The sequence below is a fragment of the Pseudomonas sp. HP_01 genome (assembly GCF_055284355.1).
Genome location: NZ_JBTOPV010000012.1, coordinates 173,015 through 230,247 on the forward strand (window position 1 = coordinate 173,015; position 57,233 = coordinate 230,247).

The 57,233-nt window shown below is 58.3% G+C and carries 52 protein-coding genes, 4 tRNA genes and 1 pseudogene (2 of these 57 running past the window's edge); 17 read left to right on the forward strand and 40 right to left on the reverse strand.

Going from position 1 to position 57,233, the window contains the following annotated elements; translation table 11 throughout:
* Positions 1-301: the end of a glycoside hydrolase family 5 protein gene (locus tag ACYAR8_RS09445; protein ID WP_463579725.1), read on the forward strand. It extends 680 nt beyond the left edge of the window; the window shows 301 of its 981 coding nt (coding positions 681-981); its start codon lies off the left edge, out of view; its stop codon occupies positions 299-301.
* Between the two features lie 32 nt (positions 302-333).
* Here ACYAR8_RS09445 and ACYAR8_RS09450 read toward each other — a convergent pair whose 3' ends face one another.
* From ACYAR8_RS09450 to ACYAR8_RS09490, 9 genes are all read right to left on the reverse strand, one after another.
* Positions 334-1,464, reverse strand: a complete 1,131-nt coding sequence (locus ACYAR8_RS09450) for an acyltransferase family protein (protein WP_108122101.1) — start codon at positions 1,462-1,464, stop codon at positions 334-336.
* Positions 1,465-1,483: 19 nt separating this feature from the next.
* Entirely contained in the window at positions 1,484-2,869 is a 1,386-nt protein-coding gene (locus tag ACYAR8_RS09455) for an undecaprenyl-phosphate glucose phosphotransferase (RefSeq protein ID WP_108122103.1), read from the reverse strand.
* A gap of 181 nt (positions 2,870-3,050) precedes the next feature.
* Positions 3,051-3,575 carry a polysaccharide biosynthesis/export family protein gene (locus ACYAR8_RS09460; RefSeq protein WP_108122105.1) on the reverse strand — a complete coding sequence of 175 codons (525 nt, stop codon included), beginning with the start codon at positions 3,573-3,575 and terminating at the stop codon, positions 3,051-3,053.
* Between the two features lie 32 nt (positions 3,576-3,607).
* Entirely contained in the window at positions 3,608-4,720 is a 1,113-nt protein-coding gene (locus ACYAR8_RS09465) for an outer membrane beta-barrel protein (protein ID WP_463579726.1), read from the reverse strand.
* A 112-nt stretch (positions 4,721-4,832) separates the two neighbouring features.
* A complete protein-coding gene (locus ACYAR8_RS09470; protein ID WP_108122108.1) occupies positions 4,833-6,065 on the reverse strand; it encodes an MATE family efflux transporter in 1,233 nt (410 codons plus the stop codon).
* The gene (locus ACYAR8_RS09475) at positions 6,062-7,165 is read right to left on the reverse strand and encodes an acyltransferase family protein (RefSeq protein ID WP_463579727.1); all 1,104 of its coding nucleotides are present in this window, start codon (positions 7,163-7,165) and stop codon (positions 6,062-6,064) included. Before ACYAR8_RS09475 ends, ACYAR8_RS09470 begins: the two co-directional genes overlap by 4 nt.
* The gene (locus ACYAR8_RS09480; protein ID WP_108122112.1) at positions 7,162-8,286 is read right to left on the reverse strand and encodes a glycosyltransferase family 4 protein; all 1,125 of its coding nucleotides are present in this window, start codon (positions 8,284-8,286) and stop codon (positions 7,162-7,164) included. Before ACYAR8_RS09480 ends, ACYAR8_RS09475 begins: the two co-directional genes overlap by 4 nt.
* Positions 8,283-9,596, reverse strand: coding sequence for a hypothetical protein (locus tag ACYAR8_RS09485; protein ID WP_463579728.1), 1,314 nt, complete (start codon positions 9,594-9,596; stop codon positions 8,283-8,285). The genes ACYAR8_RS09480 and ACYAR8_RS09485 overlap by 4 nt, the downstream gene beginning before the upstream one ends.
* 8 nt (positions 9,597-9,604) lie before the next feature.
* The gene (locus ACYAR8_RS09490) at positions 9,605-11,839 is read right to left on the reverse strand and encodes a polysaccharide biosynthesis tyrosine autokinase (protein WP_108122116.1); all 2,235 of its coding nucleotides are present in this window, start codon (positions 11,837-11,839) and stop codon (positions 9,605-9,607) included.
* Positions 11,840-12,444: 605 nt separating this feature from the next.
* Between ACYAR8_RS09490 and ACYAR8_RS09495 the strand changes: the two genes are divergently transcribed.
* Positions 12,445-13,887 carry a mannose-1-phosphate guanylyltransferase/mannose-6-phosphate isomerase gene (locus ACYAR8_RS09495; RefSeq protein ID WP_108122117.1) on the forward strand — a complete coding sequence of 481 codons (1,443 nt, stop codon included), beginning with the start codon at positions 12,445-12,447 and terminating at the stop codon, positions 13,885-13,887.
* Between the two features lie 398 nt (positions 13,888-14,285).
* Here the strand turns inward: ACYAR8_RS09495 and ACYAR8_RS09500 are convergent.
* The 5 genes from ACYAR8_RS09500 to dapA form a co-directional block, all read right to left on the reverse strand.
* A tRNA-Ser gene (locus ACYAR8_RS09500) sits at positions 14,286-14,375 on the reverse strand.
* Positions 14,376-14,479: 104 nt separating this feature from the next.
* Positions 14,480-15,193: a phosphoribosylaminoimidazolesuccinocarboxamide synthase gene (purC, locus tag ACYAR8_RS09505; protein WP_037017287.1), complete on the reverse strand. Its 714-nt coding sequence runs from the start codon at positions 15,191-15,193 to the stop codon at positions 14,480-14,482.
* 60 nt (positions 15,194-15,253) lie between these two features.
* Positions 15,254-16,012, reverse strand: coding sequence for an MBL fold metallo-hydrolase (locus tag ACYAR8_RS09510; RefSeq protein WP_108122119.1), 759 nt, complete (start codon positions 16,010-16,012; stop codon positions 15,254-15,256).
* Positions 16,013-17,128, reverse strand: coding sequence for an outer membrane protein assembly factor BamC (gene bamC, locus ACYAR8_RS09515; RefSeq protein WP_463579729.1), 1,116 nt, complete (start codon positions 17,126-17,128; stop codon positions 16,013-16,015).
* Between the two features lie 17 nt (positions 17,129-17,145).
* Entirely contained in the window at positions 17,146-18,024 is an 879-nt protein-coding gene (gene dapA, locus ACYAR8_RS09520) for a 4-hydroxy-tetrahydrodipicolinate synthase (protein WP_074890685.1), read from the reverse strand.
* Positions 18,025-18,338: 314 nt separating this feature from the next.
* On the opposite strand from dapA, the gene ACYAR8_RS09525 reads away from it, so the two are divergent.
* On the forward strand, positions 18,339-18,902 hold the full coding sequence (locus ACYAR8_RS09525) for a glycine cleavage system transcriptional repressor (RefSeq protein WP_037014004.1): 564 nt from the start codon (positions 18,339-18,341) through the stop codon (positions 18,900-18,902).
* 10 nt (positions 18,903-18,912) lie between these two features.
* Complete coding sequence (locus ACYAR8_RS09530; RefSeq protein ID WP_074890687.1) at positions 18,913-19,386, forward strand: peroxiredoxin; 474 nt, start codon at positions 18,913-18,915, stop codon at positions 19,384-19,386.
* Positions 19,387-19,499: 113 nt separating this feature from the next.
* Here the strand turns inward: ACYAR8_RS09530 and ACYAR8_RS09535 are convergent, their stop codons facing one another.
* Together ACYAR8_RS09535 and ACYAR8_RS09540 are read right to left on the reverse strand one after the other, a co-directional pair.
* Entirely contained in the window at positions 19,500-20,570 is a 1,071-nt protein-coding gene (locus tag ACYAR8_RS09535; protein ID WP_463579730.1) for an AI-2E family transporter, read from the reverse strand.
* A gap of 40 nt (positions 20,571-20,610) precedes the next feature.
* On the reverse strand, positions 20,611-20,862 hold the full coding sequence (locus ACYAR8_RS09540) for a sulfurtransferase TusA family protein (protein ID WP_463579731.1): 252 nt from the start codon (positions 20,860-20,862) through the stop codon (positions 20,611-20,613).
* Between the two features lie 146 nt (positions 20,863-21,008).
* On the opposite strand from ACYAR8_RS09540, the gene ACYAR8_RS09545 reads away from it, so the two are divergent.
* Complete coding sequence (locus ACYAR8_RS09545; RefSeq protein ID WP_463579732.1) at positions 21,009-22,445, forward strand: M48 family metallopeptidase; 1,437 nt, start codon at positions 21,009-21,011, stop codon at positions 22,443-22,445.
* A gap of 109 nt (positions 22,446-22,554) precedes the next feature.
* On the opposite strand, the gene nadA is transcribed toward ACYAR8_RS09545, so the two are convergent.
* Positions 22,555-23,613: a quinolinate synthase NadA gene (gene nadA, locus ACYAR8_RS09550; RefSeq protein WP_108122127.1), complete on the reverse strand. Its 1,059-nt coding sequence runs from the start codon at positions 23,611-23,613 to the stop codon at positions 22,555-22,557.
* A gap of 260 nt (positions 23,614-23,873) precedes the next feature.
* Here nadA and ACYAR8_RS09555 point away from each other — a divergent pair, with 260 nt between their 5' ends.
* From ACYAR8_RS09555 to ACYAR8_RS09565, 3 genes are all read left to right on the forward strand, one after another.
* A complete protein-coding gene (locus ACYAR8_RS09555) occupies positions 23,874-25,733 on the forward strand; it encodes an ABC transporter ATP-binding protein (protein WP_463579733.1) in 1,860 nt (619 codons plus the stop codon).
* Positions 25,734-25,876: 143 nt separating this feature from the next.
* A complete protein-coding gene (locus tag ACYAR8_RS09560) occupies positions 25,877-26,479 on the forward strand; it encodes a TetR/AcrR family transcriptional regulator (RefSeq protein ID WP_074890695.1) in 603 nt (200 codons plus the stop codon).
* Positions 26,480-26,687: 208 nt separating this feature from the next.
* The gene (locus ACYAR8_RS09565; protein WP_463579734.1) at positions 26,688-27,377 is read left to right on the forward strand and encodes a type 1 glutamine amidotransferase domain-containing protein; all 690 of its coding nucleotides are present in this window, start codon (positions 26,688-26,690) and stop codon (positions 27,375-27,377) included.
* Positions 27,378-27,942: 565 nt separating this feature from the next.
* Here the strand turns inward: ACYAR8_RS09565 and ACYAR8_RS09570 are convergent.
* From ACYAR8_RS09570 to ACYAR8_RS09580, 3 genes are all read right to left on the reverse strand, one after another.
* Complete coding sequence (locus tag ACYAR8_RS09570; RefSeq protein WP_463579777.1) at positions 27,943-29,340, reverse strand: NAD-dependent succinate-semialdehyde dehydrogenase; 1,398 nt, start codon at positions 29,338-29,340, stop codon at positions 27,943-27,945.
* A gap of 105 nt (positions 29,341-29,445) precedes the next feature.
* Positions 29,446-30,255 (reverse strand): helix-turn-helix transcriptional regulator, encoded by an 810-nt coding sequence (locus ACYAR8_RS09575; RefSeq protein WP_074890698.1) that lies wholly within the window; start codon positions 30,253-30,255, stop codon positions 29,446-29,448.
* A 52-nt stretch (positions 30,256-30,307) separates the two neighbouring features.
* The gene (locus ACYAR8_RS09580; RefSeq protein WP_463579778.1) at positions 30,308-32,335 is read right to left on the reverse strand and encodes an FIST N-terminal domain-containing protein; all 2,028 of its coding nucleotides are present in this window, start codon (positions 32,333-32,335) and stop codon (positions 30,308-30,310) included.
* Between the two features lie 183 nt (positions 32,336-32,518).
* Between ACYAR8_RS09580 and ACYAR8_RS09585 the strand changes: the two genes are divergently transcribed.
* Entirely contained in the window at positions 32,519-33,556 is a 1,038-nt protein-coding gene (locus tag ACYAR8_RS09585; RefSeq protein ID WP_463579735.1) for a hypothetical protein, read from the forward strand.
* A gap of 104 nt (positions 33,557-33,660) precedes the next feature.
* On the opposite strand, the gene ACYAR8_RS09590 is transcribed toward ACYAR8_RS09585, so the two are convergent.
* The 17 genes from ACYAR8_RS09590 to ACYAR8_RS09670 all read right to left on the reverse strand — a co-directional run bounded on the left by ACYAR8_RS09590 (position 33,661) and on the right by ACYAR8_RS09670 (position 47,415).
* A tRNA-Lys gene (locus tag ACYAR8_RS09590) sits at positions 33,661-33,736 on the reverse strand.
* Between the two features lie 63 nt (positions 33,737-33,799).
* Positions 33,800-34,474 carry a 7-cyano-7-deazaguanine synthase QueC gene (gene queC, locus ACYAR8_RS09595; RefSeq protein WP_175514217.1) on the reverse strand — a complete coding sequence of 225 codons (675 nt, stop codon included), beginning with the start codon at positions 34,472-34,474 and terminating at the stop codon, positions 33,800-33,802.
* Between the two features lie 15 nt (positions 34,475-34,489).
* A complete protein-coding gene (gene queE / locus ACYAR8_RS09600) occupies positions 34,490-35,137 on the reverse strand; it encodes a 7-carboxy-7-deazaguanine synthase QueE (protein ID WP_108120958.1) in 648 nt (215 codons plus the stop codon).
* A 179-nt stretch (positions 35,138-35,316) separates the two neighbouring features.
* A complete protein-coding gene (gene ybgF / locus ACYAR8_RS09605) occupies positions 35,317-36,135 on the reverse strand; it encodes a tol-pal system protein YbgF (RefSeq protein ID WP_463579736.1) in 819 nt (272 codons plus the stop codon).
* A 6-nt stretch (positions 36,136-36,141) separates the two neighbouring features.
* Positions 36,142-36,645 carry a peptidoglycan-associated lipoprotein Pal gene (pal, locus tag ACYAR8_RS09610; protein WP_065989719.1) on the reverse strand — a complete coding sequence of 168 codons (504 nt, stop codon included), beginning with the start codon at positions 36,643-36,645 and terminating at the stop codon, positions 36,142-36,144.
* 53 nt (positions 36,646-36,698) lie between these two features.
* Positions 36,699-37,979, reverse strand: a complete 1,281-nt coding sequence (gene tolB / locus ACYAR8_RS09615; protein WP_175514218.1) for a Tol-Pal system beta propeller repeat protein TolB — start codon at positions 37,977-37,979, stop codon at positions 36,699-36,701.
* A 17-nt stretch (positions 37,980-37,996) separates the two neighbouring features.
* A complete protein-coding gene (gene tolA / locus ACYAR8_RS09620; RefSeq protein WP_463579737.1) occupies positions 37,997-39,088 on the reverse strand; it encodes a cell envelope integrity protein TolA in 1,092 nt (363 codons plus the stop codon).
* Positions 39,088-39,552 carry a protein TolR gene (gene tolR / locus ACYAR8_RS09625; RefSeq protein WP_037014073.1) on the reverse strand — a complete coding sequence of 155 codons (465 nt, stop codon included), beginning with the start codon at positions 39,550-39,552 and terminating at the stop codon, positions 39,088-39,090. The genes tolA and tolR overlap by 1 nt, the downstream gene beginning before the upstream one ends.
* Positions 39,553-39,566: 14 nt before the next feature.
* The gene (gene tolQ / locus ACYAR8_RS09630; protein WP_037014076.1) at positions 39,567-40,262 is read right to left on the reverse strand and encodes a protein TolQ; all 696 of its coding nucleotides are present in this window, start codon (positions 40,260-40,262) and stop codon (positions 39,567-39,569) included.
* Positions 40,252-40,722, reverse strand: a complete 471-nt coding sequence (gene ybgC / locus ACYAR8_RS09635) for a tol-pal system-associated acyl-CoA thioesterase (RefSeq protein WP_074893268.1) — start codon at positions 40,720-40,722, stop codon at positions 40,252-40,254. Before ybgC ends, tolQ begins: the two co-directional genes overlap by 11 nt.
* A 137-nt stretch (positions 40,723-40,859) precedes the next feature.
* Positions 40,860-41,915: a Holliday junction branch migration DNA helicase RuvB gene (ruvB, locus tag ACYAR8_RS09640; RefSeq protein WP_463579738.1), complete on the reverse strand. Its 1,056-nt coding sequence runs from the start codon at positions 41,913-41,915 to the stop codon at positions 40,860-40,862.
* On the reverse strand, positions 41,916-42,524 hold the full coding sequence (ruvA, locus tag ACYAR8_RS09645) for a Holliday junction branch migration protein RuvA (RefSeq protein ID WP_074893272.1): 609 nt from the start codon (positions 42,522-42,524) through the stop codon (positions 41,916-41,918).
* A gap of 61 nt (positions 42,525-42,585) precedes the next feature.
* Positions 42,586-43,110: a crossover junction endodeoxyribonuclease RuvC gene (gene ruvC / locus ACYAR8_RS09650; RefSeq protein ID WP_065989739.1), complete on the reverse strand. Its 525-nt coding sequence runs from the start codon at positions 43,108-43,110 to the stop codon at positions 42,586-42,588.
* 124 nt (positions 43,111-43,234) lie between these two features.
* Complete coding sequence (locus ACYAR8_RS09655) at positions 43,235-43,981, reverse strand: YebC/PmpR family DNA-binding transcriptional regulator (RefSeq protein WP_463579739.1); 747 nt, start codon at positions 43,979-43,981, stop codon at positions 43,235-43,237.
* 137 nt (positions 43,982-44,118) lie between these two features.
* On the reverse strand, positions 44,119-45,894 hold the full coding sequence (gene aspS / locus ACYAR8_RS09660) for an aspartate--tRNA ligase (RefSeq protein ID WP_074893276.1): 1,776 nt from the start codon (positions 45,892-45,894) through the stop codon (positions 44,119-44,121).
* A 262-nt stretch (positions 45,895-46,156) separates the two neighbouring features.
* Positions 46,157-46,504 carry a ribbon-helix-helix domain-containing protein gene (locus ACYAR8_RS09665; protein ID WP_074893277.1) on the reverse strand — a complete coding sequence of 116 codons (348 nt, stop codon included), beginning with the start codon at positions 46,502-46,504 and terminating at the stop codon, positions 46,157-46,159.
* Positions 46,505-46,941: 437 nt separating this feature from the next.
* On the reverse strand, positions 46,942-47,415 hold the full coding sequence (locus tag ACYAR8_RS09670; RefSeq protein WP_074893279.1) for a Dps family protein: 474 nt from the start codon (positions 47,413-47,415) through the stop codon (positions 46,942-46,944).
* A gap of 424 nt (positions 47,416-47,839) precedes the next feature.
* On the opposite strand from ACYAR8_RS09670, the pseudogene ACYAR8_RS09675 reads away from it, so the two are divergent.
* Positions 47,840-48,115 (forward strand): annotated as a pseudogene (locus ACYAR8_RS09675) (cold shock domain-containing protein membrane protein); the annotation flags it as partial.
* A gap of 108 nt (positions 48,116-48,223) precedes the next feature.
* Positions 48,224-48,445, forward strand: coding sequence for a cold shock domain-containing protein (locus ACYAR8_RS09680; RefSeq protein ID WP_004667445.1), 222 nt, complete (start codon positions 48,224-48,226; stop codon positions 48,443-48,445).
* A gap of 75 nt (positions 48,446-48,520) precedes the next feature.
* Here the strand turns inward: ACYAR8_RS09680 and ACYAR8_RS09685 are convergent, their stop codons facing one another.
* Together ACYAR8_RS09685 and ACYAR8_RS09690 are read right to left on the reverse strand one after the other, a co-directional pair.
* A complete protein-coding gene (locus tag ACYAR8_RS09685) occupies positions 48,521-48,727 on the reverse strand; it encodes a SlyX family protein (protein ID WP_065989748.1) in 207 nt (68 codons plus the stop codon).
* Positions 48,728-48,729: 2 nt separating this feature from the next.
* On the reverse strand, positions 48,730-49,155 hold the full coding sequence (locus ACYAR8_RS09690; RefSeq protein WP_463579740.1) for an HIT domain-containing protein: 426 nt from the start codon (positions 49,153-49,155) through the stop codon (positions 48,730-48,732).
* Between the two features lie 986 nt (positions 49,156-50,141).
* Between ACYAR8_RS09690 and ACYAR8_RS09695 the strand changes: the two genes are divergently transcribed.
* The 3 genes from ACYAR8_RS09695 (at position 50,142) to ACYAR8_RS09705 (ending at position 54,420) form a co-directional block, all read left to right on the forward strand.
* Positions 50,142-51,491, forward strand: a complete 1,350-nt coding sequence (locus ACYAR8_RS09695; RefSeq protein ID WP_074893285.1) for an OprD family porin — start codon at positions 50,142-50,144, stop codon at positions 51,489-51,491.
* Positions 51,492-51,664: 173 nt separating this feature from the next.
* Positions 51,665-53,380: a proline--tRNA ligase gene (locus ACYAR8_RS09700; RefSeq protein WP_463579741.1), complete on the forward strand. Its 1,716-nt coding sequence runs from the start codon at positions 51,665-51,667 to the stop codon at positions 53,378-53,380.
* 83 nt (positions 53,381-53,463) lie between these two features.
* Complete coding sequence (locus tag ACYAR8_RS09705) at positions 53,464-54,420, forward strand: hypothetical protein (RefSeq protein ID WP_074893290.1); 957 nt, start codon at positions 53,464-53,466, stop codon at positions 54,418-54,420.
* A gap of 17 nt (positions 54,421-54,437) precedes the next feature.
* Here ACYAR8_RS09705 and dinB read toward each other — a convergent pair whose 3' ends face one another.
* Positions 54,438-55,496, reverse strand: coding sequence for a DNA polymerase IV (dinB, locus tag ACYAR8_RS09710; RefSeq protein ID WP_074893292.1), 1,059 nt, complete (start codon positions 55,494-55,496; stop codon positions 54,438-54,440).
* A gap of 236 nt (positions 55,497-55,732) precedes the next feature.
* On the opposite strand from dinB, the gene ACYAR8_RS09715 reads away from it, so the two are divergent.
* The 3 genes from ACYAR8_RS09715 to mprF all read left to right on the forward strand — a co-directional run.
* Positions 55,733-55,809, forward strand: a tRNA-Met gene (locus tag ACYAR8_RS09715).
* Positions 55,810-56,077: 268 nt separating this feature from the next.
* Positions 56,078-56,154: transfer RNA gene (locus tag ACYAR8_RS09720), tRNA-Met, on the forward strand.
* Positions 56,155-56,484: 330 nt separating this feature from the next.
* Positions 56,485-57,233, forward strand: partial view of a bifunctional lysylphosphatidylglycerol flippase/synthetase MprF gene (gene mprF, locus ACYAR8_RS09725; RefSeq protein ID WP_108120948.1) — the 5' end (the start) only. 1,894 nt of this gene lie beyond the right edge of the window; the window shows 749 of its 2,643 coding nt (coding positions 1-749); the start codon lies at positions 56,485-56,487; its stop codon lies off the right edge, out of view.

Consider the following 57,233-nt stretch of genomic DNA (forward strand, 5'->3'; position numbering starts at 1 on the left):
GTTCGATCCGATGGTGGGCGTCGACCGCGCCAAGCCGTTTGTTGAATGGCTCGAGCGCAACGGTAAACAGGGCCATATCGGCGAGTTTGGCTTCCCAGGGGATGATGCGCGCTGGCACGAAGCTGGCAAATTGCTCCTCCAATACCTGAAGGCGCATTGCATTCCCGTCGCCTATTGGGCCGCGGGCTCCATGTGGGGCAGCTACCCGCTGTCCATTGAACCCGCCAATGGTGTGGACCGCCCGCAATGGAAAACGCTTGCGCCGTTTGTGAACTCCGGCGAGTGCAAAGGCCGGTTCTGACGCAGCGTGCTGCCCTACCCGACCTTCAGTCATCAGATACGACCACCGCGAGTCATTTCAGGCAGTGGTTGTCGGCCCTTGTAAGCATCACGGATGAACCGCTGCGCCGGCATTTCGAAATGTTTGAATACGAAATAGGAAAGCAGCAGCGTGATCCCGACGAAGCAGCAAAACAGCAGCGGACTGTATCCAGGGATGGCCATCCCCAGAGCAGTAAACGCAATGGCGACGCAGAGCTGAATCGGAAAATGGATCAGGTAGCTGGCATATGTCAGATTCCCCAACACTTCGATCATTCGCTGCAATGGCGGCGAGACCTTGAAATCCGTTGCCGCGACGTAAAGCAGTATGGGTACATAAAACATCAAGAACAGAGGCGCAAAAGAGCCGCGGCTTGCAAGACCGGTGATACCTGCGGCGACGGGTACGATGACGAGCAGGGAGCAGGCGACGATGGTAAGAAGCTTGTGGAATCGGGTGTCTCTGAAATAACGCAGCGCGATGGCCGACAATCCGCCGATGTAAAAGACAGCGAAGCAGTCAAGGATGGGCGTGTGCAGGCCCGCAACCTTTAGCGCCGCGCAGCCTCCCACCACGGCAATATTGATCAGTGCTGACTTTCCCAACACCCTCAGGCCGAGGAAGAAACCCAGGTAGACAAGTACCTCAATGGACACTGACCAGATGGGGCCGTTAAAGCTTTCGCCATCCTGGAAGCCCCAATTGCTGGCCATAAACAGCTGCAATGCAAAATGCTTGAGGTCATTGAACATAAAGACCATGTAGTGGCCATGGCCACTGAAATACACCACCTGCAGTCCGGCGACAATGAACAGCGTCACGATGTGCAGCGGGTACAACCGGGAAAAACGCAACACAAAAAACTTTGCAGGCGACATCAGACGTGCCGCCAGAACATCCCGATATTTCCAAAAGAAGATGAACCCACTGATGCACCAGAATACCTGGACGCCGTAGTAGCCATATTCATAGAAAAGTTTCAGCAATCCATAAAACGGCTGTTGCTCTCTGATAAAGCCAACGGGCGCATCGGCGACGTAGAAGAAATGCTGGTAATGCCATACCAGCACAGCAAACGCCGCCGCGAACCGAATGATCTCCAGGCCCAGCAGTTTACTGCCGGTTTGTTTTACAACGTCCATGGCGAGAACCCTATCTTAATCAGTAAATATTTCGGGAGAACAAAGTAAAGGGCGTTTTGACGAGGATCTTCAAATCAAGCCACAAGGACCAGTGATTGATGTATTCCAGATCTTTCGCGACCCGCAGTTGCATTTTTTCAATGGTCTCGGTTTCACCGCGCAAGCCGCTGATTTGCGCCAGACCGGTAATCCCCGGTTTGATGCGATGACGCGCCATATAAGCCCGGATCTTGTCGCTGTAATAATGATTATGAGAGACCGCATGGGGCCGAGGGCCCACCAGCGCCATTTCACCCATCAGCACGTTTATCAATTGCGGGAGTTCATCTACTGACGATTTGCGAAGCAGCGCGCCGACTCGTGTGATGCGAGGATCACTGCGTGTGGCCTGGGTGGTAACGGGTGTATCGGCATGCACACGCATGGAGCGGAATTTCCAGACCCGAATGATGCCGCCGTTCCAGCCATGGCGAGGCTGACGGAAAAACACGGGGCCTGGTGATGACGCCTTGACAGCAATCGCCACAACCACCAGCAGCGGACTCAGCGCCAACAAGCCCAGCAACGCCAGACTGCGGTCGAACAACTCTTTTGCAAATGCCGCAGCCGGGTGAGAACTGCGCGTGGTTTCGTTAAGGTAGATCGCAGGCAGCTGTTCGATTTGTGCGATGGACTGGTTAAGCAGAGGCATCGAACTCAGGTCCGGGACCCAGACAACGTCAACACTCATGTCCAGCAGATCAATGTAAATTTGGGTGGTCAGCGCGTTTTGTTCCAGCGGCAAAGCGATATAGACGCGCCTAACGGTACCCGCTTCAATCATTCCACGAAGATCACCCAAGTGGCCGATCACCTTTGAAGGGCCCTGCACAACGGGCTCGTCAGGTCCCAGGGTGAGCATCCCAAGCAGCGGTACACGCGGGCGCAGACGCTGGGCAAGGTCCTGAGCGATCGGGCCTTGGCCGATGATCACCGACGTACGATTTTCGCGCAGTTGGCGCGCATGGCGCACGGCCAGGTAGCGCAGAGGGATAAAAGCCAACGCTTGGACGACAAAGCCACACACCGCCCAGTCGCGGAGAATCTCTTTATCCAGTGATTCAAAACCGCCCACCCATACAAAAGCTAAAACGCCACACAGCAGGATTGTCCAGCCGACCAGAAGCCTGAGCAAGCCGGCGATGTAGCCAAATCGTTTGTGATAGACCCGCACAAAACTGTACGCCGGCACGGACCCAAGGACGGTGATGGTTGCGAGCGCGCGGTATTCGGGGCTGAAAGTGCCCACACGGTGAATGACCATCACAAACAAAAACATGCAAACAGCACTGAGCGCGGCGGCCCAGTGTGCCCAGAAGGTCAGTCCGCGACGATTGGCAGCAGGATTAGTACGTTGAGCGATCATCTAAAACCCTCACTAGTCTCATTACATTGCCTGCCAACCGTTACGCACGACGCACCGCGCCAATGTTAACTACGAAGCTAAAGGCAATACTCCAGCGTCAGGGCAACTTTCAGTCACCCGTACTTTGCGAAAATGGCCGTCCGCCGACCGGTTGTTTCCAGTCGGTTTTGTCAGCGGCTAATTAGAAGAAACCCTGGTCGACAGTGATTGCATCTCCCGGGTGAATGTCCGTCCCCAACGTAGCCTTTTCAACACCGCGCCTGGCATCGTTGCCACGAATAATACTCACACGCTTATCAGAACCTCGTTCAGTAAGACCGCCCGCCCGCGCAATGGCACGGTCAAGTGTCAAACCAGGTTCATAGGGATACCCCCCCGGGTTCTTGACTTCACCACTGATGAAAAAATCGCGGTAGGTAACAACACTCACCGACACGCGAGGGGAAACGAGGTAACCGTCACGCAGTTTGTTACTGATCGCTTGTTCCACTTCCGATGGTGTTTTTGCGCGTGCATCCACGGTGCCAATAAATGGATAACTGAACGTACCGGAGTCATTCAGGCGAATTTCCTCAAAGCTCAGGTCCGGCTCGCCGAACACGCTCACTTTCAAGACGTCACCGGAGCTAAGACGGTAAGGCGCCTCGGCCGCGGTCACCAGACCGGTAACAAACAACAGCGCCATCAACGCGTATCTAATGATCATGTTTCAAATCTCCTGTACTGCGGTGTTCTGCTTCAGAGGCTGAATTCAAGGCTCAGCAGATAAAGGTTGCGTGTGTAGGATTCGCTGCTGTCGTTCGAATCATTGTTGGTGTGCTGAACGCGCGCGGTGATGCCGACCCAACGCCGCAAGGCGTACGTCACTTCCCCGCCATAGATATTTCGACGGTCGTCGCGGGCAAGTCCTTCGTATTGACGGTCAGCGTGGGCAATATCGAAGCCCGTTTTGATCCGGGAAGACCATTCGTGCTTCCAACCCAGCGTTGTACTGACTTGATGAATGGACGTCGCATCATCATCGCCTTCGTCATAAGCCTTGCGGGTTTTCAACGAAAAGGTCGAATACGTAAGCGGTTTCCAGTCCACACCCACTTCCCACGTGGGGCTCTTATCGTCCCTGTCGTTGTCCGTAAAATCCTTGCGCTCTTCGCCGATGCGCAAGTTGCCAGTGGTTTGCGCGGTCGCGTCCCAAGTCAGGCCCACCAGAGCGGCGGTACCTACCGAGCTGCGTCCGCTCCGGGTCTGCAGATAGTCGAAGTCCGTGTAACGTATTTCGGCAATCGATCGTGTTTTCCCGGTAAGACGGTGGTACCACGTACCTACCAGCGCTGTGGTGTTACGTTCCTTGTCATCGTTGATGCCGTCGGCATTCTGGTAACGACGCTGCTCGTAGTTGGCCGAGGTATCCAACTGGTTCATGCCTTCAGTTGTTCCCAGGGTGTACCCGAGTCCGGCGTGCTTCAGCGTAAGACGGTCGTTATCGACGTTGTCGGCGGTATCGGAGGTCAGCTCCAGTTTTTTGTAGCTGAAGTCATAGTGCACGCGGCTGATGGAACTGAGCTGCAGCACACTTCGAAACGCCAGGCTTTGGTCGGTGTGACTCGCGGAGCTGACGTCATGGTAGACCTGGTCATCGATTGCATATTCCAGCTGATAGCCGGTGTTCCTGGTGTTCGCCTCCAGGAGCAATGTCGGATTTACCGAAGTAATCCACGAAGACACTCGCTGGCTGTCCTGCAGCGCCCGAAAGTTATCGTCGTAACGTTCGCTGAGTTTGAGGGTCGGCGTGAAATCAAAGCCGGCCACGTCAATGCTGGCAGGTTTATCCGCATAGGCGTTGAAGGACATGCAACCGAGCGCGATAACCCCGCTGGTGGTGATAAGTTTCATAAGGGCATTACCGCAAGTTGCCAGCCGTGGAATGCGGGCTGGGTATCAGTTGCTAAAAGGAAAGGTAGGCTCATGCCAGCAGCGCTCCGCTGATACGCTGCCGCCATACGAAGACGAACACTGCGGCCAGCAACATGGCAACGGCGACACCTGGCAGTTCAAAGGCAGGCGCCAGCGCCAGGATAAGTACGGCAGACAACGCCATCGCGACCATTGAAATTCGCGCAATCCGGGCGTCTTGATGATGCGCATAGAGTATGTTGCCCATACCCTCCGAAACGGTACGCAGCACGGTGGCCAGCAGCATGATCAGGAACACGGCTTTGTGTTGATCGAATTTGTCGTTGCCCAGCTGTGCAAGCAGCGCAGGCATCACCGCGATCAGCAGGATTGACAAGCCCAGGCACCAAAGCCAGATCTCTTTGAGCATGCTTTTGCACACACGCAGAATCACACTCTTGTCGCCCTGATTGACGGCGGCGATGATCGAAGGCGCCTTCGGGCTGGTCACGCCGAACAAAATCACATTGTTGATTGCATTGGTCAGTGCCCAGAAGAACGTATAGATGCCGGTCGCTTCGAGCCCCAGAAAGGTGGTGACCAAAAAACGATCAAGGTAAAGCGCACCGTTATTGCCGATGTCCGCCAAGTAGAAATGTCTGCCCTTGGCAATCATTTCCCGCGCCTGAGCAACATCGAACCCCATGGACTTGAGATAGCCTTGAGTCGCGATGATGACGGCGACCAGCAAGCCGATCAGCAGAAGACTGGCCAGCCAGAAGATCATCATTGCCGGGATAGTGCGATAAGCAGGCTCGAACCATGCCCAAGCAATAAACACGATCGGCCAGGCACCCGAGCGAATGAAGAGAAAGATCGCCGCCGTGTTCGCGCGGAACCGGGAAAGCAAAATGGCGTTAAGGTCCGATCCCAGGTTTTCCAAAAACAGCGTGATCGCCACCAGAGCTATCAGTGGAAGTTGATCAGCAGGCAAGACAAATGCGAGCACGGCGACGATCACGGGCGTCAGCAGCAAATGCAAAAGTGCCGTCACGCCGACGCGCGTCGTGCCCAGCTTCAGGGCGGCCTCGGTATTGAGGTCGACCAAGGCGCGACCTGTCGGCCCATTGAGGCCCAGCCCGAACAACGCCGGCACCAGGGTCGCCCCTACGGCGATGAGGCCATAAAAGCCGAGGTCGGCGAGCGTCATCTCCCGCGCTATGAATAACGTCAGTAGAAACTTCGACAGTAATCCGCTGGCGCGCAGCCCGAGGAGGAACAGCGTTCCCAAGAGTCGGCTCATTTAAACCGCTCCAGTAGCTGCATGGCCGGCTTCTCATACAAGCGGTATGTGACGATACCGACCACTGCCGAAAGGATGAGTGCGGCTAGCAAAAACAGGAGTGCCGATGGCCCGGCGTCTGCTGAGAAATGCAGGAAGATGATGCGCAAAGCGGCCAGAGAAAACACGTGCGTGAGATAGATGCTGTAAGAAGCGTCTCCCAGCAAACGGAGCAGTGGCATGTTCAAGGTGCGATTCTTTGCTTCCAGGCTGCAGATGCAATAGATGATGACGGCCGCAGGCAATCCGAAAGTCAGCGGACGCAATGGCGCATGATGAAGGTCGGCATACAGCAGCAGCGCAGCGGCGCTGACAGCGGCAAGGACAGCAAACAGTGGAGCCAGAAACCAGCGGCGCTGCAGGAGCACCCCGACGCCCATCCCTAGTATGAATTCGAAAATAATCGGATTGCTGTAGTAGCTCAAAGGCCCGTTGCCGATCAGATCTGCGACGCCTGCCCACACCAGCAGCGCGAACGCGCAAGGGATAAGCACCAATCGCATCGAGGGCTTGAGCAGAATACACAGCGCAAATATCAGGTAAAAAAACATCTCATAGTTGAGTGTCCAGCCGGGGACCAGCACCGGCGTGTAGAGCAGGTTATCCGGCGCAGTCTCTGCGAATGCAGGATTTTGCGCCGGAATAAAGAGCAGCGACGACACGAAATGCGACGTTACAAAGACGGTACTTTTGAGCAACGTCGGCGCTAACAGCGCAGCGACGCCTGCGGCAATCGTTAGCGCCCAATAGAGCGGAGCAATGCGGAGCAGCCGCTTGCGCATGAAGGCCCAAGGGGTAGTTTGGCTGCGAGCCGTGGTTATCCACATCAACAGGCCACTGAGCACGAAGAACAGGTCTACTCCCGATTCACCAAACAACGGAAAGCTTCCCGCGACAGAGGTGAAATTTTGCAGCTGCAGCACGCCATGGAAATACACCACCATCAAGGCAGCCACGCCGCGCAGGTATTGCAACGAGGTCAACGTCAGGTGTGCAGATGCAGCCGCACGCGGTGTTTGACCGTTCCAGACATGCGGTTGCAAGGTATCCGACCCGCTCATGCCGCACGCCCTTTCCTGGAAGAGGTGCTGGCCAGAACGCGCTCATACACCGAGAAGATGTCTTGAGCGACAGACACCCAGGAGAACTGCTCGGCGTATAAAACCGCAGCATTGGCAGCAGAGGGATTCCATTGACCGATCAGGCGCTCGTAAGCCCGCTCGAAGTCCTGGAACTGATAGTCAAAGAGCTGACCGCTTTGCGAATCGCGTACGAAGTCATTAAAGGACGGCGGGGCCGAGCACAGTAATGGCACCAGTCCGTAGGACATCAGTTCTACAACGCCCAGTCCAAAACCTTCGTACTCGGACGCGCTTACCGTAAATCGAGCCGTGGCCAGATGATGAGCGATCACGTCATCACCCACATCGAGCACCAGTTCAACGCGGTCAGCGCAACCAAGTTGCTCAATCAGCGCCACTAACGTCGACGTGTCGCCGGTTTTGCTGCGGCCAATAATTTTCAATTTGCCGCGCGGGTTGCTCAACGCTGCGTACGCCTGGATAAGCCAGGGCATGCGTTTGTTCGAGCTGAAGCGGCCCAGGTAGACGATGTCATTGCCGCGCTCTACGTCTGCCAACGCACCGAACTTACGCAAGCGGATACCATTGTTGACCAACTGCGCCTGCTTGCTGATGCTGCTGAACAGGGCCTGATCGTTGGTGGAGCAACTCAGTACGGCATCCGCCATGGACAGCGTGGCCCGCGTGACGGTGCGGAAGAACAATTGCTTCAGGCGCTGGTTCTTGGCGGTATGAAAAAATCCGCCATGCGTCGACACCAAAAGCGGTGCGGTGAAGGCGCCCAGCCGCTTCATGGCAGCCAGGTAGTCCACGAAGAAGTCGATGGCGTGGACATGCACAATATCGACTGCATTCAACGTTGCCATGTCGAGCCGGCACAGGGAATAACGCCGGGAAAAGCGCCAGCTCACCCGTTGAACCTCTAGCCCGTCATAGTTAGCCCGCGCCGGTAAGGTTTCGTCCGTCTGGAAGTCAGTATCAAGCGTTATCACCAGCACTCTGTGGCCAGCAGCCAGTTGCTCGCGGGCAAGGTTCTCGACGTAATCTTCCAGGCCCCCTACGCTGGGGCGGAATTGGCGGACGATATGGATGATTTTCACGGTTTTACCGTCCCTGATACAGGTGCGAAAGAGTGAGTGCTCAACACAGAGTTGCGTTGCGGGGCAGACATGAAACCCACCAGCAGCCAGAGCACCGCAGACACCTTGATCGAAAAGATCGCCGTGCCGCCAATCAACAGATTCATGAAGGTATATACGGCCAGTCCATAGGCGCAGCGCCGTTGTTCAGGCGTGTGTTGCGGAACGATGAAACACACATAAAGCCAATGCAGGATCAACCCCAGCACCGTGCTTGAGTAAATAACGTACGGATAGCCGCTATCCATCAGCTTGCCCAGTTCGCTGATCCGCATACCCGCGTACTCGGCAAACCCCATCTTCACGATGATTTGGCCTGTGTGGGCTATACGGCCGACGAGATCGTCACCGGCCGCGTAGGGGTTGGCCAGATAAACGACCACGCCCATGCAGATGATCGCTGGCGCCAGCAACACGTTCAGGTACTTCGGCAAACGCGGATAGATCCAGTAGCCCATCACCGAGACCAAAAATAGAATCGACGTGGTACGGGTGTTGTTCGAGACGATAATAAGTATCGCGGTGGAGGCATGGATCAGCCGCGACCACTTGCCAAGGTGCGGCCACAGCGCAAGCAGGAATACGCATAACACCCCGGCATAGTTCGCCGCCGACACCTGTTCGAGGAAAATCGATGACGTACGCGGCCCGTCGAAGATCCCGAAAGAGAATCGACCCGCAAAGCCCAGCGCATTACGGAACAGACCGCTGTCGTCCAGCTCGAACTCTTCGGTGCCGCGAGTCGCGAAGAAATACTGCGCAGGTCTGAAAAAGCCTGCATAGGTCGTCAGTGAGCTCAATTCGAGAATCAGGAAGCCCAACACGACGCTGCTGCACACCAGCACCGTGCGATCGAGCGTCTTGAAGTTTATGCGCCGTCCCAGACAGACAAAGATGGTGATAATCAGCGCATTGCGGAATGCATCCACAAAGATCTTTTCATTCAACAGACTGACTAACAGCGCCAGGCCGAGAAATCCGCAACAAAACCAGAGCGTATTGGCGCTATCGGGCGTCAAACCGCTACGCAGCAACACCAGTACGCAGGCTGCCAGGATAACAATTTCGCTGGCCGCGACGGCACTGAAACCAATACCGGCGACATGCGCATTGAATATCGCCAGCAAAGCGTTGTACCCCACGGCCAGCAGCGTCAGCCAGACGATTCGGTAATCGATCTGTTCGGCCGGCACGAAGACGGACGTGCCGAATGACTGCCCGTCCTGCGCCAGTGGGCGCTGCCATGTGGGGTTGAGCGTATAAGCGCGCATGGGCAGCCTTACTTGCCCGACAGCTTAGGGCTGCCAGAGGCGCTGTAATCAAAGTAATCGTAAAAACCGTCGTAGCTGTAACCGCCACTGGCCGCTTTACGAATATCGACCTGATTAAGCACAACACCCGAGATGTTGGCGTGGTTATGCTGCAAGCGCTGCAAGGCCTTGGTCGCTTGGGTGCGGGAGGTGGCGTCGGCACGAACCACGTAGATCACTGCATCAGCGCTGCCGGAAAGCATGATGGCGTCGCTTACTGCATGCAGAGGCGGCGAATCGATAATGATCCGGTCATATTGCTCGCCCAAGTCCTTGAGCAACGCTCTGAAACGGCCCGATGCCAGCAACTCCAGCGGACGCGCGCCGGCAGTACCGATACACAAGACATCGATGTCGTTGATCCGGTGTACGCAACTCGAAAGCGGCGCGTTACCTTCCAGAAGATTGCCCAAACCAGGCGTAGTCACCGGCAGGCCAAAGGTGGCGGTCAGCCTGGAGCGCCTGAAGTCAGCATCTATCAACAACACCCGTTCCAGCTGGCCGAATGCAACCGCCAGGTTCACCGCTACAGTCGTCCTGCCCTCGCCAGGCACGGTAGACGTCACCAGGACGACCTTTTGAGCACGCTGGATATCGTTCATCAAGACGCCGGTCCTGATCGTGCGAATGGCCTCTGCGAATGTGCGCCGCTTGTCATTGCTGAACATGCGCGCGAGCTCGGTCGTGCTCCCCTTGACCTTTGGAACCACGCCTAACAACGGCACCTCGAGAATGCTTTCTACCTGCTCGACACTACGGAACGTCGGGTTCAATGCCTCACGAATCAGTGTCAGCACACAGCCAATCAACAGTCCGATGAGGGCCGCGAGTGCCACCAGGAGCGATTTCTTTGGTTTGATGGGTGCAGTCGGGGCAACCGCCTGGTCCACGACCCGGATATAGGCAGTGTCAAGGTCGGAAGTGGCCGTGGTTTCACGCAAACGCGTCATGAATGTGTCGTACAGCGCGCGGTTGCCATCCACCTCGCGTTGCAGTTCGCGGAGTTTGAACTCCTTGCGAGAAATGTCCTGAATTTGCGACTTGTTGGCGTCGAACGAGCTCTGCAGGGAGCCTTCGTTGGCCACGGCCAATTGATACGCACGCTCGATACCGGCAACCACCTGCTCGACTTGAGAACGCAGGCTGGCTGACGCGGCGGTCAGATCCGAGCGGGCGGCTTCCATGGCGGGGTGCCGATCGCCGTAACGGCTCGACAGCTCATCGACCTTGGCTTGAGCCTTGGCTTTCTCGGCCTTGAACTTCTGCACGACCGGATCCGCCAGGACGGCGGGGACACTGGCCAGCTTCTCCCATCCGCCTGCGCTCATTTTCTGCACCTGGCGATACTGACTTTCGGCTTCGGCGCGCTGGCGTCGCGCATCGATCATGCGTTCGCCGGTCAGGGACAGCTCGCTTGCACTGATCGTGCTGACGCCTTGAACATCTACCAGTTTTTCTGCTTCGCGATAAGCCTGGAGCCGGTCTTCGGACTCTTTCAGTACTTCGGCCAACTCGCCCAAACGACTGTTCATCCAGGCCGTGGCGGTATTTGACACACCCACGGTCGCTCTCAACTGCCCTTCCATGTAGGCAGCTGTCAGCGTGTTCGCTGCCTGTGCAGCCGCTTGGGCATCAGCCATGTCGACCTGAATCTGAACCAGCTGACTTTTACCCAGTTGCTCAACCTGCACCCTGTCGAGGAAGCGACTTGCGACCAGATCCTGAACCTGTGCTTCAGTCGGTGGAACCTTAGGCGTTGCCGGACTGCCAATACCGACCGCTGCGAGCCTCGCCTGCATTCGGGCAATCAAACCAAAATTATGCGTCGGGTCGAATTCGGGGTGATGGCTGAGGTCAAGCGTGGCCACAACGCGACTTGCGATGGCGCGCGACTTCAGCAACTCGAACTGCGTTTCCAGGTATTGGTTGGCCGCGCCGGCATCTGCGGTGGTCTTGGACTGATCGAAGGACACCACCTTTGCGTTCTTATCGCTGATCTGCAAAACAGCTGTTGCGCGATAGATCGGCGTGAGGTTAATGGCCACGACCGAGGCGATGCCGGCCACTGCGGCAGTCAGTGCGAGAATGCTGTATTTATTGCGCCACAGGGTGCGCAGCAATTGCAGCAAATCAATGTTTGACTGGGTCTGCAGCCTATGAGCACCTGTAGGAGTGGTTCTCAATTCGAAAGTATTGCCGGGCATGGTTCGGTCTCAAAATTGAGGAGGTCGATATCATCACGTGCGTTACTCGCGCTTATGACATGCACGAAAATCGAGGACAGTACCGAGCTTCATTCCGCCTGCCAGCAGAAAGTGTGCGCAGGCGCTAGCTGACCGGCACCCTTATAAGGGCGCCGGACGAATAAGTGTTGTGACAGCACAAATGCGAAGTTACCTGCCGTATAACAGGCAAACCAAAAAGGAAGTTATAGCTGCGGTGTTTTTTTGTTTTGGCGAAGCGGCGCCTGGAAGCCATCTCCAGAGGGGTGCCACTATAATGCTGTCACAGAAGATTTCAAGAGGCCCGGAAAAGATTTTTTGAAGAATTTTAAAAATCACTGGCGCTATTACGGCGCCAATATTACGACATGGACTTTGATGGAACTTTTCCGGGGAGCCCTTTTGCCTCAGGTTTTACGGTGCTCTCGAGAAACGGGCATGCAGTCCGTCGGAAAAATATTGCCCATATGGCACACGGCCACTATCATGCGTCTTCGGTTTAGTCTATGCCCCGACAGAGGGGTAACAGGTAGTTAAACTGCCTATCTTTAAGTGTCACCTCCCCGCTAGGTTATTAAGGACTCATCTTGAAGTTAATTCCGGTAATACTATCTGGCGGGGTAGGAAGTCGCCTATGGCCAGCCTCCCGCGAAGCACACCCAAAACCCTTCATGAAACTTGCAGATGGCCAGACTTTACTTCAGAAGACTTTTCTTCGTGCCGCTGCACTTCCCGACGTCACCGAGATAATCACTGTTACCAACAGGGATCTCTTGTTCAAGACAGAAGACGATTACCGGACCCTCGACAGCGCTCACATACTGCAAAGTTTTATACTGGAACCGTTTGGCCGTAATACCGCAGCGGCAATTGCTATAGCGGCGCTGCACTTACGCGACGTACACGGTACAGATGCACACATGTTGGTGCTTGCAGCTGATCATTTGATCCAGGATCAGACAGCTTTCGAACAGGCAGTACTTAAGGCAGTAGAGCTTTCGGACAATAGCTGGATGGTTACCTTCGGCATCCAGCCCTCCCATGCCGAGACCGGCTTCGGCTATCTCGAAGCGGGCCAGGCCCTGGACAAGGGTGATGGCCTGCGAGTGGCCCGATTTGTCGAAAAACCAGACCTGCAGACGGCCGCGGGCTATCTCGAAGCCGGCAACTATTTCTGGAACTCGGGCATGTTCTGTTTTCAGGTTGGTACCGTTCTCGACGAATTGGAACGACATACCCCTGACCTGCTCGCCGCAGTAGCAAAAACAATCGCAGCTTCAAGGCTGGTTGAAGCAGCCGGCCACCGCTGCCTGACCCTGGATGCCCCGTCGTTTGATGAAGTAATCGACATCTCCTTTGATTACGCCGTGATGGAACACTCTGCACGCGTGGCCACTATTCCCTGCAGCATCGGCTGGAGTGACGTCGGGTCATGGAACAGTATCAGTGAGTTGACCGCTCCTGATGACGCAGGGAATCGCTCTAACGGCGAGTTGCTGACACATAACGCCAAGAATAACTTTGTTCAGAGCGAGAACAGATTGGTAGCGCTGACGGGGGTAGAGGACCTGCTCATCGTCGATACACCAGATGCGCTGCTGATTGCCCACAAATCTTGCGCCCAAGATGTGAAGCACATCGCTCAAACGCTCAAGGCGACCGGCCATCCGCTGCACAAATTCCACAGGACAGTCCACCGCCCCTGGGGAACTTTCACAACTCTTGAAGAAGGCGAGCGTTACAAGATCAAGCGCATCGTCGTCAAGCCCAAGGCTTCGCTGTCGCTGCAGATGCATCACCACCGCAGCGAGCACTGGATCGTCGTGAGCGGCATGGCGGTGGTCGTCAATGACGATCAGACAATGATGCTGGCAACCAACGAGTCAACCTACATCCGGGCAGGCCACCAGCACCGCCTTCAAAACCCCGGCGTGATCGATCTGGTGATGATCGAAGTGCAAAGTGGCGACTATGTGGGCGAGGACGACATTGTCCGCATCGAAGATGTGTATGGACGGGTAGAGGCATGAGCGAACCTGCCCCGCTGCGGGTCAGAACACTTACCGATAACGGGCTTCCCCCATCGGCGTAACGGCCGACACACGCCGTCGCATGCCACCACGGTCTCGGGTGGATACTCCTGAAACCGAGTGAACCATGGCCTTCCAGCCACTTGATCCAGCCTCCGCCGCTGCATGGCCCTGTCATGCAGCGGCGTCGCTCTTCGCGCTGCTGAAACCCCGATTGCGGAGCCCCTCCTTTCGCCTGTTGCGCGGCTCAAGTGGTCATGCCTTTTTTCTGGACAGCAGTTATTCAAGAGCAACAAGGCGTGACGAAGCAAAGGCGGCAGAGGACGTCGCGCAGTGATTTGACGCGAGGCAGAAACAAAAAAGCCCCAGAAGCATAGCTTCTGGGGCTTTTCAAATGATGGCGGAGAGATAGGGATTTGAACCCTAGGTACTGTCGCCAGTACAACGGATTTCGAATCCGTCCCGTTCGGCCACTCCGGCATCTCTCCAACGGCGCGCATCATAACAGTTCGTTCGAAGAACGCGAACCCTTTTTACGGATTTTTTCGCGTTCTTTCAGATGCTTGCAGCGTTTTCCGCGTGAAGCGCTGGATCAGAGCGGTACGCCGAGACGCTGGGCGACTTCTTCGTAGGCTTCGATGACATCGCCGAGACCCTGACGGAAGCGGTCCTTGTCCATTTTCTTGCGGGTCTCTTTGTCCCACAGGCGGCAGCCGTCCGGGCTGAATTCGTCACCGAGGACGATCGAGCCGTCGCTGAACACGCCGAACTCAAGCTTGAAGTCGACCAGCAGCAGGCCGGCGTCGTCGAACAGCTTGGTCAGAACTTCGTTGACCTTCAGGGACAGCTCTTTCATGCGAACCAGCTGCTCGGCGGTGCCCCAACCGAACGCGACGACGTGGGAGTCGTTGATGAACGGGTCGCCCTTGGCGTCGTCCTTCAGGAACAGCTCGAACGTGTAAGGGTTGAGCTTCATGCCCTCTTCCACGCCCAGGCGCTTGACCAGGCTGCCGGCGGCGTAGTTACGCACGACGCATTCGACCGGGATCATGTCGAGCTTCTTGACCAGCACTTCGTTGTCGGCCAGCAGTTTGTCGAACTGGGTCGGAATGCCTGCGGCTTCCAGCTTCTGCATGATGAAGGCGTTGAACTTGTTGTTCACCATGCCTTTACGGTCGAGCTGTTCGATGCGCTTGCCGTCGAACGCCGAGGTGTCGTTGCGGAACACAAGGATCAAGCGGTCAGCGTCGTCGGTCTTGTAAACCGACTTGGCTTTGCCGCGGTAGAGTTCTTCACGTTTTTCCATGATGGGCTCCGCTTGCTGAATCTGGCTGAATAATGGGGGGCGAGTCGCCCGTTTGGGACGCTAGGCGATTTCTCGCCAGTCGAGCCCTGAATCCTGATCGGCCAATTGTAGCCAGTCCTCGTCGCACCCAAGGGTGTCGACGAAACATTGCCGGGCCAGATGCGGCAGGTTGTTCTTGCTGCTCAGATGGGCCAGCACCAGGTGCTGCAGATCCTGCCATCCCAACTCGTTCACCAGGCCGGCAGCCTGATGATTGTTCAAATGACCGTGATCACCACCCACACGCTGCTTGAGAAAGTACGGGTACTGACCCCGGGCAAGCAGATCGCGGCAGTGATTGGACTCGACCATGAGGGCATCGAGCCCGCGGTAGCTGTCCAGGACCATCGGGCAATACGAGCCGAGGTCGGTCAACAGGCCGAAGCGCCGGCGCCCGTCGTTGAACACGAACTGCGTCGGCTCCAGCGCATCGTGAGCCACCGACACCACGTCGATCCCCAGATCGCCGATGCGCAGCCCCTGCCCGCCCACCAGTCGAAGACCGGCTTCCACGGGCTTGCGCATGCCGCGCAGCGTGCCGTCGCTGAGGTACACCGGCACATCGTAACGCCGAGACAGCAAACCCACGCCATGCACATGATCGGCATGTTCGTGGGTCACTAGAATGGCGCTGAGCTGTTTGCCACTGACGCCCAGCCTGTCGAGCCGACGTTCGGTTTCCCGTAATGAGAAACCACAATCGACCAGCACGTACGTGTCGTTGCTCGCAACCAGCGTGGCATTGCCACGGCTGCCGCTGCCCAGAACCGCGAAGCGCACTTAACCCAGGTTGTCCTGAATGACGCTCAACACACGACGAGCGACTTCGGTCGGCGCCACGGTGTTGATGTTCTTCTCGACCGTCACCTGAACGTTCTCGCCGACCTTGCTCAGGCGAACCTGATAACGCTCGGCGCGTGCTTCTTTCTCTTCCTTAGACTCTTCACTGCCGAACACGCGACTGAGGAAGCCAGGCTTGTTCTCAGGCTTGTCGGCTTTTTCCGCCAGGTTGATGTAGTAAAGGCCCAGGCTGCGGTTGATGTCTTCAACGCGCCAGTCGCCCTGGTTAAGCGCACGACCGACGCTCGACCATGCGCGATCCAGGTCCGCGCCCAGGTTCAGCACCGGGTTGCCGCTGCCGTCTTCGCTGAGGGAAACACGGCTTGGGGTGTCGAAATCACGCGCCGCCAGCAAGGACACCGAACCGCCCTTCTCGGCAGTACGGGTCAGGCTCGCCAGCATGTCGTCGGTCAGCACGGAATCGAGGCCGACATTGGTGCTGCGCGACGGGAATGCGGGGTCATCTTTGCTGCCAGCCGGACGCTGCACGCTGACCACGTAGATTTCACTGGTGTTGCGCTGCACGCCCGGTTCGATACGAACGCGAAGGCGGGTTTCGGTGCTGCCGGCATCGCCACTCGAACCCATGCGTTTGGCCACCGATGCCGACAACTCGTCCATGCGCTGCCAAGTGGTGTTGAATTCACCGGTCTGCGGACGATCTTCCGCGATGCGGAAACCGTTGTCTTCGAAGTACTGGTGCGCTACTGGCCAGACTTCAGCCGGTGCACGCTGGGCAAGAATCCAGCGGTTGTCGCCGCTCTTCTGCAGCGTGTAGTCGCCGGAGTCCTGAGCAGTGGCCAGCGGTTGCGGACGCGGCACGGTGAATTCACCCTTCTGGGTGTCGTCGGCAACGTTGCGCGGGATCGGCAGCAACGGGTCCAGGCGTTTGACTTCCTGAACGCCTTCGGGCAATTGCATCGGCGGCTTCTGGGTCGCTTCCAGATAATCGCTGCTGCGATCGCGGAAATAACCGTCCTGGCCAAAAAGCCAGCTGCAACCGCTGGTGCTGGAGATAATCAAGGCTAGTGCGGAAAGTCCGGCCAGTCGCTTCATTGCGTAATGCTTCCTCATTAGACCAATACACCGGACTGGCGCAGGGCCTGACGCAGCGGCTCGTGGCAGGACTCGCTGAGCCAGGTAAGCGGCAGACGAATACCGTCTGGCATCAAACCCATCTCATGCAGGGCCCATTTCACGGGAATAGGGTTCGATTCGATGAACAGGGTCTTGTTCAGCGGCATCAGTTTTTCATGAATTTCGCGGGCAGTATCGGCATCACCGGCCATCGCGGCCTTGCACAGGTCGGCCATGGCGCGCGGCGCGACGTTGGCAGTAACCGAAATATTGCCTTTGCCACCGAGCAACATCAGCTCGACGGCGGTCGCGTCGTCGCCGGAATAGACCAGGAAGTCGCTGCTCACGCCGGCAAGAATAGCCTTGGCGCGCTGCAGGTCTCCGGTGGCTTCCTTGATGGCGATGATGTTTTTGACTTTCGACAGGCGGATAACGGTCTCGGCTGACATGTCGCAGGCAGTACGACCCGGCACGTTATACAGAATCTGCGGGATGTCGACGGCTTCGGCGATGTGCTTGAAATGCTGGTACAAGCCTTCCTGGGTCGGCTTGTTGTAGTACGGGGTGACCAGCAGGCAGGCATCGGCACCGGCGTTCTTGGCGTTGGTCGTCAGTTCGACCGCCTCGCGGGTGGAGTTGGCGCCGGTGCCGGCGATGACCGGAATGCGGCCAGCGACCTGCTGAACCACGCGGCGGATGACTTCGATGTGCTCGTTGACGTCGAGCGTCGCGGATTCACCGGTGGTGCCAACGGCAACAATGGCGTTGGTGCCCTCTTGCAGGTGAAAGTCCACCAGTTTGCTCAGGCTGTCCCAATCGAGACGACCTTGTGCATCCATGGGTGTGACCAGTGCCACCATACTGCCCGCAATCATGCAAACCGCTCCTGCCGGAAAAAGAGAGCGGTAATGGTACTGGCGCCATGATCCTTGCACAAGGCGAGCATTCCCCTCGGCGCCGGTTTTCGCTACCCTTCGGTCTTTGATCGGTACGGGTCATCTGCCCGGCTCGTTCGACTGCTCGATTTTGACGTCACTTACCCCCGCCCTGCGTCGTTATCGCGCGCCATGACAGGCTCATGGCAGCGATTGGCGGCTGTGGGGCGCAGCGACGTCACGATGCCTTCGTTCGTCGAGCCCGCCGGCAAAGGCCTGCTGCGTACCGACCGCTCATCGTCTAGGAATGCTGCATGTCATCCATCCCCACAGTTCGCGAACAATTCCTTGTCATCAGTGCCCTTGGCGCCAACCCAATGGAGCTGACCAACGTGCTGTGCCGCGCCAGTAACGAAAGCCGTTGCTCGGTCGTCAGCTCACGCCTCACCCGCCACGGTGAGTGCAGCGCGCTGATCCTGCAGATCTCCGGCAGCTGGGACGCCCTGGCGCGTCTGGAAACCGGTCTGCCCAATCTGGCGAAGAAACACGCCTTCACCGTCAATGTGGTGCGCAGTGCTTCGCTGGAAAACCGTCCGGAAGCCCTACCCTACGTGGCCTACGTCAGTTCGGCGTATCGCCCGGACATCATCAACGAGCTGTGCCAGTTCTTCATCGACCACAACGTCGAGCTGGAAAACCTGATCTGCGACACCTATCAGGCACCGCAGACCGGCGGCACCATGCTCAACGCGACGTTCACCGTGACATTGCCGGCCGGCACCCAGATCAGCTGGCTGCGTGACCAGTTCCTGGACTTCGCCGATGCACTCAACCTCGATGCGCTGATCGAACCATGGCGCCCTCAAGCACCGATGTAAGGAGTCTCGAATGGCTGTAGAACTCGACCAACCCGTTGCCGATTTCCAGGTGCAGGCCACCAGCGAACAGGCGGTCAGCCTGTCGGCGTTGAAAGGTCAGCAAGTCGTCCTTTATTTCTACCCGAAGGACAGCACCCCGGGCTGCACCACCCAGGGCCAGGGCTTTCGCGATCATCACGCCGACTTCAAGGCCGCCAACACGGCGGTGTTCGGTGTGTCGCGCGACAGCCTGAAATCCCACGAGAACTTCAAGGCCAAGCAGGAATTCCCGTTCGAGCTGATTTCGGACAAGGACGAATCGCTGTGCCAGCTGTTCGATGTGATCAAGCTGAAAAAGCTGTACGGCAAGGAATACCTGGGCGTCGACCGCAGCACCTTCCTGATCGACAAGGACGGTGTGCTTCGCAAGGAATGGCGCGGCGTGAAGGTGCCAGGGCATGTGGCGGCGGTGCTTGAAGCCGCTCAGGCGCTGAATAACGCTTGATCGCCATCCTGTAGGAGTGAGCTTGCTCGCGATCAGCGTCGTCCTGGTCGATATACGATGACTAAACGAACCCGGTCGCGAGCAAGCTCACTCCTACAAAAGCAAGGCAACGCCTATAACAACGGCGCCACCGTCGGTTCGTTCCGTGGCCACGCATCTAGCACAGCCTTGAAAAGGGTCGCCAGCGGAATCGCAAAGAAAATCCCCCAGAACCCCCACAGACCGCCGAACAACAGGACGGCGCAGATGATTGCCACCGGGTGCAGGCTAACGGTCTGGGAGAACAGCAGCGGCACCAGCACGTTGCCGTCCAGGGTCTGGATGATGCCGTAGACCGCCATCAGATAAATGAACTGATCGCTCCAGCCCCACTGGAACAGCGCGATGAATGCCACCGGCACGGTCACCACCACAGCGCCTACGTACGGCACCACCACCGAAATCCCCACCAGCATCGCCAGCAACGCCGAGTAATTCAGGCCCATGGTCACGAAGGCGATGTACGTCACCCCGCCGCAGATGAAGATCTCGATGACCTTGCCACGAATGTAGTTGGCGATCTGTCGGTTCATTTCCTCGGCCACATGGGTAATCAGCGTGCGTTCGCGGGGCAGATAACCCCTCGCCCAGCGGCTGATCATCCGACGATCCTTGAGGAAGAAGAACACCAGGATCGGCACCAGCACCAGGTAGATCATCATGTTGACCAACAGCGGCAGGCTGGACAGGGAAAACGTCAGCGCCCATTGGCCGAATTTTCCGACCTCACCGCGAGCCACTTCGATGGCCTGCAAGACCTGCTCGTCCGACACAAGATGCGGATAGCGCTCCGGCAGCAGCAACAGCAGCGACTGCCACTTGGCGAGCATGCCGGGCAATTCGTTGAACAAGGTGATGAGCTGGTGCCACAGCAACGGCACGAGCACCAGCAGAAACAGCGCCAGCGCCCCCATGAATAAAGCGAACACCAGCCCCACTGCGCCACCTTCCGGGACCCGCAGACGTTCGAGCAGGTTGACCAGCCCTTGCATCAGAAATGCGAGCACCAGGCCGGCCAGCACCGGCGCGAGCATGCCGCCGAGGGTGAGAACAACGGTAAATCCGAGAACCAACAGCACCGCCAGCACCACCGCTTCCTCGTCGGAAAAGTAGCGCTGTATCCAGTCGCGAAGCACTTTGAACATCAAGAATCCTAAGGGGGGGGTTGCGAGGGGTCAGAAATGCTCAGGCCTTACGCAGCCAATACCGATAAATGCCGTCAGCGTTTTCTTCGTGCAGCAGCACATGGCCGGCCAGCTTTGCGAATGTACGGAAGTCGCGCTGCGATCCTGCATCCGTCGCAGTCACTTTGAGCACCGCGCCACTGGCCAGACGGTTGAGCTCCATCTTGGCCTTGAGCAAGGGTAGCGGGCAGTTGAGGCCACTGGCGTCCAGCTCTGCATCGCAGGCTGCGGGGTGTCCTAAAGCGTCAGACATCGTTTCTCTCCGGGTAGACACATCCGCCCTCGCATAAAAGCAAAGCGGCGGAAGAACATTCTTACAAGTTTTCCAGAATACCCCACTCTGGTCAGCAAGCCATTGAGCCAGCTACAGTGACGCCTTTCTGCCCCAGAGTTTCGTGCATGAATTTTTTGCGCCCCACGCTGCTGACCCTCGCATGCCTGCTGGCAGCGCCGAGCTTCGCAGAAGACGACCTGCCCTCCCTCGGCGACGCGAGTTCATCCATCGTTTCTCCGCAGCAGGAACATGACCTGGGGCGTGCCTGGCTAGGGCTGTTGCGCTCTGAAGTGGCGCAGCTGTCCGACCCGCTGCTCAAGGACTACGTCGAGTCCTCGGTCTACCGACTCGCCGAAACCAGCCAGGTGCAGGACCGCCGTCTCGAATTCATTCTGATCAACACGCCGGAGATCAACGCCTTTGCCGCGCCCGGCGGGATCATCGGGGTCAACGGCGGGTTGTTCCTCCACGCCGAAACCGAAGGCGAGTACGCTGCGGTCCTCGCCCACGAACTGGCTCACCTGTCGCAAAGGCACTTCGCCCGCGGCGTACAGGCGCAACAGCGTATGCAAGTGCCGGTGATGGCAGCAATGCTTGCCGGCATCGTCATGGCCGCAGCGGGCGCAGGCGATGCGGGGATTGCTGCGATCGCCGGCACCCAGGCCGCTGCAATTCAGGAGCAGGCAAGATTCTCCCGGCAGAATGAATCGGAAGCGGACCGCATCGGCATCCTCAACCTGGAAAAGGCAGGCTACGACCCGCGCAACATGCCCACCATGTTCGAGCGTCTGGCACGCCAGTATCGCTATGACGCCAAGCCACCGGAATTCCTGATGAGCCACCCGGTGACCGAATCCCGTATCGCCGACACCCGCAACCGCGCCGAGCAGGCCAAGCCCGGCGGCAAGGAAGACAGCCCTGCGTATCAACTGATGCGCGCGCGCACCGTGCTGATCTACGAAGAAACCCCCGGCATGGCCGCCAAGCGTTTCCGTGCGCAACTGGCCGAGAACCCGAAAAACGACGCTGCTCGCTACGGTCTGGCGCTCGCCCAGACTAAGGCGGGTCAGCTGAATGAGGGTCGCGAAACACTGAAGCCCTTGCTCGACAAGGCCCCGGATAACATTCCCTACAACCTCGCCGCCGTGAACCTGGACATCTCCAACAATCGCCTGCCCGATGCTCAACAGCGGGTGGACCGAATGCTGAACCTGTATCCGGACAACTACCCGCTGAATCAAGCGAAAGTCGACGTTCTGCTCAAGCAGTCCAAGGCGCCCGAGGCATTGAAGTCTCTGGAGATTCTGTTGAAGAGCCGCCCCGACGATCCAGACATCTGGAATCAGGTGGCTGACACCCGCGGCCTGTCGGGCAACACCATCGGCCTGCATCAGGCCCGTGCGGAATATTTCGCGCTGATGGGCGATTTCAAACAGGCGATCCAGCAGCTTGAATTCGCCAAGCGCCGCGCTAACAACAACTTCCAGCTGGCCTCACGCATCGACGCGCGGCAGCAGGAAATCATCGCTCAGGAGCGGGCGGTGAAGGACATGATGAATTGAGGTCAGCTGCAAGCGGCAAGCCATAAGCTGCAAGCTGGAACGCAGCCAATCGGCTTTCCGCTTGAAGCTTGAAGCTTGAAGCTTGAAGCTTGCGGCTAACCGCTTTTATTCAAGCATTCCCCGAAGCTTTCATGCGTGCCGCTTGGGTAAAGTCGAGCATGCGCTGCAACGGCCGGACGGCGTGAGGGATGACCGCCGGGTCAACGAAGATCTCGTTAGTGCCTTCACGCAGGCATTCAAGCGTGCGTGCCAAGGTGTTCATCGCCATCCACGGGCAATGGGCGCAACTGCGGCATGCCGCGCCGTTGCCAGCGGTAGGCGCCTCGATGAAGACCTTATCGGGGCACAGCTGCTGCATCTTGTAGAAGATGCCTCGGTCGGTGGCGACGATGAAGGTGGTGTTCGGCAGTGTTTGCGCCGCCTTGATCAACTGGCTGGTCGAGCCTACAGCATCGGCCAGGTCGATCACCGACTCGGGCGATTCGGGATGAACCAGAATGGCCGCATCCGGATACAAGGCCTTCATGTCCTCTAGCTGCCGGGACTTGAACTCTTCATGCACGATGCAGGCGCCGTCCCACAACAGCATGTCCGCCCCGGTCTCACGCTGAATGTAACGGCCCAGATGCTTGTCGGGCGCCCAGATGATTTTCTCGCCGTTGTCCATGAGGCTTTCAACGATCTCCAGCGCACAACTGGACGTCACTACCCAGTCGGCACGGGCTTTTACGGCGGCGGATGTGTTGGCGTAAACCACCACGGTGCGCTCGGGGTGCTGATCGCAGAACGCAGCAAACTCGTCGACCGGGCAGCCGAGGTCCAGCGAGCAGGTCGCTTCGAGGGTCGGCATCAGGATGCGTTTTTCGGGGGTCAGGATTTTTGCGGTTTCACCCATGAAACGCACCCCGGCGACCAGCACGGTTTTCGCCGGATGGTTTTTGCCGAAACGCGCCATCTCCAGAGAATCCGAGACGCAACCGCCGGTTTCTTCCGCCAGTGCCTGAATCACCGGATCGCAGTAGTAGTGCGCCACCAGCACAGCGTCCTGGGCCTTAAGCTCGGCGGCGATCAGGCAGCGATATTCCGCTTCCTCCTCCGGGGTCAGGATTTTGGGCTGTTTGGCGTCCAGGTGCGCTTGGACCAGGAGGCGTTCGGAGATGTGTGTCATGTCGATGGACCTGAATGCGCGTACGGACAGAAGGTCCGCATGATGGAAAACGGCCGGGAAGTTAGCACGGGATCTGTTGAGCGATCACTTACCGGCAGTCCCCGCTGTCAATGTTAGCTCCATCGCCATCACATCAAGCGCAGGACATCGCAAAAACAGGTTCGCAACGGTTGGAACGAGTCAGCAAAAAAAGCACCGAAACCCTCAAGCCCGCCATTCAATGGCAGAATCTGTGTCACTGGACAGTTTTGGAGACCCTCATGCTGCGCGTATTTGAACGACGGCTCGATCCCTTCCCACCCGATGAAGCACCGCCGCCGCCTGTGGGTCTGGCGCGTTTTCTGTGGGCCTGCACCCGGGGTGCGCGTGGCTACATCCTCGCCCTTGCGGTGCTCGGCGCCTGCGTGTCGATTTACGAAGCCTGGCTTTTCTCGTTCCTTGGGCAAGTGGTTGATCTGCTGTCGACCTGGAAGGACGGAGGCGCCACCGCAGGCGAAGAAAGCCGGGCGCTGTGGGGCATCGGCATTTTGCTGGTGGTCAGTATCGGTCTGGTGGCCATGCGCACGATGGTCCAGCACCAGATACTGGCGATCAACCTGCCGTTGCGGCTGCGCTGGGACTTTCACCGCCTGATGCTGCGGCAAAGCCTGTCGTTCTTTTCCGATGAGTTCTCCGGTCGGGTGACCACCAAGGTCATGCAGACCGCGCTGGCGGTGCGGGACGTGCTGTTCACCCTGATCGAAATCGCGCCCGGCATCGGCGTTTACTTCATCGCGATCATCGCGCTGGCCGGCGGCTTCGCGTTGAAGCTGATGCTGCCGTTCCTTGCCTGGATCGTGTTGTTCGGGCTGGCCATGCTGTACTTCGTGCCGCGCCTGGGCAAAGTCGGTCAGGAACAGGCCAACGCACGGTCGTCGATGACCGGGCGGATCTCCGACGCCTACACCAACATCACCACGGTGAAACTGTTCTCCCACTCCAAACGCGAAGCGCAGTTTGCGCGCGCAGCGATGGAGGACTTCAAGCAGACCGGCTTCCGCCAGATGCGGCTGGTGAGCCAGTTCGAAATCGTCAATCAGGCGCTGGTCGTTGCGTTGATTCTGGGCGCCGGCGGTTACGCCCTGTGGCTGTGGCATCAGGGTGACGTCGGCACTGGCGCGGTGGCAGCGATTACCGCGATGGCGCTGCGCATCAATGGCATGTCCCACTGGATCATGTGGCAGATGACCTCGCTGTTCGAGAACATCGGCACGGTGCAAGACGGCATGGCAACCCTGACTCAGGGCCCGAAAGTACAGGACGCCCCGGATGCAACCGCGCTGAAAACCACTGGAGGTGCGGTGACCTTCGACAACGTCAGCTTCAACTACAACGGCGAGCGCCAGGTGCTGGAGGGTTTGGACCTGGCCATCCGGCCGGGCGAGAAGATCGGACTGGTCGGCCGTTCAGGCGCTGGCAAATCCACGCTGATCAACCTGCTGCTGCGCTTCTATGACGTGGACAGCGGCGAAATTCGCATCGATGGTCAGAACATCAGGCAGGTCACGCAAGACAGCCTGCGCAGCGCCATCGGCATGGTGACTCAGGATACGTCGCTGCTTCATCGGTCCATTCGCGACAACATTGCCTATGGTCGACCCGATGCCACCGATGAGGAAATCCACACCGCGGCGGTTAACGCCCAGGCGGATGGCTTCATCAGTCAGCTCAGCGACAAGCATGGCCATAGCGGCTACGACACGCTGGTCGGCGAACGCGGTATCAAGCTGTCGGGCGGCCAGCGCCAGCGGGTTGCCATTGCCCGGGTGATGCTGAAGAACGCGCCGATTTTGCTGCTGGACGAAGCGACCAGCGCCCTGGATTCGGAAGTCGAAGTGGCCATTCAGGAAAGCCTCGACGAAATGATGAAAGGCAAAACCGTCATTGCCATCGCCCACCGGCTGTCGACGATTGCGGCCATGGACCGGCTCATCGTGATGGACGACGGGCGCATCATCGAACAGGGCACCCACGCTGAACTGCTCAACAAGAACGGCACGTATGCGCGGTTGTGGCATCACCAGAGCGGCGGGTTTCTGGGCGAGGATCAGGGCGTGCCTGAGGCGGTGGATCAGGTATAGCGGCAGACTCGCGGTATATCCGCAGCGACACGGCGGCTCTGTGGCAAAGCCGTCGTGTCACTGCGGGCCCTGCCGATACACGACATCCTCGCCTATCAGAATCTCCTAGTAGACCGACTTACTAGGATGTATTCTCCGACGCTATGAATACTCCTCATACACGTGGTTCATCTGATGTCCGTCAAGGCATCCTCGACGTCGGCCAGCGCATCATGGCCGCCAAGGGGTATTCCGGCGTCGGCCTGAACGAAATTCTGGCTGCTGCGGGCGTGCCGAAAGGCTCCTTCTACCATTACTTCGGTTCCAAGGATGCCTTCGGCGAGGCGTTGCTTGAGCATTACTTCGACGACTACCTCGCTGACATCGATCGTATCCTCGGCGAGCCCGGCCTGCCCATGGGTGAGCGGCTGATGAATTACTGGCGCGTCTGGCAAGACACGCAGTCGTTTCAGGAATGTCAGGGCAAATGCCTCGCCGTGAAGCTTGGCGTGGAAGTGGCTGATCTTTCGGAAGCGATGCGCGCTGTTCTCAAGCGCGGCACGGCCGGGATTACCGACCGGCTCGGCAGCGCGATCGAGGCTGCCGTTGCCGACGGCTCGCTGCCCGCCTGCGAGAACCCCTATGCCGTTGCACAAAGCCTGTACCAGTTGTGGGTCGGCGCCAGCGTGATGGTCAAGATCGAAAGAAGCCTCGCGCCGTTTCAGACGGCCATGGAAACAACACGCGTGATTCTGCGGCTTGCCTGATCGGCGCACTGCCATGTCCCGCCGCTCTCTGTGGCCTCGCGCCTCTTCTGTATAGCGCCGGCCGGTCTGTTCTGACCGGCTTTATAACTTTGCAACTGTTGAGTAGCGTTCAAACAGCCTCCTGAAATAATTTGAAAATAATCCTAGACGACTGGTCTACTCAAGTCTAAGGTGTATCTACTTTAACCCGTCCCAAGGAATATGCCCGATGAAAGTGCTTATGGTTCTGACTTCCCACGACACCCTTGGCAACACCGGCCGTCCTACCGGCTTCTGGCTGGAAGAACTGGCCGCGCCCTACTACGCGTTCAGCGACATCAACGCCGAGATCGTTCTGGCGTCGCCACAAGGCGGTCAACCTCCGCTGGACCCGAAGAGCAACGAGCCTGACTCCCAGACCGACCTGACCCGTCGTTTCGAAAAAGACGAAAAGGCCACTGCTCAGCTCGCCAACACCGTCCGCTTGGACAGCGTGTCTCAAGCAGATTTCGACGCTGTGTTCTATCCAGGCGGCCATGGCCCTCTGTGGGATCTGGCTGAAGACAAAAACTCTGTCCAGCTCATCGAATCGTTCATCGCCGCCGGCAAGCCCGTCGCTGTCGTCTGTCACGCCCCTGGCGTGCTGCGCCACGTCAAGAACGCCGACGGCACCCCGCTGGTTAAAGGCAAGAAGGTCACCGGCTTTACCAACAGCGAAGAAGAAGCGGTCGGCCTGACCAACGTGGTGCCTTTCCTGGTGGAAGACGAGCTGAAATCACTGGGCGGCGTCTACTCCCAAGGTCCGGACTGGGGCTCGTATGTCCTCACCGATGGTCTGCTGATTACCGGCCAGAACCCTGCTTCGTCCGGCCCTGCGGCAGACGTGCTGATCAAGGCACTGCAACACAAATCGGCCTGATCACTGCCAGGAGGGAGGGGTGTTCGCACCCCTCCCTGCCTTTCTCCTTTTCACTGAGATCACGACCATGAACTGGTAATGAACGGATTCAACCCAACCCCAGGCCCGACTCTATGTCGGGCTTTGTCGTTTCTGGGCGGATGCGAGTAACCCAACAAACACTGCGGTGACGGGTCTAGCTCGCCAATGGCAGGCATTGAGGAACGCTCACAATGCTCGTTGTGACGGGTGAGCAGTTGCGGACGACATACTCAGCAGCAGCGCCCGCGATACCCTTGCCCTCGAATACCTCACCGACAGCGTTGTGAACGACAGCACGAGGCCGTCCAGCGTGAACCTCAACAACGGCTTCAGGCTTGGCGCCGGCGACCTGCTGGACGTTTCGGCGTTAGGGTTTAGCCCTGGGAGCTGGGGTTTGGCACCCGCCGACCTGCACCCGATCGGCTGACCCCGGAAGCGCACTCCCAAATGGCAGGCATGAAAAAGCCGTCGCAGGTGCGACGGCTTTTTTTGCAGCATGGGGCGGTTACAGAGCTTCTCCCATGCTGATACTGCTCACTGAATCTCAGTCAACACGTTTGGCCCACACCGCCTGGGCGTTGGTGAATTCGCGTAGCCCGAAGTGGGACAGTTCGCGACCATAGCCACTCTTTTTGACGCCTCCCACCGGAATCCGCGCATTGGTGGCCGGGAATCCGTTGATGAACACGCCACCGGTTTCCAGACGGCGGGCGATGCGTTGCGCGCGCGGGATGTCCTGAGTCCACAGGCTGCCGCCCAATCCATAGTCACTGGTGTTGGCCAGTACGATCGCCTCTTCGGCATTGGCGGCAATGGTGATCGCGGCCACCGGCCCGAACGTTTCTTCGTCGAATGCGGCCATGCCTGGCTTCACATCGGCCAGCACGGTAGGCGCGTAGAAGTTGCCGGGACCGTCGATTTTCTTCCCGCCGAGCAGCAACGTCGCGCCGGCTGCAAGTGTGCGTTGAACCTGACCATCCAGCTCATCGCGCAGATCAGCGCGGGCCATCGGGCCGACATTGATGGCGCTGTCCAGCGGATTACCGACTTTCAGTTGTTCGACCGCCGCAACGAATTGACGGGTGAATTGCTCGGCGATCGGCGCCTCAAGAATGAATCGCTTGGCCGCCAGACAGACCTGGCCGGCGTTCTGGAAACGCGCTTCAACGGCGGCTTTCACCGCAAGATCGATGTTCGCATCGGCCAGCACAATAAAGGCGTCCGAACCGCCCAGCTCCAGCAGGCTCTTCTTGAGTGCCTTGCCTGCGGTGGCTGCCACGGCAGAACCTGCACGCATACTGCCCGTCAGGGTGACGGCGGCAATGCGCGGGTCTTCAATGGTGCGGGCCACGGTGTCGTTGTCAGCGATGAGATTGGTGAACAGACCTTTGGGAAAGCCCGCTGCCTCATAGGCTTCTTGCAGCGCATAGGCCGAGCCCATGACGTTCGGCGCGTGCTTGAGCATGAAGCCGTTGCCCGACAGCATGATCGGCCCGGAGGCACGAATCACCTGCCACAGCGGGAAATTCCAGGGCATGACCGCCAGCACGGTGCCGATCGGCAGGAAGGAAACATGGACTTCGTCGTCGCTGCCTACATTGACGGGTTCATCGGCAAGAATCGCCGGGCCGTTGTCGGCAATCCATTCAAGGGTGGCTGCGCACTTCTCCACTTCTCCACGGGCCGCCGCCAGGGTCTTGCCCATTTCAGCGGTGATCAGTGCAGCGAAGGATTCCGACCGCTCACGCAGGGTGTCCGCCAGACGGCGATAGGCCGCCACGCGCTCGCCCATCGGCGTGGCGCGCCACAGACGAAAGGCCGCAGCGTTCACATCCAGCAACTGCTCGACGTCGGTTTGGGTCTGGAAGGGGTAAGTGGCGATCAGCTCACCGGTGGCCGGGTTGCGTGATGTGGCGACGTTTGCGGTGTAAATCGGGCTCAGGTCAGACATCGTGATTACCTCGTTAGCGATCGGTGCAGCAAATAGGCGCTGCGATGACCGCCACTCTAGGCAAGCCCGAAAAAGCCCGGAAGGCGTGTTGTTATCCTATGACCGTGAGTCATAGGCAGTGTGGCGGGGAATGTAAGTCACCAGCGACAGGTCCGGCCGCCCCTCAGGCGTCAGCGCGACGTAGGTGAAATCGATATGGCCGCTGATAGGGTGCAGCAGCCGCTTGCGGCCCTCTTCGAAACCTTTGACCTCGGTGTCCTGCCACCACTCTTTGAACTCCGGGCTCAGGGCCGAGAGCTCTTCGATCAGGCTGTCGAACGGTGCCTTGTCCTGGGCCAGCGCCCGCGATGCCCGAAAGGCACTGATCATGCCCCGCGCCATCTGCTCCCAGTCGAGGATGATGGTTCGGTAGGGGATGTACAGAAACAGCAGACGCAGCGTGTTGCGCTCGTGGGGCTGCAACGAACCGTAGTCGACGAACAGCTCGGCGATGGCGTCGTTCCACACCAGAATGTCGAGTCGGGCGTTGCGCACATACGCCGGAATGGGGTTTATCGCGCGCACCAGCATTTCCAGGCCGTCGGTTACACCGCCGCCGGTCGCGGCAGCCGGCACTTCCAGTGCGGAAAGCGCGTAGAGGTGAGCGGACTCCACACGATCGAGCTTGAGGACCTTGGATATCCGTTGCAGGGCGTCCGGCGAGGGCTGTATGTCGCGGCCCTGTTCAAGCCAGGTGTACCAACTGACGCTGACCCCGGCGAGCGCCGCTACTTCTTCGCGGCGCAATCCGGGCGTGCGCCGCGGCCCTTCCGGCAGACCGAAGTCCTTCGGATCAAGGCGTGCCCGCCGGCTGGACAGGAAATTGCCGAACTCACGCCGCTGCTCTATAGAAGGTCTTTTAGCCATAACTCGCTCGTGGTCCGCGTTTTGGTTGATCGCGGAAAACCGGCATCGTGGGTCAAGGCCTGGCGTGGGTCAAGCCGGTCAAGGTATCGGCGATGGCTTTAGTGCGCCGCGCCGTGCCTTCGGTGGCCTGGTTCGAGTGTTCCAGAGAATCGAGCATTTCGCGCAGTGCGCCGACGCCGGTTGACTGGTCCTCGATCTGCTGCGCCACCCGCTGGATCTCGCTGGAGAGCAGGTCGATGTCGACGCCAATCTCCGCTGCGTTCTTGCGGGTGATTTCCGCCAGCTTGCGCACTTCGTCGGCGACCACGGCGAAGCCTCGGCCCAGGTCCCCTGCCCGCGCGGCCTCGATCGCAGCGTTGAGCGCCAGCAGGTTGGTCTGGCCGGCGATCTGCTGAATCACCTGCACGATGGACTGGATGCGCAGGCTCGATTCCGCGAGGGCTCGGGCGCCGACCACCGCTTCGTCCGCCTGACTGACCAGCGCTACAACGGTGTTGCCAGCGTTTGTCGAGACGGTGTTCTGCTGGTCAATCGTGCCGGCCAGATCGTCCATCGACAGGTGCAGCTCGCCGGAGTAGTGCTTGATTTGCGTGGACATCTCTTCCTGCTGCTGCCCGGCCTGGGCAAGGACCCGACCCAGTGCGGCAAGGCCCTCGAACACAGGCAAAACTTTGGTATCCAGCCCCCGAGTATCCAGCGCATTGTTGAAATCGTTGAGCTTGAACGCCTCGATCTGCTTCACGATGACGTGGTTCAAACCCACCATCTTCTTCAACTGACGGCGCAGAAAGAACGCCTTGAACTCTCCGTAGTGAGCGATGAAACGGTCGACGTACTCGTCGGTGAACGAAGCGCCCTTCGCCACCCGGAAGAAAAAGATCGCCGTGAGCGTCTGGTTCAGGTTCAGGCCGAGAATTTCGCCGAAGGTCGAGAACCCCACCACCGGCACGTTACCGAACAATCCGGTCATGCTGCCCAGGTCCTTGCCGTTGTTGGCCCGACGCAGGATGCAGTCGTTGAGGATTGCCGCGACGGGCTGACCGCCCTTGCCACGGAGGAATTGCTCGTAATCCACCTGGGTGGCTTCGCGCAAGGGGGTGCGCTTGACCATCACCAGTTCTTCGCCGGGGGCCACGTCGCAGAAAAGCTGAATGATTTGCTGTGCATGGTCGATGCGCGCGATCGATCGCACGAACAACTCGCTGCCCACGCGAATGGCGAAGGAGTAATCCGCGAGGTTCTTTTCCAGGGCTTGAGCATCGCAGTCGAAGGCGTTACACAGGGCCTGCACCATGCTCATGATGTTGCCCTTGCTGTCGATCACCTGGTCGATGGTGCGGTCTTCGACAGACGCGGTCAGGACGCTAAAGGTCAGCCCGGCGGGTTTGAAGTTCTGACTTTTGAACACGCCAAAACGTATGTCGGCGGCGGTCTTGATGAAGACAATCTGCGCATGATTCTGATAGCTGCGCTTGCCGTCGTGGATCAGCGTCTTCTTGAAATCCGACTTGCCGCCGGCCGAGCCTCCTACAAAGAGGCAGGGAAAGCGACCGGACTCGTAAAGCGCTTCCATGAAAAACGATTCGGACGCCGACAAGCCGTCGAACACTACATACGCCAGGGTGTCGCGGTGGTCGATGGCCGTGCTGACCTGCGCGCGCTTGATGTTGTTGACCAGCTTTTCGATACGCTCGCGCATCTCCATGCGCTTGCCGCCGCTGCGGATGTCTTCGCACTCCAGCGGCACCATCACCACTTCGGCTGATGCAATCACGCTGTGCTCGAAGAGCTGCAGGACGATGCGGTCCCAACGATCGCCAGTCGCACAATACAAACCGGTCGCACTGTTGCACAGCTCGCCGGACGTGGTGCACAGGCTGAGCGCGCTGTCGGGAAAGCGCTGCTTGATGCGCGCGGCGATTTGGTCGATGTCCAGATGCGGAGAAACGAAACCCGTCACCAGAACGGGAACTGAACGCACGCCTGCCAAGGCACCTTCCAGTTCGCCACCGGTGCAATTGATGCTGATCGCTTCATGGCGATGGGCACGGGATCGATTGAAGAGGTTCAATGGGTTCATCATTTGGCTCACTGGAAAGGATCGCTGAGCGCATGCGTGCATACACAGCAGCTTTTCTTTGTATCGGCTGTGGGCGAGGCGACTGAAGTGTTGATGAGGGGCATTGGTCGGTTGGCCAGGGATGACGGAACCAAACCGGCTCAGGGGCCACACAAGCGCTAGAGAATCCAGAGCGGGTGACGTATGTCGATGAAGGTGACTGGGCCTGTTGATCAGGGCTTTAGCTTAGACAACAGTGATTATGGCTCGCCCCAAGGGCGTTTCGCTGATCAGCGGCAAGCGGGCGGAGGAATCGATTTCGGTGGGTCGCCCGGTGCCGGTGCGCAGTCGGTGAACTTCGGCGGCCAATCGCCACAAGTCAGTGACAGCCGAGTGAGCGCCAACGAGCGTGCGGCCAACCCCGCCGAACAAGATCTTGCTGCAGTGATACGTAACCTGGTCGAGCAAATAATGCAGGCGCTCACTCAATTCATGCAGCAAAGTCGGAGCGATACAGGTGCTTCCTCTCAAGGAAGCGGCGCGTCACCTCAAGGCCAGTCGGCGACAGGTTCAAACCTTGGTCAGCCTATGGCTGCGAACGCTGCGCCCCAACAGGCAGCTGCTCAGGCTGCACCGGCGGCGACAACTGCGCCTGAGTCCGTAGGCAAGAATAGCGCTGTGGGCGACGCGGCCACCGCTGGCAGTGGCCCTTACGCGCTCAATATCACCAATACGCAAGACCATGCGATAAAGATTGGCCAGTTCGACAAAAATGAAAAGCTGGTAGGTGAATTGTCACTGGAGCCTGGGCAAAAAGGGACCATGAAGTACGAGGCAGACACGACGGGGCTGCTCAAACAAGCCGATGCGCAGGGCAACTACAAGCCTGATGCGAGCCGCCTGGAGTTCTACAACGGTTTCATCAATACCAGCGACATTGATGGCCGCAACGCGGCGATTCATGCCACCGACGGCAAAGGCTTTGAAGTCGGTGACAAGCAAAGTGTCGCTGATAAAGCCCCTGACAGCATTACTACGCTCGACTCCGCCGGGAACAAGACCATCGCCGGATGGTACGACGGGTCCACGGACAAGATGAAGCAGGGGGGCGATTTCCTGACCAAAGAACTGGGCACTGGAATGACCTATCAGCATCCGAATGACGACACCCTGGGCGAGGGCAATAACCCAATGCGCCATACGGACTCGATGTCCCTGGACGTGGTGTTCGGCAAGGCCTGAGGCGAGTGCGCTGACTTATTGAGTCCACCCGACCCGCTACCTTTCCGGCAGGCAAAAAAAAATCTGGAAATCCGCATTTTCATGGGCCTTCCAGATTTTCGAAATGGTGGGTCGTGTGGGATTCGAACCTACGACCAATTGGTTAAAAGCCAACTGCTCTACCAACTGAGCTAACGACCCGCTTCGTTGTGGCGCGTATATTACTGATATTTCACAGTAATTCAACACCCAAGCGAAAATAATTTAAAAATAACGCGTCGGGTCCGTCACACCCGCCGCCGCGAAGCCCTCAGCGCGCAAGCGGCAGCTGTCGCATTTTCCGCACGCACGTCCCTGCTCGTCGGCCTGATAGCAGGAAACCGTCAACCCGTAATCCACACCCAGACGCGTACCGGCTTTGACAATATCGGCCTTGCTCAGCATTTGCAGCGGCGCCTGTATCGTGAAGCCCTGCCCTTCAACGCCAGCCTTGGTGGCGAGATTGGCCATGCGCTCGAACGACTCGACGAATTCCGGACGGCAATCCGGGTAGCCAGAGTAATCCACCGCGTTGACGCCGATGAAGATGTCCCGGGCACCGAGCACTTCAGCCCAGCCCAGCGCGAGAGAGAGAAAAACGGTATTGCGCGCCGGCACGTAGGTCACCGGAATGCCTTCGCCCTGCGTCTCAGGTACAGCGATGCTGCTGTCAGTCAGCGCAGACCCGCCGATGCCGTTGAGGTTAAGGCCGATCACCTTGTGCTCGACCACACCCATGTCTGCCGCCACACGCTCCGCCGCCTGCAACTCGGCGCGATGCCGTTGCCCGTAGTCAAAGCTCATGGTGTAACAGCTGAAGCCATCAGCCTTGGCCATCGCCACCACGGTGGCCGAATCCAGCCCGCCAGACAGCAGGATTACTGCTCTTTTCTCAGTCATCGATTGCTCACTCATTCAGCGCCCCGGCTCGTCGTTCCAGAGGATTTTATGCAGCTGCAACTGCAGACGCACCGGGAGGTTGTCGGCAACGATCCAGTCAGCCAGGTCTCTGACGTTGAGATCGCGGTGGACAGGGGAAAACAGAACTTCGCCGGCGCGCCGGTCCAGACCGTACTGAATGATCTTCGAGACGGCCCAGTCGTAATCTTCCCGCGAACAAATGACGAATTTGATCTGGTCGTTAGGCGTGAGCAGCTCGATATTTTCGTATCGATTGCGCGCCACCTCTTTTGAACCCGGGGTTTTCAGGTCGACGACGCGGCTCACACGGGGATCGACTTTCGAGATGTCCAGCGCGCCGCTGGTCTCTAGAGAAACCTCGTAGCCCGCGTCACACAGCCGCTGAAGCAAAGGAATGGCGTTCGGCTGAGCCAAGGGCTCGCCCCCCGTAACGCAAACATATCGCGGACGGTAGCTGGCAACCTGCTCCATCAATGAGTCGAGGGTCTGGATCGTTCCGCCAGTGAAAGCGTATTCGCTGTCGCAGTAACCGCAACGCAAAGGGCAGCCGGTGAGACGCACGAAAACCGTAGGCAAGCCTGCGGTTCGTGTTTCACCCTGTAGAGAGTAGAAAACTTCGGTGATGCGTAATGTGTCTTGCATAGGGGCCACGGGCGTAACGGCTAAACAGGCCATCCGCCTCCGTCAGGCACTTCTGTACACCCTGCACACGCAGAATCCACAGAAGCGTAATCAATACCGGAATTTCGGGGGCGGAATTCTAACGAAGAAAGCCGCGCAATGCGCGGCTTTCTTGAATCAGCGGTCAGATTACCTGGTAATCAGAGACGCTGCAGGTCCCGCTGAGCCAACTGAGCGGCCGAAGTGCCTGGATACTGAGCAACGACTTGCTGAAGGATGCCCTTCACTTTGTCGGTGTGACCCAGACGACGTTCGACGTCCGCCAGCTTGTAAAGGGAGTCAGGCACTTTGGCGTGCTTTGGGTAGAGCTGACTGACCTTTGCAAAGGCCTGACCGGCACCTTGAAGGTCGCCTTTGGCCAGATTCACTTCGCCCAACCAGTATTGGGCATTGCCCGCGTACTGGCTGTTCGGGTATTTGCGCAGGAATGCCGCAAAGGCCTGACTGGCCTTGTCGAAATCCTTCGCTTTGATCAAGTCGAAAGCAGCGTCGTAGTAGAGCTTTTCTTTCGCTGGGTCACCAGGCTCGCTGCTCGCCTGGGGCGCTTGAGCGGATTGTGACGCGGGTGCTCCGCCGGCACTGGTGCCGCCGTCGGAAGCAGAATTGTTGGCAGCTGATGGGGCAGATGCGCCGCCAGCTCCGATACGGGAGTCGAGATCTTTGTAGCGATCCAGCGCTTCTTGCTTCATCTGCTGGATATCGTTCTGCTGGACTTCCACTATTCCGCGCAAGCGCGAAATTTCGTCCTGCATTTGCTGCAATTGCATGAACAGCTGACCTTGCGCCGAAGGCGCGGCCGTAGCCGCACCTCCGGCGTAGGCGCCAGACGTACCATAACCCGATGGCGGATAACTGCTACCAGCAGAGCCAGAGTTGTCATCGACCACAGGAACCGCACCCATCGCTGCAAGAGGAAGGGTGAGAGCCAAAACGGTTAAAGCACGTCGGCACGTTCGCATGTCAAATTACTTACGCAGTTCGACGCGACGGTTTTGAGCCCACGATTGCTCGTCGTTACCGGTAGCAACTGGACGCTCTTCACCGTAGGAAACGAGTTCCAGCTGAGCTGGCGAAACGCCTTGCAGAACCAGGTAGCGTTGAACGGCTTTCGCACGACGCTCGCCCAGTGCCAGGTTGTATTCGCGAGTACCGCGTTCGTCGGTGTTGCCTTCCAGAACTACGCGAGCGCCGTTGGCTTTCAGGTCTTTGGCGTGAACGTCCAGAGCGCGCATGGCTTCTGGTTTCAGGTCAGAACTGTCGTATTCGAAGTAGAAAGTAGTGATAGCGCGCAGAGCAGCTTCTTCGCTCAGGCTGCCATCAACAGCGCCAGAGTTAGCGCCGTAACCAGCGTTAGGATCTACAGCAGCGCCGCCAGCACCGGCATTGTCGCCGCCTTTGGACGAGCAACCTACAGCTACAGCCATGGCCAGAGCCAGCGCAGCAAATTTACCAAACTTCAGCATTTCCATCGTAAAACTCCTAATGAACCCCAAGTGTGTTAAGTACAACGTAAAGCGCCGCGTCAGTTCAGGTAAGGGGACCAGGAAGGTTCTCTGACTTCGCCTTGAGCGGTAGGAAGCGGGAGCCTTACGCGTCCATTAATGGACACGAGCATCAAGACTCCCCGGCCCTGCTGGCGGGTGGCGTAGATTACCATGGTGCCGTTAGGCGCAACAGTAGGCGACTCATCAAGGTTGCTGTCTGTGAGGATTTTTACGCTACCGCGCTGCAAATCCTGAGCCGCCACCTTGAAGTTAGTGAAGCCATCTTGACGATGGATCATCACCAGAGTCTTTTCATCCGCCGATAACTTAGGGTTGGCATTGTAGTTACCGATGAAAGTAACGCGCTCTGCCCCTCCGCCATTAATATTGGTTTTATAGATTTGTGGCTTGCCGCCGCGGTCAGACGTGAAATAAAGCGTGGAGCCGTCTTTACCGAAGAACGGTTCTGTATCAATGGAAGAATCGTTGGTCACTCGCGACAATTGACGCGACGCCAGATTCATCACATAGATTTCCGGGTTGCCATCTTTCGACAAGACCATGGCCAGCTTAGTGCCGTCCGGTGACCACGCAGGCGCGCCGTTCAGGCCTTCGAAGTTGGTGATCTGCTCGCGACGACCGGTGTCGATGTGCTGAACGAAGATGCGTGGGCGCTTCTGTTCAAACGACACATAGGCAATACGCTTGCCGTCCGGCGCAAAGCGAGGCGACAGGATCGGCTCGCGGGATTGCAGCAACGTCACCGCGCGGGCGCCGTCGTAGTCCGAACGCTGCAAGGTGTAGCGCGTGTTGTCAGTCGAGAAACGTTCAGCCGTCACGTACAGCATGCGGGTCGAAAACGCGCCCTTGATGCCGGTCAGCTTTTCGAACGACTGGTCGGCAATGTAGTGCGACATGTCACGCAGCTGGTCGGTGGTGCCCGAAACGTTGCCGGTCAGAACCTGTTGTTCTGTGGCTACGTTGAACAGCGCGTACTGAACCTGAAGGCGACCGCCCGAAGGAACGATGCTGCCAACCATGACGTACTGGGCACCCAGCGCTTTCCAGTCACGGAATATGACTTCGCTGGCCTGGCTCGGCTGGCTGATCATGTTTTCCTTTGGAATCGGCGAGTAGTAGCCCGAGTTCTGCAGGTCGTTGCCAATGATCTTGGCCATGTCTTCCGGCAGCACGCTGCCGCCCTGCAAGCCGAACGGCACGACCGCGATAGGCGTGGCCCGGTCACTGCCGCTTGTTACCAGAATGTTCTTTTCGTCGGCAGCGGCGAAACCCGCTGCGCAACACAGAACGACAAGCATTCCTCGAAGAAGGTTAATCACAAGGCTAGGTCCTCAGGTGTGAATGTCATCTTGAATGAACGGTAAGGTGCGAAGTCCGAAGGCTTCATCCCCTGCATCTCTGTCAAACGACCAATATTCTTGACCGCCGCTACTGCTGAACTGTCGAAAGGACCATCGCCGCTGGACTTGCTCACGTTGACCGAAGTCAGGGTGCCGTCCGGCAACATGTTGATCTGCAAGACAACCGTCATGCCCTTGCGCGCAGAAGGTGGACGTGCCCAGCCTTCAGCCGCCCGAGAGCGAATCAAGTCATCGAAGCTGCCGGCCACTTCGTCGCCACGCTCATCGGCCAGCGCCTGTTGGCGTTCCGGCTTGTCGGAAAGCAGGTCGGCCAGTGCTTGCGCCTTCTTGTCTTCCGCTGATTTGCGAGCAGCGTCCTGTGCCTTCTTCTTCGCGTCCTCGGTCGCCTTCTTCTTGGCATCCTCAGCCGCTTTCTTCTTCGCGTCTTCGGCAGCCTTTTTCTTGGCGTCGTCTGCAGCCTGCTTCTTGGCGTCCTCGGCAGCCTGTTTCTTGGCTTCCTCGGCTGCCGCGCGCTTGGCGTCTTCCTCGGCTTTCTTCTTCGCGTCGTCTTCGGCTTTCTTCTTGGCTATATCAGCCAATTGTTTCTCTTCAGCGGTTTTCTTCGCGTCATCCGCTTTTTTCGCTTCGGCCTTCTTGGCGTCGTCCGCAGCTTTTTTAGCGTCATCGGCTTTTTTGGCGTCGTCAGCTTTCTTGGCTTCCTCGGCCTTTTGCTCTTCGGCTTTTTGAGCGCTATCGGCTTTCTTTTGTTCCGCCGCCTTCACGGCCTCTTGCTCAACTTTTTTCTGCTCCATCTGCTCGACTTCGGTTTGTCGCGCAGCGGATTTCTTTGCCTCACCGGCCAGCTTCTGGTTGGTCTGGGTGGTTGCCTGACTTTTTGATTTCAACTGATAGAGCGTGGCCTGAACGATCGGCCTGGCTTCAGGAAGCTCGGGCGTCATTGCGAAGCTGACGAACAACAAACCAAAAATCAGGACGTGCAGTCCCACCGCCCAGACGGACGGCCAGAAGTAGCTTTCCGAGGCGGACGGCTCTCGAATCGGCTGCATCAGGGGGCCTCGGTAATCAAACCAACGTTCCCGACCCCGGCCTTCTGCAACCCGCCCATCGTACCCATGACGGCGCCGTAGTCGACCGTCTTGTCGCCACGGATGAACACTTGAGTCTGCTTGCCCGCGTCACGACCGGCGGCAATGATTTTGGTCACTGCGCTGGTCAGTTGCGGCAAGGTCATCGCCTTGTCCATTTGCTTGTCGGTGTCGACTTCGCTGCCAAGGTTCCAGTAGTAGGTCTTGTCAGCCTTGATCGAGATCGTCAGGACCTGATTGTTGTTGTCCTGCGGCAAAGCCTCGCTGGAGACCTTGGGCAGATCAACTTTCACGCCCTGGTTGATCATCGGAGCCGTCACCATGAAGATGACCAGCAGCACCAGCATCACGTCGATGTACGGCACCACGTTCATTTCGGCGACCGGCTTGCGCTTGTTGCGTCGGCCGCGAGCGATTAAAGCCATTGGGAAATACCTGCTTATTCTTCGCTGGTGTGCACTTTACGGTGCAGGATCGCCTGGAACTCGTCGGCGAATGTGTAGTAACGACCGATCAGGTTCTCGCCACGAGCGGCGAAACGGTTGTAAGCGATGACCGCAGGAATCGCGGCGAACAGGCCGATGGCGGTGGCGATCAGCGCTTCGGCGATACCCGGTGCAACGGTTGCCAGGGTGGCTTGCTGCGCAGTGGCCAGGCCGCGGAAGGAGTTCATGATCCCCCACACGGTACCGAACAGACCGATGTACGGGCTGGTGGAACCCACGGTTGCCAGGAACGGCAGGCTCTGCTCGAGCTTTTCTTCTTCACGGGAGATGGCAACGCGCATCGCACGTGCAACACCTTCCATGACCGCGTCCGGATCAACACCCGCCTGCTGACGCAGACGGGAAAATTCCTTGAAGCCCGCGCGGAAGATCTGCTCTACGCCGGAGTCCGGGTCCGGATTGCTGCCGGCCTGACGGTAGAGCTTGGACAAGTCGATACCTGACCAGAAGCGCTCCTCGAAGCTGTCCAATGCCCGACGACCGGCGCGCAGCATGGCGCTGCGCTGAAAAATCATGATCCACGAGGTGACCGAGGCGGCCACCAGGATCAGCATCACCAACTGCACAACCACGCTGGCATTGCTGACCAAACTCCACATGGAGGAATGGTCGACGACGTTAGCTTCCACGCTGTATCTCCTGCTCTGAATGTGTACCCGCGCCGCCCTGCCCGGCAAAGGCCGTGCGCAGAGCTTCGGGAATGGCCCGGGGTTTCAAACTGTCGGCGCGCACACACGCCACTAAAAACTGCCCTTCACAGAGCAGCACATCATCCGCAGCCCGCCTGACCTGTTGCTGGAAGCGCAGGCTGGCGCGGTTCAATTCGATTACTTCGGCGCTGATCAGCAGTTCGTCGTCCAGCCGCGCGGGCTTGTGATACCGAGCCTCGCTTGAATGCACGACGAACAACAGGTTCTCGATACCCGCCATTGCGGATTGGGCAAAGCCCAGTTCCCGCAGTCGCTCGGTCCGAGCCCGCTCCATGAATTTCAGGTAATTGACGTAGTAAACGATGCCGCCGGCATCGGTGTCTTCGTAATAAACGCGACAACGATGTGCGAACGACTGAGCCCCGTTTTGCGCGCGCATACTCTAGTGCTTACTCCTCAGGTTGCCAATCCGGCCAGGCAACTGTTTTGCATCGTTTTTACTGCCTGCGTCACATCACTTAGCGGTGACTGCCCTTCAGACCCTCAATCACCCGAATAAATCGGTCGATTGTGCATTTATTCATCAGGGTCTTCGACCGGTTCATCCAGCACCGCCCAGTCGCCCATCCGCGAGGGGATGTTCAGGCCGAAGTGCAGATACGCATGCCGCGTGACCATGCGGCCGCGAGGTGTGCGCATCATATAGCCTTGCTGGATCAAATAGGGCTCGAGCACGTCTTCAATTGTGTGTCGTTCTTCGCTGATCGCCGCCGCGAGGTTATCGACCCCGACCGGCCCGCCATCGAACTTCTCGATCATCGTCAGCAGCAGGCGCCGGTCCTGATGATCGAAACCGCGCTCATCGACGTCCAGGAGGTTCAGCGCGAGGTCCGCAATCGCCTTGGTAATCTCGCCCTTGGCGCGGACCTCGGCGAAATCACGCACCCGACGCAGCAACCGGTTGGCGATCCGTGGCGTACCCCGTGCACGGCGGGCAATCTCGAATGCGCCTTCGTCCTCGATGTACAGCCCGAGAATTTTCGCCGAGCGCGACACGATGGTTGCCAGATCCGCAGTGCTGTAGAACTCAAGACGCTGCACGATACCGAAACGGTCACGCAGCGGATTGGTCAGCATACCCGCGCGGGTGGTCGCACCCACTAAGGTGAACGGCGGCAGATCAAGCTTGATGGAGCGCGCCGCAGGGCCTTCACCGATCATGATGTCGAGCTGGAAATCTTCCATTGCCGGGTACAGCACTTCCTCGACAATGGGGGACAGGCGGTGGATTTCATCGATGAACAGCACGTCGTGCGGCTCAAGATTGGTGAGAATGGCCGCAAGATCACCCGGCCGTTCGAGCACGGGCCCCGAGGTGCTCTTGATCGACACGCCCATTTCCTGGGCGATGATATGCGCCAGTGTGGTTTTACCCAGACCCGGCGGACCGAAGATCAGCGTGTGATCCAGCGCTTCACTGCGCCCGCGCGCCGCCTGGATGAACAGCTCCATCTGCTCACGTACGGTGGGCTGACCGATATAGTCGGCCAGACTCAGCGGCCGGATCGCACGGTCCAGCTGCTCGTCACGGTCACGCCCGGTGGCGGCGATCAGACGGTCGGCATCTATCACTTACAGCATCCCCTTCAGTGCGCGGCGAATGAGGTCTTCGCTGCTGAGATTCTTGTCCTTGATCGCCGTCACTGCCTTGCTCGCTTCCTGGGGTTTGTAGCCCAGGGAAATCAAGGCGCTGACCGCATCCGACTCGGCTGTCGCCACGGCAATGGGCGCGCCCGGCCCGTCCGATACCAGGGCGAAGGTACCTGGCAGTGAATCCCACGCCTTGAAGCGATCCTTCAATTCAACCAACAGACGCTCGGCGGTCTTCTTGCCAACGCCCGGGACGCGGGTCAGCGCGGAGGTATCCTGTGCCTGGACACAGCGTACCAATTCGTCGACTTCCAGCGTCGACATCAGGGCAAGCGCCAGTTTCGGCCCTACCCCGTTCAGGCGAATCAGCTCGCGAAACATCTCGCGGTCACGCTTCTCGTAGAACCCGAACAGCAGGTGCGCGTCCTCGCGGACCACCAGATGGATATGCAGCGTCACGGTTTCGCCCAGATGAGGCAGGCGATACAGCGTGGTCATGGGCACTTCGACTTCGTAACCCACGCCGTTGACATCCAGTACCAGATGCGGCGGCTGCTTCTCGACCAACGTACCGCGTAGACGTCCAATCACGAATCAAATCCTTTCCAGATGCCCGTCGCTGCGACGGGCCGTGCTAACGCAAATAGTGCCATCAGAGCCGCAGACGACCGCCACGACTGCGCGCGGTATTGAGGCCGTGAGGGATGAGGCTGGATCGGGTATGTGCGTGACACATCGCAATTGCCAATGCATCCGAGGCATCCACCTGAGGCTTGGTAGTCAGCTTGAGCAGATGCATCACCATCATCATCACCTGATCCTTGTTGGCGCCGCCTGTTCCGGCAACCGCCTGCTTGACCTGAGTCGCGGTGTACTCGGCGATCTCCAGCCCCTCTTCGGCGCCCGCAACGATAGCGGCACCGCGGGCCTGACCCAGCTTCAACGCCGAATCCGGGTTGCGCGCCATGAACACCTTTTCAATGCCCATCGTCACCGGACCGTACGTCTGAATAACTTCGCGCACGCCGCGGTAAACAATCTGCAGCCGTTCATGGAGCAAGCCTGTGCCCGTGCGAATGCAGCCCGAGGCCACGTACTCGCAGCCACGCCCGGTATCACGCACCACGCCAAAGCCGGTAATTCGTGAACCGGGGTCGATACCTAAAATAAGAGTCATAACGCCTGCAGCTTGAGAGGTAACGCGAACAATTGGGCGCAGCATAAAGGCAGAAGCCGGAGGCCGATAGCGTTGATCATCAACGCTTCGTGCGCTCCGGCCTCAATTCCGAGGGGACAAACGATCAGCCGAGCTGCTCCAGTACCTCGTCCGGGATTTCCGCGTTGGAATAGACGTTCTGCACGTCGTCCAGGTCTTCCAGCATATCGATCAGCTTGAGAACCTTTTCCGCCATGTCCAGATCGAGCACCGCACTGGTGGTCGGCTGCATCACGATTTCCGCGTCGGCGGGCGAAAAACCAGCGGCTTCCAGCGCGTTGCGCACGGCGTAAAAACCGGAGAACGAGGTGAACACGTCAATGGAGCCGTCTTCGTGGCTGACCACGTCGTCGGCGTCGGCTTCCATTGCAGCTTCGATCAGCGCGTTCTCATCAACGCCCGGTGCAAAGGATATCTGCCCCTTGCGTTCGAACAGATACGACACCGAACCGTCAGTCCCCAGATTACCACCGCACTTGCTGAACGCATGGCGCACGGCAGCTGCGGTGCGGTTGCGGTTATCAGTCATGGTTTCGACCATGACCGCAACGCCGCCGGGGCCGTAGCCTTCATAACCCAGTTCGACCATGTCATCGGCATCGGCGGCGCCGGCACCGCGAGCGATGGCGCGGTCGATGATGTCGCGGCTCATGTTTGCGCCAAGGGCCTTGTCTTGCGCAAGACGCAAGCGCGGGTTCGACGCAGGATCACCACCGCCCTGACGGGCAGCGACGGTCAGCTCGCGGATCCACTTGGTGAAGATCTTGCCTTTCTTGGCATCCTGACGCTCTTTGCGGTGCTTGATGTTCGCCCACTTGGAATGACCAGCCATAACACGCTCCAAACCTTGAAACACGCACGCCCGCGTTTGATCGCTCAAACGCAGACGCTTCACTCGAATCTGTGCCCGGTATGGGCGGGGATCAGGGCGGACCAAGAATCGGTCCGCCGAGCCCTTGTCTACACGGCTTACTCGGCCTTCGGCGTTTCACGCAGGCGGATGTGCAACTCGCGCAGTGCCTTGGCATCAACCACGCCCGGCGCCTGAGTCATCACGTCAGCAGCACTCTGGGTTTTCGGGAAGGCAATGACTTCACGAATGGACTGAGCGCCAGTCATCAGCATGACCAGACGATCCAGACCGAACGCCAGACCACCGTGAGGCGGCGCGCCGTACTTCAGTGCGTCGAGCAGGAAGCCGAACTTCTCTTGCTGTTCGTCTTCGGAAATACCCAACAGACGGAACACAGCCTGCTGCATTTCCTTGCGATGGATACGGATCGAACCGCCGCCCAGCTCAGTGCCGTTCAGCACCATGTCGTAGGCGCGGGACAGCGCGGTGGCCGGGTTGGCTTCGAGCTCTTCAGGCGTGCATTTCGGCGCAGTGAACGGGTGATGCAGCGCGGAGAAGCTGCCGTCGTCGTTTTCTTCGAACATCGGGAAGTCGACGACCCACATAGGGGCCCACTCGCAGGTCAGCAGGCTCAGGTCGTGGCCCAGTTTGATGCGCAGAGCGCCCAGTGCTTCGCTGACGATTTTGAATTTGTCTGCGCCGAAGAACACGATGTCGCCATCCACTGCACCCACGCGATCAAGGATCACGTTGAGGTTGGCTTCCGGAATGTTCTTGACGATCGGCGACTGCAAGCCTTCCACGCCCTTGGCGCGCTCGTTGACCTTGATGTAGGCCAGACCTTTGGCGCCGTAGATGCCGACGAACTTGGTGTATTCGTCGATCTTGCTGCGCGGCATGCTTGCGCCGCCAGGAACGCGCAGCGCCGTGACACGGCACTTCGGATCGTTCGCAGGACCGCTGAACACCTTGAAGTCGACTGCCTGAAGCTGATCGGCAACGTCGACGAGTTCCAGCGGGTTACGCAAGTCTGGCTTGTCGGAGCCATAGCGGCGCATGGCTTCTTCGAAGGTCATGTGCGGGAAGTCATCGAACTCCACATCCAGCACTTCCTTGAAGAGCTTGCGGATCATGGTCTCGGTGATGCCCATGATGTCGGCTTCGTTGAGGAAGCTGGTCTCGATGTCGATCTGAGTGAATTCAGGCTGACGATCGGCACGCAGGTCTTCGTCGCGGAAGCACTTGGCGATCTGGTAGTAACGGTCGAAGCCGGCAACCATCAGCAGCTGTTTGAACAGCTGAGGCGATTGCGGCAGGGCGAAGAAGCTGCCCGGGTGGGTTCGGCTTGGAACCAGATAGTCGCGGGCGCCTTCCGGTGTGGCGCGAGTGAGGATCGGCGTCTCGACATCGAGGAAGCCGTTGCCATCCAGGAAGCCGCGGATGCTGGAGGTGATGCGCGAGCGCAGACGCAGTTTTTCCGCCATCTCAGGACGACGCAGATCGATGAAGCGATAACGCAGGCGCGTTTCTTCGCCGACGTCGGAGTATTCGTTGAGCGGGAACGGCGGGGTTTCCGACTCGTTGAGCACTTCGAGCTCGTAGCCCAGCACTTCGATCGCGCCCGACGCCATGTTCGGGTTGACCGCGCCGGCAGGACGCGCGCGCACCTTACCGGTCAGCTTGACCACGTATTCGCTGCGAACACGGTCGGCGATGGCGAAGGTGTCAGCACGATCCGGATCGAAAACCACCTGGGCCAGGCCTTCACGATCGCGAATGTCGAGGAAAATCACCCCCCCGTGGTCGCGACGGCGATGGACCCATCCGCAAAGGGTAATTTCCTGACCTTCCAGGCTCTCGTTCAGTTGGCCGCAATAATGGCTGCGCATCATGATCGTGTGTTCACTTCTCGTAATTCGGAATTCGATGGAGCTTTCGCCCGTCGCCGGTGCGAGGGTGCGCAAGCTTTGGCATGCAGTCCGACCTGACGGCCAGTTCCTGCCTTCCACAGTAAGGCGGGGGATTATATAGGGATAATCATCGCTGTGCAGCCGCGCAGCCCGATACCGGGCAAGAAGATGTCGGCGCGCGGTGTGGATGTCGCATTGCCGCCGGCGAATGCAGGCCCGTCGCAACGGGCCCGCTGGAATCAGGTCAGGTCGGGGACGGCGTCAGGCGCAGGCCCTCGGCACTCAATACGTGCGCCACGCACACGACGCGGATCAGGCCGCTGAAGTTCTTGACGCCGCCGTAACGCAAGTGGACCTCGCGATCGACGTAAGACAGCACTGCATTGATGGAGCAATCATTGAATCGCGCCATTTCGGACAGAATATTCCAGTACACCTCCTCAAGTCGCAGGCACGTGGCCAGCCCATTGAGCCTTACGGATCTGGAGTGTGGCTGGGCCAGGCTCATGTTGAAATTTTCGATAAACGGGTCGCCCCGGGCGTTCAGACACTGGGTCGGTTCCCATCCCTCTCGGGCAGTAGTCAGGTTCATGCAAGTCCCCTCGTTGCGATCACGGATATGGCATCGGCACCTTCGCAATCAGTTGAAAAGAGGTGTCTATCAAGCCGTATTCCAAAGGGCGCAACCAGCAGAAGGAGCACTCTGAACCTGTAGGAGATCGCCACGCTGCAGGGGTGATTTTCGAGAGCCAGCAAAAGGCCCAGACCCTATCCCGCTCGGGGTGTTAGATATGTATTTTTTGCTGATTTATTTCTTTTGGCTCAGCCGATCGCTGAAGTCAGCGCGAGCTGGAAAAAGAGAGCGAATGAGGTTTACAGATGAGCGTTATGAGCTGAAGGATTCGGCACTGAATGTGAATCAGGAGGGGACTCTCGTGCGCGACGGGGTGACAGCAGTGCGGAGCGGGCACTCGTTACTTTGCCCGCGCCGGTGTTTCGTTGATCAGTTGTTGATTACCGAGCTTCTGATTACTGGGCTTCCAGCATCGAGCGCAGCATCCAGGCCGTTTTCTCATGCACTTGCATGCGTTGGGTCAGCAAGTCCGCCGTTGGTTCGTCGCTCACTTTGTCCAGCAACGGGAAAATACCACGGGCCGTGCGCGTGACCGCTTCCTGACCCTGAACCAGCGAACGGATCATGTCCTCGGCTGCGGGTACACCCTCTTCTTCCTTGATCGACGACAAACGTGCATAGGTCGAATAGGTGCCCGGCGCCGGGAAGCCCAGTGCGCGGATACGCTCGGCGATTTGATCCACCGCCAGCGCCAGTTCGTTGTATTGCTCTTCAAACATCAGGTGCAGCGTACGAAAAGCCGGGCCAGTCACGTTCCAGTGAAAGTTATGGGTTTTCAGATACAACACGTAGGTGTCTGCCAGCAGGCGGGAAAGACCGTCCACGATGGACTTGCGGTCTTCTTCGCTGATGCCGATATCGATTGCCATGTTCAGCCCTCTTCTATGATGGTTTTTTTCAAACGACTGCTGACCACTCTACCAAGACCCTCGGCCCTCCGCAGCCATCTGTCGGGATTAGTTCGGCCACTACGCCGAAGTCAGACCTGCTTCCTTTAATAGCAATGATCGGCTCGACGGTTTGTTTATGCAGGCCGCTCTGGAACGAGCTTTTGACCGGAATCATAAAAAACTGACACACGATGACAATCACCCGCCTGTGCGGGCGCTAAGCGCTTGATTTGAGTAGCTCTCGGCTTTGCTGTTAAATACAGTCGCGCTGCCGCCAAAGTGCCGTCCGGCGACAGTGCATAGGCGGGACCGACACTCGTGCATCACGCCTCCTTTTTTTCCCGAAGCGTACCGAAGGTCACCCGCTATTTCCTTGTGATCCATCTTAATGTGAGTCATCGAAATGTTGAAAATAGTCCACCTGCTAACGGGCGCAGCTGCCCTGCTGCTGTCTTTCATCCCCAGCCTGCGTAGTGAAGCGCTGTCTTCTTACCTGTCCCAACCGGATGCGCTGTACCTGGCGCTCTTCGGCCTCATCAACCTGGTGCTCGCGCCAGTGATTCCTTACTGGAACAAAGGTCCACGTCATCAACTGCAAAACCTGGTCAGCGGCTTGCTCGTGCTGGCCGTCGTGCTTCAGATCCTCACCCTGGTCGTACCACTTGAAACCATCGCCGGCCAACCGGCCGTTCTGGTCAGTCTGCTCGCCGTCGTGATTGCCGTGGCATTGCACCTGGCGGTCAGCTTTTACCGTTCCTCTCCCGCGCCCGCGGCACAATCCCAGGACTTGGGAAACCGCGATACAGGCACGGTAAAGTGGTTCAACACCTCCAAAGGCTTCGGATTCATTTCCCGTGATTCGGGCGATGATATCTTCGTGCACTTTCGCGCCATTCGCGGCGAAGGCCACCGCGTTCTGGTCGAAGGCCAGCGTGTCGAGTTTTCGGTGATGAACCGCGACAAAGGCCTGCAAGCGGAAGACGTCATCGCTGCGCTCCCGCGCCGTTAACGTCGCCTCATAAAAAAACCGCGCTCACAGGCGCGGTTTTTTTTGCTGAAATACCTGCCCTTGGCGCCCTTTCCCTTAATAGTGAGGGGGACGCGAGTCTTCAGCGAAGCCGTCGCCCTGCCCGCCCATTTCCTCCTGACGCTTGATCAGGGCGGCAATCTGTAATTCCAGGCGGTCAAGACTGCGCTGCTGGGCGACCAACACGTCATTGAGGGCCTGAATCGTATCGTCCTGAAAGGCCAGTCGACTTTCCAGCTCCATGACACGGGATTCGAGCTCCATGGTCAGTCCTCCTTAAAGGTGAATGCTTCGGTCAGTTCGGACTTCAGTTGCGAGGTGATCCGGGCAACCTCATCCGGCGAATAAGGCTTGGCGGGATGCCTGCCCCACACCGGGGCTGGCCAGGCCGCATCACCGACACGGCGAACAATGACGTGCATGTGCAGCTGGTTGACCACATTACCCAACGCGGCAACGTTCATCTTGTCGGCCTGAAACGTACGATCAAGAACGGCCGAAAGGTAGGTGGTTTCTCTCCACAGCTGGGCCTGCTCCGGTTCGGACAGTTGGAACACTTCACTGATGTCCGCACGCTTTGGCACCAGGATGAACCATGGGTAACTGGAATCATTGGACAGCAGCAGCGTGCACAGCGGGAAATCGCCAATCGGCAGTGTGTCTTGCAGCAAGCGCGGATCTAGAACAAACACGTAAATACTCCTGATCGCCTATTTCATTCATCGAGCCGGCCGCCGGACCGGACAACCAGGCCCTGAGTGGCGGGAGGATACTCGCGTATTCCGAATGAATCATCCGGCAGCGCCGTTCAGGGCATTTTGTGGATCTGCTGTTGATCGGTACGCAGCACACACCCACCTTGCACCAGGAACGCGCGAAAAAAACCGCAGCGCACTTTGATGATGCAGCTCAAGGCGAGCGCAGGTGACTGGAAATCAGCTATCTGATTCCGTGTAAACCCTTTGAATCCGGGCCTTAGGGCTAACTTCCGCCATTGGCGCCAGGGGCACCATGCCCAACAACCGGCCGAATCCAGTCTGAAAGAACCAAAGGCAGGCAATTTGGCTGAATGACGCACCAAAAAGACTCAGATGAGGGGCGAATATGTGACAGCTATCCGCGATTTACCCACTCCCGATAGGTAACAGGTAACGTCAGTGACACTTCTGCGCGCTATTCTCAAGAAAATCGCAGTTGCAAAGCAGGCTATCTAAAATATTTTTACTCTTTTGATTCAATAGCTTGCAGCCAACTTCGAATGCTTTTACCGCGCTTTCGACATTTTTTTCATATTCGTCGAAATTTTGTGCACGGTTGTTGCTTTGTCACACACAAGCTTGAAGCCAAACGCGTCGAGAGACGGGCGGGGACTGAAGGGATGCAACGCGATTGTAAAAGGCAACCGGGGTGGCTGGATTCGATGAGGGTGTAACTGAGCCCAGCCCTAACAATGACCCGGTAGTGGCACAGTTTTAAGCGTCAGGAGCTGTTCAGGAGCGACACGGACAGCGCAGACGGCGACAAGGCCGTAAAGAAACTGCAACGGTAGGTTCTTCACTATCGCCAATAATGTCAGCGTGTTGTAGATTTCGCCGACACCAAAAAGAAAGAAGCCGGCCAGATAAAAAAACAGGTGGACGGCAGTACTCTTCTTAAAAACCAAAGGAGCAAAGTCACGATGAGAGTGATGAAGTGGAGCGCAATCGCACTGGCCGTTACTGCAGCCAGCACCCAATTGGCATCGGCTGCGGCATTCGTAAGCGATCAGTCCGAAGCAACTGGTTTTGTAGAGGGGAGCAAGCTGGATCTTAAGGCTCGTAACTACTATTTCAACCGTGACCGTAAAAATGGCGGCGTAGACTCGAAAGACTGGACCCAAGGTTTCTGGGGTAACTTCAGCTCTGGATACACTCAAGGTCTGATCGGTGTAGGTATCGATGCGTTCGGGTACGCCGGCTTCAAGCTGGATGGCGAGAACCACTACTCGGGTTCCGGCAACCTCGTAACTGACAGCGATGGCAAAAACGAAGACAGCTTCGGCAAGGCCGGTGGCGCTGTTAAATTCCGCGTCTCCAAGACCGAATTGAAAATCGGTGACATGCAGCCGCAGAACCCGGTTTTCGCAGTCGGCGGTTCTCGACTGTTGCCACAAACCGCAACTGGCGTGACCTTGCAGAGCAGCGAGATCAAAGGTCTTGACGTAGAAGCCGGTCGCTTCACTTCGGGCACCAGCCAAGACGATATGACCCACAACGGCGATATCTGGGCTACTTACGCTGGCGTGACCTCCAAGTCCGCTACCTACGGCGGCGGCAAGTACTCGATCACTGACAACCTGGGCGTTGGTTTCTACTACAACAAACTGGAAGACGTCTGGAATCAGTACTACGGCAACGTGAACTACGCACTGCCGTTGACCGACGACCAGGCTCTGGCGTTCGACTTCAACTACTACAATACTCAGGACACTGGCAGCAAGAGAGCAGGCGACATCAATAACAACGCTTACTCCCTGTCGGCAGCCTACTCGTTCCTGGCCGCTCATACCCTGACCCTGGCATTCCAGAAAGTTAACGGTGATACACCGTTCGACTACATCGGTATCGGCGACAACAACCGCGGTGGCGACTCGATCTTCCTCGCGAACTCGATCCAGTACTCTGACTTCAACGCCCCGGGTGAAAAATCCTGGCAAGCTCGTTACGACCTGAACCTTGCTACTTACGGCGTACCTGGCCTGAGCCTCATGGCTCGCTACGTCAGCGGTACCAACATCGACGGCACAAATACGCCAAGTAACACCGCGTACCACACCCGTAATCAGGATGGCAGCTTCTCGCCGCTCTACGGCGCCGACGGCAGCCACCACGAGACCAACGTCGAGGCCAAGTACGTTGTTCAAACTGGCCCGGCCAAAGACCTGTCGTTCCGTATTCGTCAAGCATGGCACCGTGCCAATGCCGACGAAGGCGAAGGCGATATCAACGAGTTCCGTCTGATCGTCGACTACCCGATTTCGGTCCTGTAATCGCACTGTCTGACACTCGTTACCGAAAAGCCCGGCCCTCGCGCCGGGCTTTTTCATGGACGCTCGGTTGACAATCCCTCCCCTCGCGCCGCCCGCCCGGCCTGTACTCAGCGATATCACCGCCGTACAATGCCGGGTCATTTCCCAGTCACCGCAACCGACAACGGCCGACCATGCGTACCAGTCAATATTTGCTCGCCACACAGAAAGAAACGCCATCCGATGCGGTCGTGATCAGCCATCAGCTGATGCTTCGTGCCGGCATGATTCGCAAACTTGCCTCCGGTCTCTACACCTGGCTCCCCATGGGCCTGCGGGTATTGCGCAAGGTCGAAGCGGTGGTTCGTGAAGAGATGAACGCAGCTGGCGCGCTGGAAGTGTTGATGCCAGGCATTCAGCCGGCGGAGCTCTGGCAGGAGTCTGGGCGCTGGGAACAGTACGGTCCCGAGCTGTTGCGCCTGAAAGACCGCCACGACCGTGAGTTCTGCGCGGGCCCGACCCACGAAGAAGTCATCACCGATCTGGCTCGCAACGAACTCAACAGCTATAAACAGCTGCCGATCAACATGTACCAGATCCAGACCAAATTCCGTGACGAAATCCGTCCGCGCTTCGGCTTGATGCGCGGCCGCGAATTCATCATGAAGGACGCCTACTCCTTCCATGCGACCCAGGATTCCCTTCAGGAAACCTACGACCGTATGCATCAGGCGTACTGCAATGTGTTCACCCGCCTGGGCCTGAACTTCCGCCCGGTAGTGGCTGACAACGGTTCCATTGGTGGTGCGGGCTCTCATGAGTTCCACGTACTCGCCGAGTCCGGCGAAGACGACATCGTGTTCAGCGACACCTCCGACTACGCCGCGAACATCGAAAAAGCCGAAGCCATGCCGCGCGAGGCCAGCCGCCCTGCCCCGACTGAAGAACTGCGTCTGGTCGACACCCCTGACGCCAAGACCATCGCGGCGTTGGTCGAGCAATTCAATCTGCCGATCAAAAAGACCGTCAAGACGCTGGTTGTCCATGCCGCTGAAGAAGGCAAACTGATTGCGCTGATCATCCGTGGCGATCACGAGCTCAACGAAATCAAGGCGTCCAATCTGGAGCAGGTCGCCAGCCCGCTGGTCATGGCCTCCGAAGCCGAACTGCGTGACGCCATTGGCGCCGGCGCGGGCTCTCTCGGCCCGCTGAATCTGCCGCTGCCGTGCATCATCGACCGCTCGGTAGAGCTGATGAGCGACTTCGGCATTGGCGCGAACATCGATGACAAGCACTACTTCGGCGTCAACTGGGAGCGCGACCTGCCGGTTCCGACCGTCGCGGATCTGCGCAACGTCGTCGCCGGCGACCCGAGCCCGGATGGTCAGGGCAACGTGATCATCAAGCGCGGCATCGAAGTCGGGCACATCTTCCAGCTGGGCACCAAGTACAGCGAAGCGATGAAGTGCCAGGTCCTGGGCGAGAACGGCAAGCCCGTCACGCTGACCATGGGCTGCTACGGGATTGGTGTGTCGCGTGTCGTGGCTGCCGCGATCGAGCAGAACAACGACGCGAACGGCATCATCTGGAGCGACGCACTCGCACCTTTCCAGATCGCCCTCGTGCCGCTGCGTTACGAAACCGATGCCGTCAAAGAGGCAACCGACAAGCTGTACGCCGAACTGACTGCTGCAGGCTTCGAAGTGTTGCTGGATGACCGCGACAAGAAGACCAGCCCTGGGATCAAGTTCGCCGACATGGAACTGATCGGCATTCCGCACCGCATCGTGGTCAGTGACCGCGGCCTTGCCGAAGGGAACCTCGAATACAAGAGCCGCACCGAAGCCGAAGCCCAGGCCCTGCCTGTTGCCGATGTGTTGTCTTTCATCAAGGACCGGATCAAGCGCTGACCGGACGGCGCGCCTGCGATTGTGCAGGCGCGCTTTTATCCGCGACGCCTCTGCGATGCGCCTTACCTGCACCTAGAGATCTCATGTTCAAGCGAAATCCCTCACGCCTCGCAGGCGCTGTGTTGTCCACCAGCCTGTTACTCGGCGGCTGCGCCAACCATCTGTCTCAACGCAGCGAGCATGAAGAACGTGTCGAGCGCAAATTACTCGACCACAGTTTTCAGGTCGACCTGGGCGAACCCAAGACGCTGGAATTGCCCCAGCGCCGGATACGCATCCACGAGCTGAAAACCTTCGACATCACCGAATTCGAAGTCACCCGGCACTACGACCGGTACACGCCGTACCAGCCGTGGCGGGAAGTCTATGAAATCCCCCTGGGCGCCGTGGCCATTGTCGCGGGCATCGGCGCCAACGTGGTCAATGTGCTGACGTTCGGCAGCCTGCCCGACAGCGTCACCAAAGACTGGCTCACGTACGGCGTCGCGGGCGTCAACCCGTTCATGAACGCACCATCCCACGGTCGTGCCCAGCAAAACCTGGCTGGTATCGACGAGGTTCAGCGCGACCATCGCATCGAGCATTCGAACCTGCCCTGGAGCGAAGCGCCGGTCGAAGTCACCGCAGGCAAAGAAGCCCACGAGATGACGACAGACCGTAACGGCGTGCTGCGCGTAAACCTGCTGGACAGCCCGTTCGCTGAGCAGAACCTCAGCTATGTCACGCAACTGAACATCAAAGTGCAGGATGACCAGAGCAACGTTCAGGCAATCGCCACGCTGCCTTTGAGCAAGTCACTGCGCGGCAAGCTGATTGAGGCCCACGACCTGATCTACGACGATCTGGAAGATGACGAAGTCAGCCAGTGGGTGCATCGCGTCAAGCGCCTGTCCGAGCTGGGCCTTGAAGAGGAAGCCAGTGAGCTGGAACAGTCATTGATCGAGCTGACCCGCAACGATCCGCAGCTGCAGCACGAATTCCTTCGTTCACTGGCGAAAGACGCCGGTCGACTGGTCGCCGTGCCGCCAGGCAGTGAATAGCCAGGCCTGAACTGGCCTCAGCTGAACAATTCCAGCTGCTCATGGGCGGCCCGGAGATCATGCAGCCGCACGCCTATTCCCAGCAGTCGCACCGGCTTGCCACCGCGTGCGAACGCCTGGGTCAGCAGTTGCTCGTAACTGCCCAGGTCCCGCCCTGCCCCCGCCTGTTCCAGCGTTGTCTGGGTGAAGTCGTGGAACTTGACCTTCACGAAGGGCTTGCCGGGGCGGTAAAGGCTGTCGATCCGCGCGATGCGGTCGTTCAACGTGTCCAGCAATGCCGGCAGCATCAATAGGCAACTGGCGAGATCCGGCAGATCAGCGTCATAGGTGTTTTCAACACTGACCGACTGGCGCCGATTGTCGTTCTGCACGGGCCGCTCATCCACACCATGGGCCAGGTTCCACAACCGCTCGCCGAATGAACCGAATTCCCGCACCAGCGACAGCTTGCTCCAGCCGCGCAGGTCGGTGCAGGTGACGATGCCGAGTCGGCCTAGCTTGTCGGCAGTGACTTTGCCGACACCGTGCAATTTGGACACTGGCAACTGGGAGACAAAGTCCTCGATCTGATCAGGCGTGATGACGAACAGCCCGTTTGGCTTTTTCCAGTCGCTGGCGATCTTGGCCAGAAACTTGTTCGGGGCAACCCCGGCGGAAACAGTGATGTGCAACTGATTGGAGACCCGCCGGCGAATGTCCTGAGCGATGCGCGTCGCGCTGCCGGCAAAGTGCTCGCATTCCGTCACATCCAGGTAAGCCTCATCCAGCGACAGCGGCTCGATCAGGTCGGTGTAGTCGCGGAAGATCGTCTGGATCTCTTTCGATGCTTCTTTATAGGCATCCATTCTTGGTTTGACGATGGTGAGGTCCGGGCACAGTGTCAGCGCATGCCGGGATGACATCGCAGAGCGGATGCCGTAGGCCCGGGCTTCATAGTTGCAGGTGGCGATCACACCGCGCCGTTCTGCCGACCCGCCGACTGCGAGCGGCTTGCCGGCCAGACGCGGGTCGTCGCGCATCTCAATAGCGGCGTAGAAGCAATCACAGTCGATATGGATGATTTTGCGCTGCGGCATCACACGGGGTCGTAGGAAAACGGTCGCGCAGTATCTCATTCACGGGACTTTCTGACACTGAATAAGCCTTGCTCCCTAAAGAACGTGCGCCCCCAAACCTGACTGAAACGCCCCTGAAACGAGGCGCGCTGCAGCTATTGGCCCTACGCATCACGCTAACCGCTTGAAGAAAAAGCAATTTTTTCTGCCGATTGCTTGACAGCCTGTCGATCCTCTGTAGAATGCCGCCACACAGACGCGGGATGGAGCAGTCTGGTAGCTCGTCGGGCTCATAACCCGAAGGTCGTCGGTTCAAATCCGGCTCCCGCAACCAAACATCAAAAAAGGCTACTCGAAAGAGTGGCCTTTTTTGTGGCCGCTGTTTGAGCAAGCCCGCCCTCACCGTTATTCCCCCTCACCTCTTCATATAAATGAAACAGGCTCCATGGATGATGGCGACCTGCCCTTATGCGCGGATTGCGATAAAAGCCTTGTCCGACCGCCACTTAGGTACGCCAACGCTCCAGAAGCAGTTATTTTGCCGATGCCTGGCATTAAAGGTTGACACTCTGCCGTTCGACTGTAGAATGCCGCCACACAGACGCGGGATGGAGCAGTCTGGTAGCTCGTCGGGCTCATAACCCGAAGGTCGTCGGTTCAAATCCGGCTCCCGCAACCAACATCTAAAAAGGCTACTCGAAAGAGTGGCCTTTTTTTTGCCTCGCTGAAAGCTCACGAACAGCGGGCCGGAATCCTTGTCACATCCCATTACCAGGGTGCGTTCATCCGAGAGGTCTTGTTACTGTATGTTGCCGGGAGCGATAGTTTTTATCTCCCCTGCCGATACGCTGGCCAGCGACTGAACCTAGACTGAACGGTCACTGATACGTATCCGTGGTATTCGCCCGTTAGACGTTGAAGCGCTAACATCCTGAATTATTTTTCGCGTAGGGATTGGTAACTTGGCTGTATACCTCCATCCTGTCGCGCACGATCCAAGGAGTGATTGATGCGCGCCAACCCGTCCGACACAAATGAAGCAGTGACGGAGCATCCTCCGGCTCCCCCGAAACGATTGCGTCTACGCGAACTGGTGAACAAGTACCGTCAACCCATAGGGTTGGGCGTCACCATCCTTCTGTTTGCCGTCGCCCTGATCGCCTGTCGGCACATGCTGACCGAGCTGGACATCTACGCCCTGCAGGATTCGCTGCTCAGTGTGCCTCTTCCTTCTCTGGCGGGCGCAGTGCTGGCGACAGCCATCGGCTTTGTGATTCTGCTGGGCTACGAGTGGTCAGCCAGTCGCTACGCCAATGTTGAGTTGCCGACGAAGTCGCTGATCATGGGCGGATTTTGCGCGTTCGCCATCGGCAATGCCGTAGGCCTGTCGATGCTGTCCGGCGGCTCGGTTCGTTACCGCCTTTACTCGCGATTGGGACTGGGTGCGGGCGAAGTTGCCCACATGACCCTGTTTGCCAGCCTGTCACTGGGTTGCGCACTTCCCCCGCTGGCGGCCCTCGCGACCTTGAGCGACCTGCCTGCCGCTTCGCTGGCGCTGCATGTTTCGGTGCCTGTACTGGCCATTGTCGCGGTGGCGGTGCTGGCGATCAGCGCAATTCTGGGTTATGCCGTCTATCGCCGGCGCCTGCCGGAACAGACGATCCCCCATAACCTGCTGGTCCGTGCCGGACGCCGCACGCTGCGTCTGCCTGGGGTGCGCCTGACGCTGATGCAACTGGTGATCACCGCGCTGGATGT

Excerpts from the sequence above, each read along its gene's own strand:
- ACYAR8_RS09530 (WP_074890687.1), top strand. The coding sequence starts at position 18,913 with ATGGCTGTAGAACTCGACCAACCCGTTGCCGATTTCCAGGTGCAGGCC.
- ACYAR8_RS09575 (WP_074890698.1), bottom strand. The coding sequence starts at position 30,255 with ATGGCTAAAAGACCTTCTATAGAGCAGCGGCGTGAGTTCGGCAATTTC.
- ACYAR8_RS09555 (WP_463579733.1), top strand. The coding sequence starts at position 23,874 with ATGCTGCGCGTATTTGAACGACGGCTCGATCCCTTCCCACCCGATGAA.
- queE (WP_108120958.1), bottom strand. The coding sequence starts at position 35,137 with ATGCAAGACACATTACGCATCACCGAAGTTTTCTACTCTCTACAGGGT.
- purC (WP_037017287.1), bottom strand. The coding sequence starts at position 15,193 with ATGGAAAAACGTGAAGAACTCTACCGCGGCAAAGCCAAGTCGGTTTAC.
- nadA (WP_108122127.1), bottom strand. The coding sequence starts at position 23,613 with ATGACACACATCTCCGAACGCCTCCTGGTCCAAGCGCACCTGGACGCC.
- ACYAR8_RS09700 (WP_463579741.1), top strand. The coding sequence starts at position 51,665 with ATGCGTACCAGTCAATATTTGCTCGCCACACAGAAAGAAACGCCATCC.
- ACYAR8_RS09485 (WP_463579728.1), bottom strand. The coding sequence starts at position 9,596 with ATGCGCGCTTATACGCTCAACCCCACATGGCAGCGCCCACTGGCGCAG.
- ACYAR8_RS09545 (WP_463579732.1), top strand. The coding sequence starts at position 21,009 with ATGAATTTTTTGCGCCCCACGCTGCTGACCCTCGCATGCCTGCTGGCA.
- tolR (WP_037014073.1), bottom strand. The coding sequence starts at position 39,552 with ATGGCTTTAATCGCTCGCGGCCGACGCAACAAGCGCAAGCCGGTCGCC.
- ACYAR8_RS09465 (WP_463579726.1), bottom strand. The coding sequence starts at position 4,720 with ATGTCCTTCAACGCCTATGCGGATAAACCTGCCAGCATTGACGTGGCC.
- ACYAR8_RS09535 (WP_463579730.1), bottom strand. The coding sequence starts at position 20,570 with ATGTTCAAAGTGCTTCGCGACTGGATACAGCGCTACTTTTCCGACGAG.
- ACYAR8_RS09455 (WP_108122103.1), bottom strand. The coding sequence starts at position 2,869 with ATGATCGCTCAACGTACTAATCCTGCTGCCAATCGTCGCGGACTGACC.
- ACYAR8_RS09585 (WP_463579735.1), top strand. The coding sequence starts at position 32,519 with ATGTCGATGAAGGTGACTGGGCCTGTTGATCAGGGCTTTAGCTTAGAC.
- ACYAR8_RS09490 (WP_108122116.1), bottom strand. The coding sequence starts at position 11,839 with ATGCCCGGCAATACTTTCGAATTGAGAACCACTCCTACAGGTGCTCAT.
- ACYAR8_RS09565 (WP_463579734.1), top strand. The coding sequence starts at position 26,688 with ATGAAAGTGCTTATGGTTCTGACTTCCCACGACACCCTTGGCAACACC.
- queC (WP_175514217.1), bottom strand. The coding sequence starts at position 34,474 with ATGACTGAGAAAAGAGCAGTAATCCTGCTGTCTGGCGGGCTGGATTCG.
- aspS (WP_074893276.1), bottom strand. The coding sequence starts at position 45,894 with ATGATGCGCAGCCATTATTGCGGCCAACTGAACGAGAGCCTGGAAGGT.
- ACYAR8_RS09560 (WP_074890695.1), top strand. The coding sequence starts at position 25,877 with ATGAATACTCCTCATACACGTGGTTCATCTGATGTCCGTCAAGGCATC.
- ACYAR8_RS09460 (WP_108122105.1), bottom strand. The coding sequence starts at position 3,575 with ATGATCATTAGATACGCGTTGATGGCGCTGTTGTTTGTTACCGGTCTG.
- ACYAR8_RS09670 (WP_074893279.1), bottom strand. The coding sequence starts at position 47,415 with ATGGCAATCGATATCGGCATCAGCGAAGAAGACCGCAAGTCCATCGTG.
- ruvC (WP_065989739.1), bottom strand. The coding sequence starts at position 43,110 with ATGACTCTTATTTTAGGTATCGACCCCGGTTCACGAATTACCGGCTTT.
- dinB (WP_074893292.1), bottom strand. The coding sequence starts at position 55,496 with ATGCCGCAGCGCAAAATCATCCATATCGACTGTGATTGCTTCTACGCC.
- ACYAR8_RS09525 (WP_037014004.1), top strand. The coding sequence starts at position 18,339 with ATGTCATCCATCCCCACAGTTCGCGAACAATTCCTTGTCATCAGTGCC.
- ACYAR8_RS09665 (WP_074893277.1), bottom strand. The coding sequence starts at position 46,504 with ATGAACCTGACTACTGCCCGAGAGGGATGGGAACCGACCCAGTGTCTG.
- ybgC (WP_074893268.1), bottom strand. The coding sequence starts at position 40,722 with ATGCGCGCGCAAAACGGGGCTCAGTCGTTCGCACATCGTTGTCGCGTT.
- ACYAR8_RS09475 (WP_463579727.1), bottom strand. The coding sequence starts at position 7,165 with ATGAGCGGGTCGGATACCTTGCAACCGCATGTCTGGAACGGTCAAACA.
- dapA (WP_074890685.1), bottom strand. The coding sequence starts at position 18,024 with ATGATTGCGGGCAGTATGGTGGCACTGGTCACACCCATGGATGCACAA.
- ACYAR8_RS09685 (WP_065989748.1), bottom strand. The coding sequence starts at position 48,727 with ATGGAGCTCGAATCCCGTGTCATGGAGCTGGAAAGTCGACTGGCCTTT.
- tolB (WP_175514218.1), bottom strand. The coding sequence starts at position 37,979 with ATGCTTGTCGTTCTGTGTTGCGCAGCGGGTTTCGCCGCTGCCGACGAA.
- ybgF (WP_463579736.1), bottom strand. The coding sequence starts at position 36,135 with ATGCGAACGTGCCGACGTGCTTTAACCGTTTTGGCTCTCACCCTTCCT.
- ACYAR8_RS09705 (WP_074893290.1), top strand. The coding sequence starts at position 53,464 with ATGTTCAAGCGAAATCCCTCACGCCTCGCAGGCGCTGTGTTGTCCACC.
- ACYAR8_RS09655 (WP_463579739.1), bottom strand. The coding sequence starts at position 43,981 with ATGGCTGGTCATTCCAAGTGGGCGAACATCAAGCACCGCAAAGAGCGT.
- ACYAR8_RS09695 (WP_074893285.1), top strand. The coding sequence starts at position 50,142 with ATGAGAGTGATGAAGTGGAGCGCAATCGCACTGGCCGTTACTGCAGCC.
- ACYAR8_RS09580 (WP_463579778.1), bottom strand. The coding sequence starts at position 32,335 with ATGAACCCATTGAACCTCTTCAATCGATCCCGTGCCCATCGCCATGAA.
- ACYAR8_RS09470 (WP_108122108.1), bottom strand. The coding sequence starts at position 6,065 with ATGAGCCGACTCTTGGGAACGCTGTTCCTCCTCGGGCTGCGCGCCAGC.
- bamC (WP_463579729.1), bottom strand. The coding sequence starts at position 17,128 with ATGAAGCGACTGGCCGGACTTTCCGCACTAGCCTTGATTATCTCCAGC.
- pal (WP_065989719.1), bottom strand. The coding sequence starts at position 36,645 with ATGGAAATGCTGAAGTTTGGTAAATTTGCTGCGCTGGCTCTGGCCATG.
- ACYAR8_RS09540 (WP_463579731.1), bottom strand. The coding sequence starts at position 20,862 with ATGTCTGACGCTTTAGGACACCCCGCAGCCTGCGATGCAGAGCTGGAC.
- tolA (WP_463579737.1), bottom strand. The coding sequence starts at position 39,088 with ATGCAGCCGATTCGAGAGCCGTCCGCCTCGGAAAGCTACTTCTGGCCG.
- ACYAR8_RS09450 (WP_108122101.1), bottom strand. The coding sequence starts at position 1,464 with ATGGACGTTGTAAAACAAACCGGCAGTAAACTGCTGGGCCTGGAGATC.